Annotated in this window: 53 protein-coding genes (2 of these 53 cut by a window edge); 27 read left to right on the top strand and 26 right to left on the bottom strand. The window is 44.7% G+C overall.

Features of this window, described 5'->3' with window-relative positions; translation table 11 throughout:
- On the bottom strand, positions 1 to 243 hold the 5' end (the start) of the coding sequence (locus B0E43_RS20360; RefSeq protein ID WP_077353230.1) for an amidohydrolase family protein. The gene continues 1,098 nt to the left of window position 1, outside the view; 243 of the gene's 1,341 nt are visible here — the first part of the coding sequence; its start codon is at positions 241 to 243; the stop codon falls past the left edge of the window.
- A gap of 84 nt (positions 244 to 327) precedes the next feature.
- Between B0E43_RS20360 and B0E43_RS20355 the strand changes: the two genes are divergently transcribed.
- The 3 genes from B0E43_RS20355 to B0E43_RS20345 all read left to right on the top strand — a co-directional run bounded on the left by B0E43_RS20355 (position 328) and on the right by B0E43_RS20345 (position 3,534).
- Complete coding sequence (locus B0E43_RS20355) at positions 328 to 1,038, top strand: SAM-dependent methyltransferase (protein WP_077353229.1); 711 nt, start codon at positions 328 to 330, stop codon at positions 1,036 to 1,038.
- Between the two features lie 3 nt (positions 1,039 to 1,041).
- Positions 1,042 to 2,112, top strand: coding sequence for a dipeptidase (locus B0E43_RS20350; RefSeq protein ID WP_077353228.1), 1,071 nt, complete (start codon positions 1,042 to 1,044; stop codon positions 2,110 to 2,112).
- 93 nt (positions 2,113 to 2,205) lie between these two features.
- Entirely contained in the window at positions 2,206 to 3,534 is a 1,329-nt protein-coding gene (locus B0E43_RS20345; protein WP_077353227.1) for a hypothetical protein, read from the top strand.
- A 64-nt stretch (positions 3,535 to 3,598) separates the two neighbouring features.
- On the opposite strand, the gene B0E43_RS20340 is transcribed toward B0E43_RS20345, so the two are convergent.
- Positions 3,599 to 4,561: a sugar-transfer associated ATP-grasp domain-containing protein gene (locus B0E43_RS20340; protein ID WP_168171994.1), complete on the bottom strand. Its 963-nt coding sequence runs from the start codon at positions 4,559 to 4,561 to the stop codon at positions 3,599 to 3,601.
- A gap of 328 nt (positions 4,562 to 4,889) precedes the next feature.
- Here B0E43_RS20340 and B0E43_RS20335 point away from each other — a divergent pair, with 328 nt between their 5' ends.
- From B0E43_RS20335 to B0E43_RS20315, 5 genes are all read left to right on the top strand, one after another.
- A complete protein-coding gene (locus B0E43_RS20335; RefSeq protein ID WP_077353225.1) occupies positions 4,890 to 5,597 on the top strand; it encodes an orotidine 5'-phosphate decarboxylase / HUMPS family protein in 708 nt (235 codons plus the stop codon).
- Between the two features lie 4 nt (positions 5,598 to 5,601).
- Positions 5,602 to 6,645 (top strand): zinc-binding dehydrogenase, encoded by a 1,044-nt coding sequence (locus tag B0E43_RS20330; protein ID WP_077353224.1) that lies wholly within the window; start codon positions 5,602 to 5,604, stop codon positions 6,643 to 6,645.
- A gap of 1 nt (position 6,646) precedes the next feature.
- On the top strand, positions 6,647 to 7,438 hold the full coding sequence (locus B0E43_RS20325; protein WP_077353223.1) for an SDR family NAD(P)-dependent oxidoreductase: 792 nt from the start codon (positions 6,647 to 6,649) through the stop codon (positions 7,436 to 7,438).
- 24 nt (positions 7,439 to 7,462) lie between these two features.
- Positions 7,463 to 8,347 (top strand): sugar phosphate isomerase/epimerase, encoded by an 885-nt coding sequence (locus tag B0E43_RS20320; RefSeq protein WP_077353222.1) that lies wholly within the window; start codon positions 7,463 to 7,465, stop codon positions 8,345 to 8,347.
- 136 nt (positions 8,348 to 8,483) lie between these two features.
- A complete protein-coding gene (locus B0E43_RS20315) occupies positions 8,484 to 9,356 on the top strand; it encodes an SMP-30/gluconolactonase/LRE family protein (RefSeq protein ID WP_077353221.1) in 873 nt (290 codons plus the stop codon).
- 55 nt (positions 9,357 to 9,411) lie between these two features.
- On the opposite strand, the gene B0E43_RS20310 is transcribed toward B0E43_RS20315, so the two are convergent.
- The 3 genes from B0E43_RS20310 to bshA all read right to left on the bottom strand — a co-directional run bounded on the left by B0E43_RS20310 (position 9,412) and on the right by bshA (position 12,351).
- Positions 9,412 to 10,233 (bottom strand): NAD(P)-binding domain-containing protein, encoded by an 822-nt coding sequence (locus B0E43_RS20310; RefSeq protein WP_077353220.1) that lies wholly within the window; start codon positions 10,231 to 10,233, stop codon positions 9,412 to 9,414.
- Between the two features lie 114 nt (positions 10,234 to 10,347).
- Positions 10,348 to 10,974 carry a sterol desaturase family protein gene (locus B0E43_RS20305; RefSeq protein ID WP_077353219.1) on the bottom strand — a complete coding sequence of 209 codons (627 nt, stop codon included), beginning with the start codon at positions 10,972 to 10,974 and terminating at the stop codon, positions 10,348 to 10,350.
- 237 nt (positions 10,975 to 11,211) lie between these two features.
- On the bottom strand, positions 11,212 to 12,351 hold the full coding sequence (bshA, locus tag B0E43_RS20300; RefSeq protein ID WP_077353218.1) for an N-acetyl-alpha-D-glucosaminyl L-malate synthase BshA: 1,140 nt from the start codon (positions 12,349 to 12,351) through the stop codon (positions 11,212 to 11,214).
- Positions 12,352 to 12,527: 176 nt separating this feature from the next.
- On the opposite strand from bshA, the gene B0E43_RS20295 reads away from it, so the two are divergent.
- The gene (locus B0E43_RS20295; protein WP_077353217.1) at positions 12,528 to 13,862 is read left to right on the top strand and encodes a Xaa-Pro peptidase family protein; all 1,335 of its coding nucleotides are present in this window, start codon (positions 12,528 to 12,530) and stop codon (positions 13,860 to 13,862) included.
- Positions 13,863 to 14,007: 145 nt separating this feature from the next.
- Here the strand turns inward: B0E43_RS20295 and B0E43_RS20290 are convergent, their stop codons facing one another.
- Both B0E43_RS20290 and B0E43_RS20285 read right to left on the bottom strand, forming a co-directional pair.
- Positions 14,008 to 14,400, bottom strand: a complete 393-nt coding sequence (locus B0E43_RS20290; protein ID WP_077353216.1) for a PIN domain nuclease — start codon at positions 14,398 to 14,400, stop codon at positions 14,008 to 14,010.
- Complete coding sequence (locus tag B0E43_RS20285) at positions 14,387 to 14,590, bottom strand: type II toxin-antitoxin system VapB family antitoxin (protein ID WP_077353215.1); 204 nt, start codon at positions 14,588 to 14,590, stop codon at positions 14,387 to 14,389. Before B0E43_RS20285 ends, B0E43_RS20290 begins: the two co-directional genes overlap by 14 nt.
- Positions 14,591 to 14,769: 179 nt before the next feature.
- Here B0E43_RS20285 and B0E43_RS20280 point away from each other — a divergent pair, with 179 nt between their 5' ends.
- From B0E43_RS20280 to B0E43_RS20265, 4 genes are all read left to right on the top strand, one after another.
- The gene (locus tag B0E43_RS20280; RefSeq protein ID WP_077353502.1) at positions 14,770 to 15,933 is read left to right on the top strand and encodes an AIR synthase related protein; all 1,164 of its coding nucleotides are present in this window, start codon (positions 14,770 to 14,772) and stop codon (positions 15,931 to 15,933) included.
- An 88-nt stretch (positions 15,934 to 16,021) separates the two neighbouring features.
- Positions 16,022 to 17,386: a neutral/alkaline non-lysosomal ceramidase N-terminal domain-containing protein gene (locus B0E43_RS20275; RefSeq protein ID WP_077353214.1), complete on the top strand. Its 1,365-nt coding sequence runs from the start codon at positions 16,022 to 16,024 to the stop codon at positions 17,384 to 17,386.
- Between the two features lie 155 nt (positions 17,387 to 17,541).
- The gene (locus B0E43_RS20270; protein WP_077353501.1) at positions 17,542 to 17,853 is read left to right on the top strand and encodes a DUF983 domain-containing protein; all 312 of its coding nucleotides are present in this window, start codon (positions 17,542 to 17,544) and stop codon (positions 17,851 to 17,853) included.
- Positions 17,854 to 17,907: 54 nt separating this feature from the next.
- On the top strand, positions 17,908 to 18,786 hold the full coding sequence (locus B0E43_RS20265) for an AraC family transcriptional regulator (RefSeq protein ID WP_077353213.1): 879 nt from the start codon (positions 17,908 to 17,910) through the stop codon (positions 18,784 to 18,786).
- On the opposite strand, the gene B0E43_RS20260 is transcribed toward B0E43_RS20265, so the two are convergent.
- Complete coding sequence (locus tag B0E43_RS20260; RefSeq protein ID WP_077353212.1) at positions 18,775 to 19,383, bottom strand: class I SAM-dependent methyltransferase; 609 nt, start codon at positions 19,381 to 19,383, stop codon at positions 18,775 to 18,777. The two genes, B0E43_RS20265 and B0E43_RS20260, sit on opposite strands and share 12 nt — an antisense overlap.
- Positions 19,384 to 19,424: 41 nt before the next feature.
- Here B0E43_RS20260 and B0E43_RS20255 point away from each other — a divergent pair, with 41 nt between their 5' ends.
- Entirely contained in the window at positions 19,425 to 20,783 is a 1,359-nt protein-coding gene (locus tag B0E43_RS20255; protein WP_077353211.1) for an acyl-CoA dehydrogenase family protein, read from the top strand.
- A gap of 1 nt (position 20,784) precedes the next feature.
- Here the strand turns inward: B0E43_RS20255 and B0E43_RS20250 are convergent, their stop codons facing one another.
- Positions 20,785 to 21,615 (bottom strand): hypothetical protein, encoded by an 831-nt coding sequence (locus B0E43_RS20250; protein ID WP_139352839.1) that lies wholly within the window; start codon positions 21,613 to 21,615, stop codon positions 20,785 to 20,787.
- A gap of 337 nt (positions 21,616 to 21,952) precedes the next feature.
- Here B0E43_RS20250 and B0E43_RS20240 point away from each other — a divergent pair, with 337 nt between their 5' ends.
- The 3 genes from B0E43_RS20240 to B0E43_RS20230 all read left to right on the top strand — a co-directional run bounded on the left by B0E43_RS20240 (position 21,953) and on the right by B0E43_RS20230 (position 25,619).
- Positions 21,953 to 22,588 (top strand): GDSL-type esterase/lipase family protein, encoded by a 636-nt coding sequence (locus tag B0E43_RS20240; protein ID WP_077353208.1) that lies wholly within the window; start codon positions 21,953 to 21,955, stop codon positions 22,586 to 22,588.
- Between the two features lie 251 nt (positions 22,589 to 22,839).
- Complete coding sequence (locus B0E43_RS20235; RefSeq protein ID WP_077353207.1) at positions 22,840 to 23,976, top strand: ATP-binding protein; 1,137 nt, start codon at positions 22,840 to 22,842, stop codon at positions 23,974 to 23,976.
- Positions 23,977 to 24,041: 65 nt separating this feature from the next.
- Positions 24,042 to 25,619, top strand: a complete 1,578-nt coding sequence (locus B0E43_RS20230) for a VCBS repeat-containing protein (RefSeq protein ID WP_077353206.1) — start codon at positions 24,042 to 24,044, stop codon at positions 25,617 to 25,619.
- 440 nt (positions 25,620 to 26,059) lie between these two features.
- Here the strand turns inward: B0E43_RS20230 and B0E43_RS20220 are convergent, their stop codons facing one another.
- The 9 genes from B0E43_RS20220 to B0E43_RS20180 all read right to left on the bottom strand — a co-directional run bounded on the left by B0E43_RS20220 (position 26,060) and on the right by B0E43_RS20180 (position 33,674).
- The gene (locus B0E43_RS20220; RefSeq protein WP_217349188.1) at positions 26,060 to 27,601 is read right to left on the bottom strand and encodes a hypothetical protein; all 1,542 of its coding nucleotides are present in this window, start codon (positions 27,599 to 27,601) and stop codon (positions 26,060 to 26,062) included.
- 315 nt (positions 27,602 to 27,916) lie between these two features.
- Positions 27,917 to 28,789, bottom strand: a complete 873-nt coding sequence (gene atpG / locus B0E43_RS20215; protein ID WP_077353203.1) for an ATP synthase F1 subunit gamma — start codon at positions 28,787 to 28,789, stop codon at positions 27,917 to 27,919.
- A 55-nt stretch (positions 28,790 to 28,844) separates the two neighbouring features.
- The gene (gene atpA / locus B0E43_RS20210; RefSeq protein WP_077353201.1) at positions 28,845 to 30,422 is read right to left on the bottom strand and encodes a F0F1 ATP synthase subunit alpha; all 1,578 of its coding nucleotides are present in this window, start codon (positions 30,420 to 30,422) and stop codon (positions 28,845 to 28,847) included.
- Between the two features lie 20 nt (positions 30,423 to 30,442).
- Complete coding sequence (atpH, locus tag B0E43_RS20205) at positions 30,443 to 31,006, bottom strand: ATP synthase F1 subunit delta (RefSeq protein ID WP_077353199.1); 564 nt, start codon at positions 31,004 to 31,006, stop codon at positions 30,443 to 30,445.
- A gap of 6 nt (positions 31,007 to 31,012) precedes the next feature.
- Positions 31,013 to 31,507, bottom strand: coding sequence for a F0F1 ATP synthase subunit B (locus tag B0E43_RS20200; RefSeq protein WP_077353197.1), 495 nt, complete (start codon positions 31,505 to 31,507; stop codon positions 31,013 to 31,015).
- Positions 31,508 to 31,590: 83 nt separating this feature from the next.
- Complete coding sequence (atpE, locus tag B0E43_RS20195; protein ID WP_077353195.1) at positions 31,591 to 31,848, bottom strand: ATP synthase F0 subunit C; 258 nt, start codon at positions 31,846 to 31,848, stop codon at positions 31,591 to 31,593.
- Between the two features lie 38 nt (positions 31,849 to 31,886).
- Positions 31,887 to 32,915, bottom strand: coding sequence for a F0F1 ATP synthase subunit A (atpB, locus tag B0E43_RS20190; RefSeq protein ID WP_077353193.1), 1,029 nt, complete (start codon positions 32,913 to 32,915; stop codon positions 31,887 to 31,889).
- 224 nt (positions 32,916 to 33,139) lie between these two features.
- The gene (locus B0E43_RS23110) at positions 33,140 to 33,382 is read right to left on the bottom strand and encodes a hypothetical protein (protein WP_139352838.1); all 243 of its coding nucleotides are present in this window, start codon (positions 33,380 to 33,382) and stop codon (positions 33,140 to 33,142) included.
- A 67-nt stretch (positions 33,383 to 33,449) separates the two neighbouring features.
- The gene (locus B0E43_RS20180; RefSeq protein ID WP_254423480.1) at positions 33,450 to 33,674 is read right to left on the bottom strand and encodes an AtpZ/AtpI family protein; all 225 of its coding nucleotides are present in this window, start codon (positions 33,672 to 33,674) and stop codon (positions 33,450 to 33,452) included.
- Between the two features lie 142 nt (positions 33,675 to 33,816).
- Here B0E43_RS20180 and B0E43_RS20175 point away from each other — a divergent pair, with 142 nt between their 5' ends.
- From B0E43_RS20175 to uvrC, 3 genes are all read left to right on the top strand, one after another.
- A complete protein-coding gene (locus B0E43_RS20175) occupies positions 33,817 to 36,438 on the top strand; it encodes a lipopolysaccharide assembly protein LapB (protein ID WP_077353187.1) in 2,622 nt (873 codons plus the stop codon).
- Positions 36,439 to 36,444: 6 nt separating this feature from the next.
- Positions 36,445 to 38,748: a penicillin-binding protein 1A gene (locus B0E43_RS20170; protein WP_077353185.1), complete on the top strand. Its 2,304-nt coding sequence runs from the start codon at positions 36,445 to 36,447 to the stop codon at positions 38,746 to 38,748.
- A gap of 70 nt (positions 38,749 to 38,818) precedes the next feature.
- Complete coding sequence (gene uvrC / locus B0E43_RS20165) at positions 38,819 to 40,624, top strand: excinuclease ABC subunit UvrC (protein WP_077353183.1); 1,806 nt, start codon at positions 38,819 to 38,821, stop codon at positions 40,622 to 40,624.
- Positions 40,625 to 40,638: 14 nt separating this feature from the next.
- On the opposite strand, the gene gldN is transcribed toward uvrC, so the two are convergent.
- The 8 genes from gldN to B0E43_RS20125 all read right to left on the bottom strand — a co-directional run bounded on the left by gldN (position 40,639) and on the right by B0E43_RS20125 (position 49,890).
- Positions 40,639 to 41,454, bottom strand: a complete 816-nt coding sequence (gldN, locus tag B0E43_RS20160) for a gliding motility protein GldN (RefSeq protein WP_077353181.1) — start codon at positions 41,452 to 41,454, stop codon at positions 40,639 to 40,641.
- A gap of 28 nt (positions 41,455 to 41,482) precedes the next feature.
- Positions 41,483 to 43,081: a gliding motility protein GldM gene (gene gldM / locus B0E43_RS20155; RefSeq protein ID WP_077353179.1), complete on the bottom strand. Its 1,599-nt coding sequence runs from the start codon at positions 43,079 to 43,081 to the stop codon at positions 41,483 to 41,485.
- A 37-nt stretch (positions 43,082 to 43,118) separates the two neighbouring features.
- On the bottom strand, positions 43,119 to 43,901 hold the full coding sequence (gldL, locus tag B0E43_RS20150) for a gliding motility protein GldL (RefSeq protein WP_077353177.1): 783 nt from the start codon (positions 43,899 to 43,901) through the stop codon (positions 43,119 to 43,121).
- 47 nt (positions 43,902 to 43,948) lie between these two features.
- The gene (gldK, locus tag B0E43_RS20145; RefSeq protein ID WP_077353175.1) at positions 43,949 to 45,043 is read right to left on the bottom strand and encodes a gliding motility lipoprotein GldK; all 1,095 of its coding nucleotides are present in this window, start codon (positions 45,041 to 45,043) and stop codon (positions 43,949 to 43,951) included.
- A 168-nt stretch (positions 45,044 to 45,211) separates the two neighbouring features.
- Positions 45,212 to 46,192 carry a type IX secretion system membrane protein PorP/SprF gene (locus tag B0E43_RS20140; protein ID WP_077353173.1) on the bottom strand — a complete coding sequence of 327 codons (981 nt, stop codon included), beginning with the start codon at positions 46,190 to 46,192 and terminating at the stop codon, positions 45,212 to 45,214.
- A 74-nt stretch (positions 46,193 to 46,266) separates the two neighbouring features.
- On the bottom strand, positions 46,267 to 47,040 hold the full coding sequence (locus B0E43_RS20135; RefSeq protein WP_077353171.1) for a uroporphyrinogen-III synthase: 774 nt from the start codon (positions 47,038 to 47,040) through the stop codon (positions 46,267 to 46,269).
- 34 nt (positions 47,041 to 47,074) lie between these two features.
- The gene (locus B0E43_RS20130; RefSeq protein WP_077353169.1) at positions 47,075 to 48,184 is read right to left on the bottom strand and encodes a DUF4271 domain-containing protein; all 1,110 of its coding nucleotides are present in this window, start codon (positions 48,182 to 48,184) and stop codon (positions 47,075 to 47,077) included.
- Between the two features lie 14 nt (positions 48,185 to 48,198).
- On the bottom strand, positions 48,199 to 49,890 hold the full coding sequence (locus B0E43_RS20125) for a POTRA domain-containing protein (RefSeq protein WP_139352837.1): 1,692 nt from the start codon (positions 49,888 to 49,890) through the stop codon (positions 48,199 to 48,201).
- A 44-nt stretch (positions 49,891 to 49,934) separates the two neighbouring features.
- Here B0E43_RS20125 and hemW point away from each other — a divergent pair, with 44 nt between their 5' ends.
- From hemW to B0E43_RS20090, 7 genes are all read left to right on the top strand, one after another.
- The gene (gene hemW, locus B0E43_RS20120; RefSeq protein WP_077353165.1) at positions 49,935 to 51,056 is read left to right on the top strand and encodes a radical SAM family heme chaperone HemW; all 1,122 of its coding nucleotides are present in this window, start codon (positions 49,935 to 49,937) and stop codon (positions 51,054 to 51,056) included.
- A gap of 4 nt (positions 51,057 to 51,060) precedes the next feature.
- On the top strand, positions 51,061 to 51,372 hold the full coding sequence (locus tag B0E43_RS20115; protein WP_077353163.1) for a DUF721 domain-containing protein: 312 nt from the start codon (positions 51,061 to 51,063) through the stop codon (positions 51,370 to 51,372).
- A gap of 96 nt (positions 51,373 to 51,468) precedes the next feature.
- Entirely contained in the window at positions 51,469 to 53,541 is a 2,073-nt protein-coding gene (locus B0E43_RS20110; RefSeq protein ID WP_077353161.1) for a GAF domain-containing SpoIIE family protein phosphatase, read from the top strand.
- 28 nt (positions 53,542 to 53,569) lie between these two features.
- Entirely contained in the window at positions 53,570 to 53,902 is a 333-nt protein-coding gene (locus B0E43_RS20105) for an STAS domain-containing protein (protein WP_077353159.1), read from the top strand.
- A 3-nt stretch (positions 53,903 to 53,905) separates the two neighbouring features.
- On the top strand, positions 53,906 to 54,319 hold the full coding sequence (locus tag B0E43_RS20100) for an ATP-binding protein (protein ID WP_077353157.1): 414 nt from the start codon (positions 53,906 to 53,908) through the stop codon (positions 54,317 to 54,319).
- Between the two features lie 87 nt (positions 54,320 to 54,406).
- On the top strand, positions 54,407 to 56,401 hold the full coding sequence (locus tag B0E43_RS20095) for a peptidylprolyl isomerase (RefSeq protein ID WP_077353155.1): 1,995 nt from the start codon (positions 54,407 to 54,409) through the stop codon (positions 56,399 to 56,401).
- Between the two features lie 44 nt (positions 56,402 to 56,445).
- Positions 56,446 to 57,671 carry the 5' portion of a peptidylprolyl isomerase gene (locus B0E43_RS20090; RefSeq protein ID WP_077353500.1) on the top strand. Its footprint extends 139 nt past the window's final position, so the window shows 1,226 of its 1,365 coding nt (coding positions 1–1,226); the start codon lies at positions 56,446 to 56,448; its stop codon lies off the right edge, out of view.

Genomic DNA, 57,671 nt, shown 5'->3' with positions numbered 1-57,671 from the left:
AGGTAAGACACTCATCCCTTCGGTGGAAATGATCTCCGCCCCTTCTGGAATTCCCAGACTTCCCACTTGACCAATGGCCTTAATTCGCTCATTTTCGATAATTATCACCGAGTTTCGAATTGGTGTTCCTCCAAAACCATCGATTAATGTCCCTCCCACAAGGGCTTTGAGTTGCTGGGCGGATATTGAAAAACTAAAAAGGACGAATAGAATAAGAAAGCTGAATTTTTTAATCAGATGCATAAATAGTGTATTGGATGAATCTTTAAAAGTTAATGATTTTGGGCATTAAATTTTATCTTTCGCCCCCAATCCTGAAATACCAAAATGCCCAAAGGAAAGCTCTTCTTAATTCCCAATGTTTTGGCCGAAAACACAGCCCATTGGGTCATTTCCCCCCAGGTGCTGGAAGTCATTGCTCACACCAAAATTTTCCTGGTCGAGAATCCCCGCTCTGCCCGACGCTACATTTCCAGCCTGAAATTGGGAGTCAATCTGGAAGAAATCCACATGGAGGTACTGGATAAGGGAACTCCTCCGGAGTCGATCAATCGCCTGATGCAACCACTGATGAACGGTGCGGATATCGGAGTGATTTCGGAGGCAGGCTGTCCGGGAATCGCCGATCCAGGGGCCTTGGCCGTAGCCTATGCCCATCAAAAAGACATTCAAGTTGTCCCGATTTCCGGACCTAGTTCCATGTTTTTGGCGCTGATGGGATCCGGATTTTCCGGCCAGTCATTCGCTTTTCACGGGTATTTGCCCATTGATAAAAAAGAAAGGTCCGCCGCTTTGAAAAAACTAGAAGCCGAATCTTTGCGCGAAAAACGCAGCCAGATTTTCATGGAGACTCCCTTCCGAAACAACCAGCTGCTGGAGGACTTGTTGGCAACTTTGGCCCCACAGACCAAGCTTTGCATCGCAAAAAATCTGACGGCAGCCGATGAATTTATCCAAACAAAAACGATTGCTGATTGGAAGAAATTTCCAATCGACCTCCATAAAATCCCTACAGTTTTTATCCTTCAAAGTTTCTAAGCCATGTTTACAATCGATGCTCATCTGGACCTGAGTATGAATGCTCTGGAGTGGAACCGGGACCTCACCAGGCCTGTCTCCGAGATCAATGCCCGGGAAAAAGGCCTGACCGATAAGCCTGACCGCGGAAATGGGACCGTTTCCCTGCCTGAGCTGCGCAAAGGCAACATCGGCTTAGTCGTCGCTACTCAAATCGGTCGCTATGTCGCTCCCGACAATCCGCTGCCCGGCTGGCATTCTGCCGAGCAGGCCTGGGCTCAAACCCAGGGTCAGCTAGCTTGGTATCAAGCGATGGTGGAAAAAGGCGAAATGGCCCAAATCCGAAATCTGGGGGAATTGGACAATCATTTGACTTTTTGGAATGACGGAAAAGATGTCGGCGAAAAGCCGGTAGGATTTATTCTTTCACTCGAAGGTGCAGATTCAATTGTAAATCTGAATTATTTGGAAAAAGCCTATGAAAGCGGACTTCGGGCTTTAGGCCCGGCTCATTATGGTCCCGGACGATATGCATTCGGAACTGATTCTTCAGCTCCGCTTAGTCAACAAGGTAAAGAGCTGGTCAAAAAAATGGACGAACTGGGGATCATTCTCGATACGACTCACCTTTGCGATTTGGCTTTTTGGGATGCTTTGGAAATTTATCAGGGTCCAGTTTGGGCAAGTCATAACAATGTGAGGGCGCTAGTCGATCACAACCGACAGTTTTCCGATGAAATGATAAAAGCTTTGGTGGACCGAGGTGCGGTGATCGGCGGGGCTTTTGACGCATGGATGTTAAGTCCAGGATGGGTAAGAGGAAAGTCTACCCCCAAAGAACGAAACGTGACTATTTCAACGGTTCTGGATCACATGGATCACATTTGCCAGATCGCCGGAAATGCCAACCATATCGGGATCGGTTCGGATTTGGATGGAGCCTTTGGTACAGAACAAAGCCCATCTGACCTGGAATCCATTGCTGATCTTCAAAAAATCCCTGATCTACTCCGCAAAAGAGGATACTCTGAATCAGACGTAGAAAAGGTCTTGCACGGGAATTGGTTGAACTTCTTGAAGAAAGCTTGGTCATGAACAAAGAATAATTGAATTTTATTGACACGATTGGTTTGCATAAATAATTCTAATTGAATTATTTGCCCCTCTCAATTACCCAAACAAAAGAATATGCAATACAAACAATTACCTCTTTTCATCTTTTTCACCCTTTTTGCTTTCTCGTCCTTCTCCCAAAAATTGATGCTTACCGCGGATCATTCCGATGCAAAATTTATTTTGCTGAATGACTATGATGATTCTGATATGCAGGAATTGGGGACCGGCACCGTAGAGCTAAAACTTGAAAAGGATTCCAAAAATCGTGTAAAAATCACCAAACCAGGCTACCAGCCGGTCATTAAGGAGTACAACAAAGACCTCAAATGGGACAAAGAGCAGCGAATCGCTCTTGACACCAGACAAGTGGATGTCACCGCTGAGCCTTTTGATGCCGAAATCTTAGTGGACGGCCGGGTAATCGGCACCAAAGCCATTTACCTCTATATCCAGAAGGATCGCTTTTTGACAGTTGAAGTAAAAAAGCCGGGATTTGTCACTGCCACTAAAGTTTATTACAATCAGGCTGACAAGGAAACCCCGCCCATGAAGGATCACTTTACCCTGAAGGATCGACAGGTAAGACTTGAAGTCTCCCCTGCGGATGCTGTGGTGGCAGCCAACGGAATTTCAATGGGCAGAGGAAATCAGGACATCAATATTCCATTGGGTGATTGTGTTACCATCACTGTCACCAAGGATGGCTATGTCAATTACGAAAAAGTAATCTGTAACAAAGAAGGTGATCCTGAACCTCCGGTGAGAGACAAAGCACTTCTTGAAGACAGATTGGTGAAAATCACAACTGCACCAAATGACGCAGCAATTGAAATCGGCGGAAAGCGTGTCGGCAATGGATCTTATGACTTGAAAGTCCCAAAAAATGCCTGCGTGGAGGTAAGAATCACCAAAGACGGATTTATCCGGTACATGAAAAACTACTGCAACCAGGCCAACATGCAGGAACCACCGGCTTCGGATTTTCTGGAAATGGCAGTGGATGAGGCCTATACTTCTTCGGTTTCTTCAGATTTGGCAAACGTAAGGATCACCGTTCCTGTAAAAGCAGGAATCACACCGGAGGAATCCTGGAAAATCCTAAGCTCGATTATCACTGGCTATTTCGACATTCTCGAAACTGTTGACTACAACACCGGCTACCTGACTACCTCCTGGCAGGTTCAAAACTTCCAGTCCAGCATCATCCGGACCCGTGTCATCGTCTCCACAGGAGGTAATACCGACCAGATTGCCTATGCTGTCAAACTAATCAGTCAGGAAGCATTCCTCGACGGACAAAATGCTGTCACAGTGAAGGACGATGAGAAATTCCAGGATTGGGCCCGAATTTTGAAAAAATACGATGGGTTGATCCAAGAGATTCAGGCACGTCTTCAGTAATTTTAGGAGAATTTAAAATTCATTTTGAACCCTGAGTTGAATTTAACTCAGGGTTTTTTTTGCCCTATTTACAAAGTTTTTCCCATCCAAGCTCCCTGAAATGCGGTCCAATGGCAGCCTCTGAAAATACAATTCCGGGTTCGTCTGTGTTCCATTCCATGATTTTCACCTCACCGCTTTGTTCGATGGACACATCCCAACCAATCAGTTCAAAGTGGGCAAACCTGTCATGCAACTGTTCACAAAGCCTCACTGCCTTGGCAAATTCAGGTATGGTCCTTCCCTCAAATGGAACCTGAGTATCGGGATGAACTTCCAAAACCGTCCAGTCCGGACTGATTGCCTGATGATAAAAACTCCCATCGTTTGAGTAAACCGGAACGCGAATACAATCTGAAGTATAGATATACTCCATTCCCAGCCTACCTACTCTCAAGGTTGTGAGCCGGTTTACAGCAGGCTTGCTGGCAAGTTTTACCGTCGTAATTCGGAGTGTGGCTACACTTCCCGGACTGATTTCTTCGAAAAAAGCATGCTGCCGAATGGGAGCCTGAATCACAAAATCTCCCGCAGATTTGAAATCAAATTCGGAGAATTTATCTGAGTCAAGCTTCACGACCCCGTTTCCCTGCAGGGAGTAGTCCTTTTTGAGAAAAACGACCGGGTATTGGTCAAACAAGAAAGTCTTGATCCGGGCAAAGTCCAGCGTCTCCCCTATTACTGTGATCCAGCTTCCTCTGATGCAATAAACCAAATCAGGAAGTGCCTCTGCCTGCAGAATCCTGCGCGAAAGGGTTTTCAGGCGCCCGATATCCCGGAAATTCCCATTGATCGCCGGGCAAACCACCCTGCCCAGGTAGTTATCCGGAATCCAGCCTTCCAGAAATTCCCCCCGGAATGCAGTGTATAACTTCAGCCAGGGAGCAAAATCCGCCGATCCCAACACAGTTATCGCATATTCCTCGGCTTTTTTTTCATTGGTCACGGAAAGGGTCCGCCCTTGCTTGGCTAGGACCTGCAGGCCCATATCGACTCGACTGATATGACTTTGGTCATAGAGGCGATTCCACCTTCTTTTCCTTGATTTTCTGAATTTATTTTTTAAAAACTGGCTGACTGACATAAGCTGGGAGAAGGCTCGAATTTCAATTTTTATTTCTCCTGAAAAAACCCACTACTCAAAAAAATGAGAGATAAGCAAAAACAGCTGGCATCAGAAAAAAAAACATTTCAACAAAAAATTAAGCTTGGAAGTGTCTCTTGTGGAATAGTCCTTTCAGGATAGTTCGGGGTATTATCTGACGGAATAATCCATAAATTAAGCACCGGCTAATTAATTCAAACCCATAGAAAATATGAAACCTATTGTACAGATTTCCCTGGATCTGACGAATATCGATGAGGCCCTGGAAACCGCCGCTTTGGCAATGAGAGCCGGAGTGGACTGGCTCGAGGCCGGCACACCACTAATTTTGGCAGAAGGCCTTCATGGAGTAAGAAAGCTGAGAGAAGCATTCCCGGGTGTACCCATTGTGGCTGATCTCAAAACCATGGACGGAGGATACTTGGAAGCTGAAATGATGGCAAAAGCCGGAGCAACTCACGTCGTGGTGATGGCAAGAGCCCATGCAGAAACCATCAAATGTGTGGTCAAAGCAGGCAAAGACTTTGGTGTCAAAGTAATGGGCGACAATATGATTTGCCCGGATATGATCGAAGGAGCGAAATTTTTGGAAGACCTCGGTTGCGATTTTGTAATTCACCACATCGGATATGATGAGCGCAGGGGACTAGCAGCTGCCGGTCATCGCATGCCAAGTCCATTGGACCAACTTCGTGAAGTGGTAGCAGCAGTGAATATCCCAGTTCAGGCTGTTGGAGGACTTTCCCTGGAGCAGGCGATCAAATGCCCGCAATACGGAGCACCACTGGTGGTACTCGGTGCGCCTTTGACCATCGATGCTGATTCTTTCAAAACTGCCGACGGAAATTTGGAAGCTTCACTTCGAATGATCTGTGAAGCAATTCATGCCCAACAAACTATTTTTCCACTAAAAGCCTAATCCCATGTCCAGCTCAAAAAACGCGGCAGTAGTAAATTACTCCGAACAAAAATATTCTGTTGAAATCCGAGAAATCCCAGTCCCTGAGATCGGAGACGAAGATATCCTCTTGGAGGTAGAAAACGTCGGCGTATGCGGAAGTGACCTCCACCAGTGGACCTCTGACCATAGCTGGCCAGTAAATTACCCTGTTGTTTTGGGTCATGAGTTTGGCGGAAAAATCGCCGCCTTAGGTTCCAGGGTATCCGGCTGGAAAGTCGGTGACCGGGTGGTCTCTGAGACTGCCGCTGTGATCGATACCCAAAACCCGATGAGCAAAGTCGGACTTTATAACCTGGACCCAACCCGAAAAGGATTTGGATATGGTGTAAACGGAGCAATGACCCGCTTTGTCCGGGTGCCTGCAAGATGCCTGCACAACGTGCCTGCAAATCTTTCATTTGAGGAGGCTTGCCTGACCGAACCTTGTTGTGTTGCCTACAATTCAGTGGTAGGAAATTCCAGCATCAAACCCGGAGATCGGGTGATAGTCATTGGACCGGGGACAATCGGTATTCTTTGCGCAGCAATGGCTCGACTTTGCGGAGCTGAGGTTGGACTCCTTGGTTTGGAAGGTGATCGGGCTAGATTGGAGATCGCCAAGCAGGCTTATGGTTGTGAGCCTCTGATCGGTGAAGATGCAGCTGAGGCTTGGGCAAAAAAACGTGACGGATTGGGCGCTGACCTGATTATCGACGCAGCTGGCCACAGCATCACGCTAAAAATCGCCATGAAAATTGTCCGTCCAAACGGTCAGATTACCAAAGTGGGATGGGGTCCTCAGCCGCTCAATTTTTCCATTGATCCAATCGTGCAGAAAAACATCCGTCTTCAGGGAAGTTTCAGCCACAACTGGCCGATTTGGGAGAGAGTTATCGCCCTTCTTGCGAGCGGTGCTTTGAATGTGAAACCAATCATCGGAGGCGTTTGGCCGATTACCGAATGGCATGAGGCTTTTGAAAAAATGCATTCAGGACAAGTTGTAAAATCAGTTCTCAAACCGGTCTGATATGAGACTTAAGGGCAAAGTCATTATTGTCACCGGCAGTACGACTGGGATCGGCAAAGCCATCGCAAAACGTTGTGTGGCCGAAGGTGCCAAAGTCGTGCTTCATGGTCTGGAGGAGTTTTTAGGCTTGGAAGTCCTGGAAGAGATCGGAGCTGAAAATGCAGTTTTTCACCACGAAGATATTTCCGCAGAAGGATGTCCAGAGCGCTTGGTTCAGCTTGCCGTAAACACTTTTGGCAAACTGGATGCAGTGGTCAACAATGCCGCTTGGGTCATTACCTCCAATGTGGAAAACACCGATCGGGCTTTTCTCCAAAAAATCCTGGACATCAATACGATTTCTCCTTTTCTCCTGATTCAGGAAGCACTTCCTGAACTCACAAAAAATAAGGGCTGTGTCCTCAACATTGGATCAGTCAATGCCTGGAGCGGTGAACCCAATTTGCTTGCCTATTCTATTTCAAAAGGTGGCTTGATGACTATGACCCGTAATCTCGGGGATGCTTTGATCCGGGAATATGGTGTCCGGGTGAATCAGATCAACCCGGGGTGGGTTCTAACCGAGCGCGAACGCGAGCGAAAGAAAGATCACGGACTTTCCGAAACCTGGTACGAAGGTCTGCCAGACATCTATGCCCCGGCTGGAAGAATTCTCTGGCCGGAGGAGATTGCCGCAGCGGTCATTTATTGGCTTTCGGACGAAAGCGGCCCAATCAGCGGTCAGGTAGTAGATCTCGAGCAATACCCGATGATCGGCAGAAATGCCCCCAAAGACACCAGCACAATCAAGTAATTACCAGAAAAACAGACATTCAAAATGCCAAAATTAGCAGCATTTCCCAAGGCCTTTATGCAGGCCCTTTGCAAAGACGGAAGTATGAAAATCGCCGACTGGGTCAAACTGGCGGCACCTTTGGAAATCGACGGGCTGGAATGGTACGCCGGATTTCTGGAAATGGAAAATGAGAAAAACTGGCCTCAATTCCGCCGAATGGTAGAAAATGAGGGCATGGTCATCCCGATGATGTGCTGCTCGCCGGACTTTACCCATCGCGACAAAGCCTTCCGTGAGAAAGAAATTGAAAAGCAGAAACGCTGGATCGAAATGACCGACGTCCTCGGCGGAAAATACTGCCGCGTGCTTTCGGGCCAATATCGTCCGGAATTGTCCATTGACGAAGGAATCAATTTGGCAAAAGATTGCATTGAGGCATGTTTGCCTTATGCTCAATCCTTGGGTATCACGCTGATCATCGAAAATCACTACAAGGATGACTTCTGGGAATATCCGGAATTTGCACAAAAGCGAGCCATTTTCACCAAATTGGTCAACAGCATTCACCATCCCAACTTCGGGGTCAATTACGATCCGAGCAATACTTTCCTTGCTGGCGAAGATCCGCTGGATTTGTTGTATGATGTTTCGGAAAGAGTAGTGACGATGCATGCCAGCGACCGTTTCCTCAAGTACGGGTCGATAGAGGACCTTCGAAAGGTGGAAGGAGGAGCGGTGGGCTATGCAAAAATGCTCAGTCACGGAGAAATCGGCAAAGGAATGAATGACTACGATGCCATTTTCACTGAATTGAAAAGAGTTGGCTTTGACAATTGGATCAGCATCGAAGACGGAGTGGATGGTATGGATCAACTTGAGCGAAGCGTTGCCTTTTTGAAGAAAAAGATCGCGCAATACTGGCATTAATAGTCTACAGATTACAGTCGACTTGTTTAAGGATTACTAGGACAAAATCTTTTCTTTTAAGTCAAAATTTATACCTTAAGTTTAGAAATTTCTCTGACCTTGATGAAGCACCAAGTCGATAGACTGTTGACAAAAAATGAAAGCAAATCACCTTTTCCCATCCCAATGCTTCCTAGGTGAAGGCCCTTATTGGCATTCCGAAAGAGGAAGCTTTTATTGGGTCGATATCGAAAACGGAAAACTTTTCGAGCACCAATTAGCGACTGGATCAACCCGAAATTGGAATTTCTCTGACCGACTGACGGTAGTTTTGGAAGGTCAAAACCATAAACTTATTCTAGGAATAGGCCGTAAATTGGCACGTTTTGATCCAAAAACTGAGGAATTGGAATGGATAAGTGAGGTTGAACATGACTTGGAATTGCACCGATTCAACGACGGAAAAGTTGACCCTGCCGGCAGAATCTGGATCGGCACCCTGAGCACAAAATTCACTCAGGGTGCAGGTTCACTCTATCGAATCGGAACGGATTTAGCCCCTTCCAAAATGCTTTCCGATCTGACCATTTCCAACGGAATGGCCTGGACTGAGGACAACCGGACATTCTATTTTATTGACAGTCCCACGCAGCAGATCAATGAATTTGATTATGATCTGGAGTCAGGGGAAATCAGATTCAGGAGACTTGCAGTCGAGGTACCCAAATCTCTTGGAACTCCAGACGGGATGTGTATCGACCGGGAGGGGATGCTTTGGGTCGCTCATTATGGTGGTTCGGGTGTTTATCGCTGGAATCCCAATTCAGGTCAACTCTTGGAAAAAATCGAGGTTCCAGTACCTCATGTGACATCCTGCTGTTTTGGAGGAGAAAATTTGGACCACTTGCTCATAACCACTGCCCAGGAAAATCTTTCTCCGGAGGATTTGATAAAGTATCACATCAGCGGAGATGTGTTTTTGGTAAAAACTGAGGCAAAGGGATATTTACCCCATAAGGCTTTGGTGTAAAAACCCCTCAAAAGTCCCATTTTCTGGGGATTTTTTGGGATTCACCACCAAGAATTCACTGGTATTTAAATTCCAAAGGATCCGGAAACTCAAACTCAAAACCTGTTTTCAAAAGCTTGGCAGAAGAAATCAACCGGTCCATTCCATCAGGTTCATTCTGATAGCTTGCAGGTGGAGCGATGCCCAAATCAGCAGCATTTTTCTCATAGATATTCCTTCGAAGCGGATGAACCGGAGCTACTCCGTTAAAAGTCTCATTCCAAAGCTCTTTCTCAATAATCCAGGCAAGCATCCGAACTGCATCTTGCTTGTGAATGAAATTCACCCGGGTATGGCCGGCTACATTTTCCTTCCCTGAAAAATACTTTCCGGGAATCCGGTCATCCCCAAGTAAGCCTCCAAAACGGACGATTGTCAGGTCGTAATTCCTATCAGAGTTCATCCTTTGCTCCGCCCGAAACAGGGTATCGTTCCCGGTATTTTCCACACTGATTGGAAAATCTTCCATGTATTCCTCTGCAGAATCCACTTCGGGATATACCCCGGTGCTGGAGACAAAGATGACTTTTCGGACAGGAGAGCGGTCCAAAAGACTTCTGAGATATTTGAGTTGCTCGAGATGAAAAATTCCGTCTCCGCTCCTGGTTCGAGGAGGAATGTTGAGTACCAAAATCTCCGACTGAAAGAGCGCATTGAATCCTATTCCTTCAGGATGTGGATTAAGTGAAAAGCGAATGGAATCAATTCCTTTGGCTATCAACTTTTCCTGTTTTTCAGCACTGGTGGTGGACCCTTTGACTTGGTGTCCTTTTTCTTTGAAGTTGGCGGCCAAAGGCTCCCCGATCCAGCCCAGGCCAATGATGGAAATAGTAGTCATGGGCTGAAATTAACCAACAACAGCCATCCTGAAATCCGGACTGCATAAAAAAAATTCGAATAAGTGCCCCTTTGGAATTCCTCATAAAAAAACCTCCTGTCGAGGAGGTTTTCTTCAATCTTTTTTCGGCATGGTCCCCAATAGGTAGTCCCAAAGTGGAGAACTCACCCCAAAGGAGGTATCAGGATCTTTGTAGTGGTGAATAGCATGATTTACCCAAAGCACCTTCAGGAAATTCTTGGGAGGATTGAAGGCATGAACGATGTAATGAACTCCCAGATAGGTAGAATAACCTATCAAAAAACCTGGAAGAAAATAAAGTGCATAATCTCCCATCACCAAACTGAAGACTAAATAGAATATCGCCGCATAGGCAGCACTGACAAACGGGGGCATGGCCAGCCTGTCTTTATCTCTTGGGTAATCATGGTGGACTCCATGTACACTGTATTGCAATTTGTCTTTGATTGGCGTATCAGGTTCCATGTGAAAAAAATGCCTGTGCATCATGTATTCCACAAATGTGAAGGCAAAAATTCCCAAAATCAAAACCAAAACTCCCAACCCAAATCCAATCTCTGAAGCTGTAATCGCATAATAAAGCGAAACAGAAGAGATCAGCGCAAATAAGGTAATCGGCACCAAAATGTGGGTTCTGGAAATCTTCTCCAAAAATGGATTAGAAAACATCTTGGCAGAGCCGAAATTATCGGGTTTGTCCAATCTTCCAATCTTTTTCATCTGATTATAATTTGATTTTCAAAGGTCCTCCCCCGATAACAATAGGGGCTATCAGGAGGATTCTCGCATGGTAGAAAATCATCACTCTGTGTGACGCTTAAGTCATGCTCGATTTTATAGCTCAATAGTAAATTAAGGCAGTAGATGAAATACGAGTCCTCATCGGCTTGCCATATATGCAAAGGTAAGGTATTTGAAGTTTGAGTATGCCAAATAAAAAATGATTTACATCAATATTTATCCTACAGCACTCAGGGTAGAAGCTATTGTCTTCTCATAATAAGCCACATACATGGGGAGAATTTGGTCAATGTCAAATTCCTTGGCTCGGGCGAGGGCCCTTTCTTTGAACCCTGGAAGATTCACATCGTCCAAAATAATCTTAGCCTTTGCTGTCATATCCTCCACGTCGCCAATGTTACAGACAAAGCCAGTCACACCATCCACATTCAATTCTGGGATTCCTCCCGCGTTGGATGACAAAACCGGTACCTCACAAGCCATCGCCTCAAGCGCAGCAAGACCAAAACTTTCTTTTTCGGAAGGCATTAGAAACAAATCAGCGACAGACAACACTTCTTCTACTGCATCGAGTTTCCCCAAAAACCGGATATCGTCGCAAGTTCCCAGAGTACGGCAAAGGCGCTCCATCCGATCTCGCTCAGGTCCATCCCCTACAAGCAGCAACTTGACAGGCATAGATTTTCTCACCTCGTAGAATACATGGATGACATCCTCCACGCGCTTCACCTTTCGGAAGTTGGAAGTATGAACAAGTAATTTTTCTCCATTTGGACAAATAGCCATTTTGAAGTGCTCTTTGCGCTGTCTCTTGAAGCGTTCCAGATCGATAAAGTTGGGGATCACTTCGATCTCTCTTTTGATATCGAAATGCTCGTAAGTCTCTCTTCTCAGATCTGCAGATACAGCAGTAACTCCGTCTGATTGGTTGATTGAAAAGGTGACTACGGGCTCGTAGCTAGGATCTTTACCAACCAAAGTAATATCTGTTCCGTGAAGGGTTGTCACCACCGGAATCTGGATGCCTTCTGTTTTCAGGATTTGTTTGGCCATATAAGCCGCCGAAGCATGAGGAATCGCATAATGCACATGCAGTAAATCCAGGTTTTCATACTTGACCACACTGACCATTTTACTGGCAAGAGCAAGCTCGTATGGAGCAAATTCGAAAAGCGGATAACTTTTGATATCTACCTCGTGGTAAAAGAGATTTTCGCTGAAAAAATCCAGCCTCATCGGCTGCTTGTAGGTGATGAAATGAACTTCGTGACCTACTTTGGCCAGGCCTTTACCCAGTTCGGTGGCTACCACACCACTTCCCCCAAAGGTGGGGTAACAGACAATTCCTATTTTCATTGGATTCCGACTCTCGGATTTAAGGGGATTTGGTCTTAAACACGATTCTGTACTTGTTTTGTTCAAATTAACATTAATTAATCCCGCCAGTACTGATTGTTAAGAACTTGGGGTAAAAAAAAATACTTTTTCCAGACAAAAATTCCTTCCTATTTTCACGAGAACCAAATTTCACCATGAAAATTAATCTGTTGCTTTTTTCCCTTTTGGGAGTCATCTGGGCCTGTCAACCTACCCAAAAGACAGAACCCCAGGAAGAGAAAGTCATTCCTGCCAACTATTGGGGAGAAAATCCCTGGCCGGAAATCCGCAAAAAACGAATCAATCAACTCCTTCCTGATGCATTGAAAAATGCCGGAGTTGACTCTTGGCTGGTTATCTGCCGGGAAAATCACAATGATCCGATCGCAACCCATGTCGGTGGCGAAAACGCTAGCGGATCTGCTGCATTCCTTTTTTACCAGGATGAATCAGGCTTCCATTCCCTGGTTTTTTCGCCGGATGGAGAAGCCACTGCACTGGATGAACTCGATATTCATGAAAAAGTAGAACGGGTACCCAGAGGAGAATCAGCTCTCGCAAAAGCAGTCGCCTTTGTGAAAGAGAAAGGTTTTAAAACCATCGCGGTAAACACCTCTGAAAGCAATGAAATGGCAGACGGAATTTCTCACAGCCAATACCTGGAATTGGCCGAATTGATGGGCCCGGATGCATCCAAACTCGTTTCATCCACTAACTTGGTATATGAATGGCTATCTATTAAGCTTCCCGAAGAAGTGGAAGTGATGAAAAAAGCAGCCCAGCTTGCTGCTGACTTTCAGGTCGAAGCCTATGCCATGATCGAACCCGGAAAAACCACCGATGCCGATGTGGCTAAATTTCTCAAGGCCAAAATGGCAGAATACGGAGTGACCGATGCATGGCATCCGGATCAAAACCCCAATGTCAATTCGGGTCCGGATCGTGGCCATTCCCATGCCACGGACAAAGTGATCATGCCCGGAGATGTAATTCAGACTGATTTTGGGGTCAAACTCTATGGAATCTGGGTGAGCGATATCCAGAGATTTGCCTATGTACTCAAAGATGGAGAAACTGAAGCTCCGGCGGATATTCAGAAATACTGGGAAAATGGTAAAGCCGGAAGTCGAATCGCACTTGCTGCGATGAAACCGGGAGTCAAAGGTGAAGATGTTGACCGCGCCCAACGCGACTTGATGGACGCCAATGGTTCTCTATATGTCCCTTGGAGCACCGGACACCCGGTTGGTTATGTGGCCCATGATGTGGGTCCAAATCTCGGGGGTGCAAGGATTCCCACTCCAAGACCTGCCGCTCAAAAATTGTTGAAGAAAGGGATGACATTCGCTTTCGATGGATTTCATTGCTGGAAGCAGGCTGACGGAACCGAAAAAACTATCTCAGTGGAGGAAATGGCTGTCGTTACTGACACCGGAGCGGAATACTTGATCGCCCCTCAGGAGGAGTTGATTTTGGTTGGGAAAAAGTGAAAGAGATGATTATTCTGAGTTTTGGAAAAGGCCTTTTTTAGGGCCTTTTTCTTTGTAAAGGTTTTTTGAAATTATGATTTCCGAATTTTGATTTACAGCACAAACCCGAGTCTTACCCGTATTTTTTGAATTTAGAAGTCAGGTTTTAAAAAATGGACTTTAGCCCCAGATGCTCCACAAAAGGCTCAAAATCTTTGTCAGACTGCAATAAGGGGAGTCTTTTTTCTATGCAAAAAGTAGCTATGAAGCAATCGATGGTCTTACGGATAGTGATTCCTTTCTTCCGCAGAAACCGATAATTCTGAGCGGATTTGAGTGATAATTCTTTATTCACCAGCAAAAGGAAAGGAATATCCTCAAAAAAATCGTGACCAATCTGAAAGTCACGATCAGCTTTAAAACCCTGCATTACTTCCCCATAAATTAAGTCTCCAATTGCAAATTCAACAGCGCCAATCTCTTGGTAGACAAAATTTGTCTGTTTGGTTTCCACACCGTTGAAATAGTCAATCCAAACCGAGCTATCAACCAAAATCACGGCCTTCTCTCATTTCGTCCAGATTTCCTTCCCATTTCAATTTTCCCCTCAAATCTTTTAGCCGCTCCTGCTTTTTCAGGGAAACCATCTGCTTGAGTGCTGTCTCTACAGCTGCCTTTTTGGTGGTGATTCCGGTCAGCTTCATTGCCTCCTTGATCAACTCATCGTCTATCTCAATATTCGTTCTCATGTGTATGTTTTTTATAAATATACACACTTCACTGGAAAAGGTTTTTCTTATCACTTTAAAACCGCCCGTCTGGCGGTCAGAGGTTTTTAAATCATCTGCCTTGGGTGAGTAATTTTCCAATCTTCCAATTTTTCAATCTTCCAATCCTTACCTTTGCCCCAACCAAATCTTTCCCCGCCATGAACGAGCGCTACATGCAGCGCGGAGTTTCCGCATCCAAAGAAGACGTCCATAATGCCATTTCCAAGTTGGATAAAGGGCTTTTTCCAAAAGCTTTCTGCAAAATAGTAGAAGACACACTTGGCAATGACCCGCTCTTCTGCAACATCATGCATGCGGACGGGGCCGGCACCAAGTCTTCCTTGGCCTATCTCTATTGGAAAGAAACGGGAGATCTGAGCGTTTGGAAAGGGATTGCTCAGGACGCCATCATCATGAATACCGACGACCTCCTCTGCGTGGGTGCGATCAATAACATTTTGGTTTCCTCCACAATCGGGAGAAACAAAAATCTGGTTCCGGGAGAGGTGATCTCGGCCATCATTCAGGGAACAGAGGAAGTGCTGCAGATGCTCCGTGACAACGGCGTCAACGTCGTACTGACTGGCGGAGAAACTGCTGATGTGGGAGACCTGGTCCGAACTATCATCGTGGACAGCACGGTGACCTGCCGGATGCGCCGCGATGAAGTCATCTCCAATGACAAAATTCAAGGCGGAGACGTGATCGTCGGCTTGTCTTCTTTCGGTCAGGCAAATTATGAAACCGAATACAACGGAGGCATGGGAAGCAACGGCCTGACTTCGGCCAGACACGATGTCTTTAACAAAGTCCTGAAAACAAAATATCCCGAAAGTTTCGATCCTGCAGTTCCTGACAGTTTGGTTTACAGCGGAAAATACAACCTCACCGATGCCGCTCCCGGTGCCACGGTGAATATGGGCAAGCTGGTACTTTCTCCTACCCGAACTTACGCGCCAATTATGGTCGATGTGCTCAACTACCTTCGACCCCATATCCATGGACTGGTTCATTGCAGTGGTGGCGCCCAGACCAAAGTCCTGCATTTTGTGGACAATGTGCATGTGGTCAAGGATAATTTGTTTGAAACTCCCCCATTGTTTAAGATCATTCAGGAGGAAAGCGGGACGGATTGGAAAGAAATGTACAAGGTCTTCAACATGGGTCACCGCATGGAAATCTACGTCGATGAGCGCTATGCCGAAGAAATCATTGACATCTCAGAATCCTATGGAGTGGAGGCCCAAATCATCGGTCGCGTGGAACCTCATGAAGGCAAAAAGGTCACGATTCAAAGTCAATATGGAACCTTTGAGTATTGATTTATTCGATATTCGATATTCGATATTCGATATTCGATATTCGATATTCGATATTTAATTGAAATTCATTCTTTTTGAATAGCCAAACATGCAAAAAGACTCCCGTTCATTTTTATCCAAAACACTGAAAAAAGCCCTCCAGATCACCTTGGGGGCTTTTCTTATTTTCTTACTCATCGGATTGGCCCTTTTCACAACAGTAGACCGTTCTCCAATTGAGTCACAGGATTTTTACCGGGAAACTTTTGAAAGATTGGAAAATACCCCCTGGCAGGGTTCGGAAGGGGATTTTTGGCTGGCTGGCTGGGGAAAAGCCAATGTCACTCCGGAAAATCCCGTGGATCTGGTCGGCTATGCCCCCCGCGGTCCATACGAATTTGTCCAAGACAGCAGTTTTGTGAAAGCAATCACCCTGAGCAATGGAAAAACCCGGATCGCATGGCTTAATTTCGAGTTGCTGATCGTCCATCCAGCCTTGGCAAAAGCAGTCGAAAAAGGAATTAACGAGGCTGGGATTACACCCGATCAACTGATTTTCACCGCCACACACACACACTCCGGTATGGGAGGCTATATGCCAGGCCCTTTGGGTGAAATGGCTTTTGGCGGCTATGACCAACAGGTGGTGGATCTATTGGTGGAAAAAAGCATCACCGCACTCCAAGCCTCGATCACATCGCTTGATACGGTGTCATTGAGCTATCGAAAAATTGACGCAGGAAAGTATGTCGCCAACCGCTTTATCAAAGATGGTCCTTTCGACCCCTTTGTCAGACAACTTATTTTCACCAAAAAAGACGGAAAAAAAGCGACCATTTTCACCTATTCTGCCCATGCCACCTGCCTGAGTTCAAAGTTCATGGGATTGTCTGGAGATTATCCCAAATTCCTTAACCAAGCGATGGAAGAACGGGAATACGAATTTGCCCTCTTTGCCGCAGGGACTGTCGGCAGTCACCGCCCGATTGCTCCGGGAAACACTCCTGATAACGTGAAGCAATATGCTGCCAGCCTGGATTCGGCCATTTGGCTGCGAATGACCCAATTTTCTACTTTGAAGAACCCAAGGATTACCCATTCCCGTCTGGAATTAAGCCTTCGTGCGCCACACCTGAGAATTTCCGATAACCTGCGAATCCGACCTTGGTTATTCAACTACCTCTTGGGAGAAACAAACCCCCACCTTGACATCACCAAAATTGGCAATCTCTTATTGATCTCGTCAAGTGGAGAACTTTCCGGAGTTTTCTATGAAAAATGGGATAAGTTGGCCAAAGAAAACAACCTTCAGCTGATCATCACAACCTTCAACGGTGGCTATATTGGCTACATCACGCCAGATGAACTCTACGACGAGCGCTTTCATGAGGTCCGGGAAATGAACTGGTACGGTCCGGGAAACGGAAACTACTTTGACAAACTGATCAGACGAAGTATCGAAATGGCAAACTGAAACAGGAAACTTTTGTCCTGTTGAATGTAATTTTCGTCCTAAAGTACAGCTTCGATTTGCGCTACTTTTGTCCAAAATCTGAAACCATGGAGAGCAGTCCTTCAGTCCTGACCAGTGTCCTCACCTGTAAGTGCCCCAAATGCCGTAAGGGACAAATGTTTCCAAAAGGTAACCTGATGCATCCGCTAAGGTTTCACAAGATGAACGAAAGCTGTGCCGTCTGCGGGCAAAGCTTCGAGCCTGAACCGGGATTTTACTTTGGAGCCATGTTTGTCAGCTACGGTTTGAATACCGTGATTTTCATTGCAGTATGGGTGCTGTTGGCCCTCTTGGTTGAAAATTACAGCTTGAGCACTTTGCTCATTTTGCTGGGATTGACAGTAGTTGTTTTTCTGCCGATTTCCTTTCGACTGAGCCGCTCCATCTGGATTGCCCTCTTTGTCCGGTTTCAAAAAGCAGCGGCATAAGGAGGAGGCTCCTGCTCGCCTTGCAATTTTTACTGAAATTGGCCACTTTCGGCCATGTCCAAGGAAAGTCTTCCCATTTATCAGATCCCGGATTTCAACAGGGAAAACATTGACTCCTCGACCTTCTATTATTCCAGGTTGGGAAGGCACCTGAAAACCCATAAGTTTATCCAAAAGCCACACAAACACGGCTTTTACATCTTGCTGCTCTTCACTGCCGGTTCGGGAAGTCATTCTATTGATTTTCGAAATTATAATGTCGGTCCGGGTGTGTTTTTTTTCCTTTCACCGGGACAAGTTCACTCCTGGCAGCTTTCTGAGGACAGTGAAGGGCATATTCTATTCTTCAGCGCCGAGTTTTATGGTTCTGCTTTTCCCATGAAAAACCTCTCCGGCTTCCCCTTTTTTGGCACAACGAGTCGTCCATCCAATTTGATTTTGGACTCTGGACAAACCTCAAAAGTCGACCTACTTTTTTCAGAAATTGAAAAAGAAACTGAAGCTCAGGACTGGTCGAAAAAGGAAATGCTCCTTGCCTACACCGAGATCCTATTGGTGAAACTGGGTCGGATATATCAAGCTAGCTACGGAACGGGAAGTACTGTTCCTGCGGCAGAGGATCGGTTCAAACTTCTGGAAACTGCGATTGAAAGCCATTTCCGCTCAGCCCGCAATGCCTCATTTTATGCTGACCAACTTCACCTCAGCCTGAGGCAGCTTAACCGGCTGACCAAAACTTCGGTGGGCAAAACCATCTCCGAGCTTTTGCTTGATCGGGTGAATTTGGAAGCTCAGCGCCTGCTTACCTACTCCGGAAGTACCGTAGCAGAAATTGCTTCCCAGCTCGGATTTGATGACCCTTCCTACTTCAGCAGGCTTTTCCGGAAAAGAACAGGAAGCACTCCCGAGCAATTTCGCAAGTCAGTCCATTGAATCATTGATTTTCTCGTAAACGCGAGCCTGAATCCAGCCTTTTCTCCAAGTTTTTTGAGTGACAAGTCTCCAAATCTTTGGGTCAAAGAAGGATGCCAGACCAGGCAAATCGCTTCGCTGATGTCGGGCTACTAGCTGAAATCCGGTAATCATCAGTTGCTGAAGTGCTTTTTGGATAAAAGTAGCAGGAGGAAAGAAATCCGAAAGAACCACCAGGTCACCGGGATTCAGGGACTTGTAGATCTGAAGGATCAATTCAGAAATTTCCGCATCGGGAATGGAATCCAAAATAAATGGCAAGAAAACGACGTCGAATTTCCCTTTACCTGACCAACTCCCACAGTTCACTTCGATACCGCTTTTCCTAAGATTCCGCGTCGCGATTTTTGCCATCGCAGGTGAGGTGTCCCAATACTCTCCGATGAAATTCCTGTCCCAATCCCGATAAGCAAGACCATCTCCCCCGCCGAGAATCAGGGACTTTTTTCCCATACTCAAATCCAGGAAAGCCCGATTGGCATTCAGCAAATCCGGGCCAAAAACCAGTCTGGAAAGTGGTTGATAGATAGGGGCTAGGAAACCATAGGCGTCTGACATCAGTTAAAAATGAGGATAACAATAAACCAAAGCCAATTTTTATGAGAAATCTCCTGAATAAAATTTCCGGTATCCGTCAATTGCTGAGCGCAGTGGACTTGGATCAGATCTCCAAACTTTCCCAAAAAGTCGATCTCCCAAAGATGGTTGGTCTGGTGTCCAAGATGAGTGAGGAAGACCTATCCAAGATGATGGGCATGCTCAAAGGCGGTGGGAAACCCAAGGTTATCCCGCCTGTGAACGGAGATTTTTATGAATTGGGGAAAACACTCAATCCCGAAGAGCGGAAAATCCAGCTCAAAGTCCGGGAATTTATGGAGCAGGAGATCAAACCCATCGCCAACGACTACTGGAACCGAGGGGAATTTCCCATGCAGATCATCCCCAAGATGGCCGAACTCAACATCGCCGGACTGACTTACCAGGGCTATGGCTGTCCGGGGCATTCGGCCTTACTTGAGGGTTTCATAGCTATGGAGATGGCTCGGGTGGATACTTCCATTTCTACTTTTTTTGGGGTTCAAAGCGGTCTGGCCATGGGCTCCGTCTATCTCTGCGGCTCAGAAGCCCAAAAACAGGAATGGCTTCCATCGATGCAAAAGCTTGAAAAAATCGGGGCTTTCGGACTCACCGAACCAGAAGTCGGTTCGGGAGTGGCGGGAGGATTGACCACCACCTGCAAGCAGCAAGGAGATACCTGGGTGATCAACGGCCAAAAGAAATGGATCGGAAATGCGACATTTTCAGATATCACAGTCATCTGGGCCAGGGATTTGGCAGATCAGCAGGTCAAAGGATTCATCGTGCGAAAAGGCAATTCGGGGTTTTTGGCGGAAAAGCTGGAGGACAAGATGGCGTTTCGAACCGTGCAAAACGCCCTGATCAATTTGACCGATTGTGAAGTACCGGAGAGCGATCGGCTTCAAAATGCCAATTCTTTCAAGGACACTGCCAAGATCCTCCGCATGACCCGGGCCGGTGTAGCCTGGCAGGCCGTCGGCTGCGCCAGAGGTGCCTATGAATTGGCACTGGCTTACACCAACGAGCGGAAGCAATTTGGCCGACCAATTGCCTCCTTCCAACTGGTTCAGGACTTGCTCGTGACCATGCTTGGTGACCTCACCGCCATGCAGACGATGGTCTTCCGCCTTTCCCAGATGCAGGACGAGGGGGAATTGCTGGACGAGCATGCCTCATTGGCCAAGGTATTCTGTACCCTTCGGATGCGGTCCATCGTGGATCATTCCCGGGAACTTTTCGGTGGAAATGGAATTCTGCTTCGCCACGATATCGCGCGCTTTGTGGCTGATGCCGAAGCCGTCTATTCGTACGAAGGCACTAAGGAGATCAATTCATTGATCGTCGGCCGAGCGATTACGGGGCACAGTGCTTTTGTCTGAACTAGAGAAAAAGGAGCAGCGAGGGGAGTACAAAACTGATTTCCATTCGCATTCTTTTTTGCTCGGGAGATAATCCTGAGTGGAAAAAAGTCAGGTAATGAATCAAAGCCATGAGCAACAAAACACAGGCAAATGGCCGGTAAAACGAAGAAAGCAATACAAAACCCGCAAGAGAGATAAAGATCAGAGCAAAGGCCAAATTTCGGATGGACTGAATCAATAGCAAGGGCGACAAAGTCCATGCAGCGGAGAAAAAGCCTGCTTGCTGATCCTCATCCTGATCCAAAAATGAAAGCATCAACAGGTTTAAAAAAGCCAAACCGATATACGCCGGTAGAAAGACCAGATCTTGCCAGAGCAGATCGAGTCCGTTTGCCCGAAGCAGCGGGAGCCAGACAATTCCCACCACATAAAACATCGCAATGGAAAGTTCCTTCATCCAGCCGGGACCGGCTCTTCGAATCAGGAGTTTGCTCCCCAAAATCAGCAGGACCAGGCACAATGTCAGCTGAAGTTCTTTTCCCCAGCCAAACCACCAAAATGCCCCAATCATTCCCAGAAGGACTGCAATGCCAAGAGAAATTCCCAACGTTTTCCAATAGGCCAGGTGAAAAGCCCTTCGTGGTGAAAGCGGCAGGTATTTACCTCTGACATCCAGCAAGTGGTCCAGCGTATAAATGCTCCAGACAGCAAGTCCCAGAAGCAGATAGGCCGGCCAATGTAATTGGGCATGAAGCAGCTTTTCAAAAAAAAACATACCTGCCATTGCTCCCAAAGCCACGTCGATGGAGAGCCAGGACATCAATTGGAGAGCCTTTCGGAAAATTGACATAGCCGAAAATAAGTTGGATTTTTCTTTTTAAACCGCCAAGTCCGCAAAGAATCACAAAGGTTTTTTGTTCTTTTCTACCGCAGAGAAATTGGAGAAAAAAAATTCCACAATTTATCCTCGGACCAGCAACAATCATTCAAGCTTGAATCGAACTTTTTCAAGAGCACAGAGGAAAAGCTGACGCTTTTCATGCCAAACCGTCCCTAATGGTCAAAATGGAGCGTCGATGGAAAGCCAAGAATTTCTGAGCAACTTTTTCTATTTTGAGGAAAAATAAACCCTCATTCCCAAATGGCTGTCGTCGGTGGACTGTGGTCCGTTGACAAAAAATGATACTATGAAAAAACTCTCACTCCAATTCGCCGCACTATTTGTAACTATTTGCACTTTTGCCCAAAGCCCTATTAGGATCGCTTTTGTAGGCAACAGCATCACCCAAGGCCCGGGCCGAGACAATCCGGACAGCTATCCCCTTCAAGTCGGAGCATTACTAGGCGATGCTTATGATGTAAAAAACTTCGGAGTCAGCGGACGAACGCTCTTGAAAAAAGGAGATTACCCCTATTGGAATGAGCCCCAATTTCAGCAGGCCAAGGATTTCCAACCGGATGTGGTGTTGATCAAGCTTGGTACAAATGACTCCAAACCCCAAAACTGGGCACATAAAGCCGATTTTGTGAACGACTATCTGGATTTGATTGCTGAATTTCGAGCAAATATGCCTGCCGACGGAAAGGTCTATGTGATTTTCCCTGTCCCGGTAACCCGGGAAAACTTCGGAATCAATCCTGAAATAATGAACAATGAGCAGCGACTTATGCTTTTCGAAATCGTGCAAAAGTCCGGAGCAGAGGTGATCGATCTTTACACGCCGCTTCAGGACAAACCCGAATTACTTCCGGACGGTGTACACCCCAATAAAGAAGGCCTGACGATCATGGCAAATGTGATTGCAAGGAGGATTAGGTTGTAGGGCTAATTGGAAGATTTGAATTACTTGTCCGCCGTGGCGGATTGAAAAATTGAAAGATTAACCAGGATCAGCCGATTTTATTGGTATCCTGCTTCCGGAGAAGCAGGATATTTTTTTAGCTCTGGTTTTTCCTTGCTCCACCAGGCTTGATGTCCCCACAAACCGGAACCCAATTTCATCTTTTATAATTTACTTTTTGTAATTTACTAAAAGTAAATTACCTTTAGTAAAATGCTTGCTTGCGAAATCCAATGTCCAAAAAATTCAAAACCCCGACCAATCCCTTTCCTACTACTGGATACTATGGCCCGGAGTATTTTTGTGACCGTGAGCAAGAAAGTAAAAAAATCATCCAACTCCTTCAAAACGGCCAATCCTGCCTGCTTATGGGCAATAGGCGCTTGGGGAAAACCGCATTGATCTACCACATCCGGGAGCTCTTGCCCAAGGACTGGAGGTATATCTACCTCGATATACTTCCTACCGAAAACGAGCAACAGTTCTTGGATTCACTTGCGGCCGCGCTACTTCAAAATTTTTCTGAGGAGGACACCATCGGCAAAAAAGTCTGGGGATTTGTAAAAAGTTTACGCCCAATCATTTCATTTGACCAATTGAGCGGACTTCCTCAGGTGAGTTTCCAAACCAGCCAAACGGAAAAGCCCATTCGGGACATTCTTTCTTTTTTGGCAGCTTTGGAAAAGCCAACCGTGATTGCCATCGACGAGTTTCAGCAGATTCACACCTACCCCGAACAAAACACAGACGCATGGCTCAGGTCCGCCATCCAGCAATTGCAGAATGTTTTTTTCCTCTTTTCAGGAAGCCGACAAACTTTGCTGACGGAAATGTTTACAGACCCATCCCGCCCATTTTACAAAAGTGCAAGTCCAATTAAGTTGGAAAAAATCACAAAGGAAGAATATAAAAGCTTTATCATAAACACCTTTTCTTCACATGGAAAAACCCTAGGAGAGGAGCTAGCCGAACAAGTGCTTGAATGGACCAAATGCCATACTTACTACGTCCAAGTACTTTGCAATAACTTATTCCAAGTACCAAAAATGAACTATGAACAAGAGGATTGGCACACTTGCGCAAACAACATTCTAAAGGAAAATGAGACATTCTTCCTCTATTATCGAACACTCCTCAGCACCCAACAATGGAAACTTTTGGTAGCTATAGCCAAAACCGGATCGGCCTATGCCCCAACCTCAAAGGACTTTATTGCAAAAAACCAATTGGGAAGTGCCGCCACGGTCTTCAAGTCCATTGATTCCCTGCTGGACAAAGAATTGATTTTCAAAGAATACGACAAGAATGGTTCACTTTACTATGAAGTTTATGATGTCTTTTTTGAACGGTGGATTCAGCGAACCTATTAGCCCTTTCTTTTGCAAAGTAAAATCAAAGAATAAGACCCAAATTAAATCCCGAACTTGAGGCTTTCATGAAGCAGTTTATCCCCGTCTTTGTCTTTCTAGTGGTACTTTTCTCCTGCACGGGCGGAAAAGAGACTGAAACCGCTCCCATTCTCGAGTTGACAGAAAGCAACCTCTCAGGCAAAGAACTCGCTGCCACCCATTGCACCAGATGCCATTCTCTGGTCGAACCAGGTCTGCTGCCCCGATCCAGTTGGGAGGAGGACGTCCTGCCATCCATGGGACACCGGATGGGTATTTATAAGGGTGAGCATCAACCTGACAGTCTGTTTGATCCCCGCACGGGTGGGGAAATTGTCAGGCAGGCAAACATCTATCCCGAGCAGCCGGTACTTGCACGGGAGGATTGGAATAAGATTGTGGCCTATTACCTCGAAAACTCTCCCGATTCCCTCCCTACACCCACACGAGAAAATCCGATCACAAAAGGTCTAAAGCATTTCCGCTACAAAGAAGCAACCTATTCCCAGCGTCCTACTATGACCACGATGGTGAAAATCCTGCCGGATCGGCGCGGGCTAGTCTTCAGTGACGGAAAGCGAAGCCAAAGCGTACTGACCTTTCTCAATTCCGGACTTGAATTGGACTACGAACTTTTTTTTAACAGAACTCCGGTAGATTTTTATGAGAGAAAAGACACCCTCTTTCTGACCATTGCCGGAGACGGAGTATTCCCCAACGACCTTCCTGCGGGCTCGCTCCAAAAAATCACCAAGACGGGAAATTCAGGCCGCTACGACAATGCCAAAGAAATCATCAGCGGGATGCAGCGTCCGGTGCAATTGGCCTTTGGCGACCTCAACAACGACGGGCTCGAAGACCTCGTCGCCTGTGAATACGGCGACCTGACTGGGAAGCTGGTCTGGTTTGAAAACCAAGGCAAGGACCGCTACACCAAAAAAATCCTCCGGGCCAAACCGGGAGCAATCACTGCCTTGGTCCGCGATGTCAATTGCGATGGACTGAAGGATATCCTGGTTCTGATGGCGCAGGGTGATGAGGGGGTGTTTTTGTATACCAACCAGGGAAAAGGCAATTTCACCGAGAAAAAACTGCTTTCCTTTTCCCCCCTTCATGGTTCACTCTACCTCGAACTGGCGGATTTCAACGGGGACGGGTTAGAGGATCTGATCTATGTAAGCGGTGACAATGCTGACCGGACTCCCTTTCTGAAAAGCTACCACGGCATCTATATTTTCGAAAACGACGGGAAGTTCAATTTTTCCCAAACCTGGTTTTACCAGCTCAACGGAGCCTACAAGGCAATCCCGCGGGATTTTGATCTGGACGGGGATTTGGATATTGCCGCCATTTCCTTCTTTCCTGACTACATCCGGTATCCGGAAGAGAGCTTTGTCTATCTGGAAAATCTGGGAAACCTGAAGTTTACGGACTATACCTTTCCCCAATCCACCAATGGACGATGGTTTGTGATGGATTCAGGCGATTTGGATGGGGATGGAGATATCGATTTGGTTCTGGGCTCTTTTGTCTATTTCTTACCTATGGGTGATACCACCGGATTGGGCCAAAAGTGGATCAAGCAAGGGCCCTCTGTGGTGGTGCTGGAGAATACAATTCGGTAAGGATGGCTTAAATTCCTTTAAAATCAGAAAATGGTTTGGGAATTTCCTCAGCTGTCAATTGAAGGTTCAGGCGAACTGGCTCCTAGCTACTTTTGGTCTACTACTGAAAAGATCCAATTTGGTTATACTTTGTTACAAGAAATCTTGAATTTTGGTTATTCTTTGTTACAAAGAGACACCATCTAGGTGGTTGTACCCCACTAGATACAGTTTCTTCCCAGCTCCCTCCTAGGTGTAGTTTCTTCTCAGCATCCATGAAGTTCAATTGTATGCTGGGTGAAGTTTGCAACTTCACCCAAATATTCTTAACAATTTTCAATTGGCTTATATTAGTAAAACATATTCTCATAATCCAAAGCATATTACAAAATTGGATTTATATGAAGGTGTAGATGCAATCTCACCTATCATAATCGTGATACTACTCCCAGGTGGAGTTTTTAAAGCGTTTTAAGATCAATCTCTATCAAACTATATACATATCTACCCAAATCTTTTTTCTTAGCAAGAAAATATATCTTGTCTTCCTCATCATCCCAATGAGAATCAATTTCTGCATGTTTTAGCCCTTTTGTTCTTTTCAAGCTAGCTAGAAAACTTGTCCTGACTTCTCCAAAGTCATTTACTGTTGAAAATTTTATATCGTACTTATTCGAATCCAAAAAAAGTATACCGTTGGAATTGCCAATTTGATCAAAAACAGGGACGTTGGGCATTAACGAAGTCACTCCGAAGTAATTCCTTTGGACGCTATGAATAGACAAGTTCCTTGAGTCAGACAAACTCATGACGTACATATCCCCTCCATGTTCCATTGTATAATTTAAAGACCCGGTTCTAACATTCATCAAAGCCGAAGATGTGCCGAACAATGTTATTGTTTCATCCTGTTCTAAACGAGAAGAGTTTAACCCAAAAGCAGGAGCTCCAATAGCCAGTCGCTTTTTGGTGTATTTTTTACGTATAGCTTTTCCCAAATACTGGCCTTTTTTAGTCTGAAGTTGGGCAATTTGCTCGGTCGAAAAAGGGATAAAGGAATAACTGGGGTCTCCAAAATTTCTTGGATCAATAGTATATACAGCGACACCTAGAGTAGCGGGGAAAATATACCCACTCTCATCTATGTAGGTTCCAACACAAATCAGATTCCCTGAATCTCCTTCATGTATAAAAACATCCGCCAAATTCTTGTCGTCTGCATTTCCAAGTATAGACTGTTTGTATTCTCCTGACACATCAGAAACCTGAAAAACATGGTAGTAGTAATCTTTATAACCGTTCTTCCTTGCTTTCCTTAGACCGATTTTCATCAAAAAAACAAAATCTCCTTTAGTACTCAGCAAAACAAATTTTTTCGATGAATCCATTTCGCCCTCCAAATTCAATTTAATAGGAAGTGTAACATGATTACTCTTTATTGGCTTAAAGTCCTTATTAAAAACTATCATAAATAATGATGATTCAAATTTCTCACTGGGCGTAGGGAGCAATGAATAAACACCAAAAAAAATCTCATTTTTATCTTCCACAAAAGCGAAAGTATTCTTTCGATTTATTCCTTTTTCAGAATAAACCAATCTTGAATCGGAAATAAGACCTGAATTAGTATCGATATCCACGAAATACAAGCTAGAAACATAATCCTTGTACGTAGTAAAAGCCAAAATCAATTTCTCTCTTTCCTTATCAATAAAGAAAAACTCTATATTCCTTTCATTTGGACCATCTGCATTATAGTTATATCCATCCAAAGAAATTGATCTAGTTAGGTTAAAATCAAGATCAAAAAACTCAATAAAAGCATTAGAATTTCGAAATCCTGAGACATAAACTCCATTTCTGTCAGAACCAATAATCGAGCGAACATCGTCCTTAGTATCTGATTTTATCTCCTTCGTTTTAAAAGGGAGAGAACTATTCTGTGAGTATCCTGACCACGAAAAAGTGCAGATAATAATTACTAGTAGTAATAGTTTTTTCATTATTTTTCTCTTTTTTAAAAATACATTTTCCAAATGATTTCTTTCATTAAGGCGGGCAAGTTCAACTAAAAAAATATCTAACCTATTAGATCTCAACTAGAAAAATATTTAGGAATCCAAAATTCAATCAAACTCCCTGAGTGGTAAAACTTCTTCTTGTTCGACTCATGGCTTTTGGAAACGGTACAGGTTCTTTTTATCCAATCAGGGCAGACTCATCAATTCACCTTTTTTAATTTACTTTTGGTAAATCAATCCTAAAACAAAAAACCACAACCCTTGCGAGCTGTGGTTCCACTTTGGGATCTATTGTAATTACTTTCCTCCGAGGGCTTCGGCACCGGCAACGATCTCGAGGATCTCGTTTGTGATGGCGGCCTGACGGGTTCTGTTATACATCAGTTTCAATTCTTTGAGCAGGTCTCCGGCGTTTTCGGTAGCCTTGTCCATCGCTGTCATACGCGCTCCATGCTCGGAAGCGTTGCTTTCCAAGATTGCTTTGTAAAACTGTACTCTCAGCGCTTTTGGCACCAATTCCTCGATGATAAACTCACGCGAAGGCTCCAAAATGTAATCGGTTTCGACAGTGTTTGCAGCTGAAGTTTCAGCTGGTGCCATTGGCAAAAACTGCTCGGTACGGATAATCTGAGTGGCAACGTTTTTGAATTCGTTGAACACCAAAAACACCTGATCAAATTCTCCTGCCACAAAAGCATCCATCGCATGATTGGCTGCTATTCGGATATTTTCGATAGACAAGTCATGAAACAAGGTCGAATACTGATCAATCAGAGCAAATTTGGTCTTCTTGTAATACTCGAATGACTTCTTACCGATTGGCATTACAGTCACTTCAGCACCTACAAGCTGCTCTCTGATCGCAAGATTGGTTGCCTTGATCACGTTGGTATTGAAAGCTCCGCAAAGACCTTTGTCCGAAGTGATCGGCACCAGAAGCACCTTTTTCACCTCACGCTTTTCGGCGTAAACAAGGTCTGTATTGCCTTCGGAGGCAGCAGACACGTTGTTCAGAATAGCTGTCAACTTCTGAGAGAAAGGACGCATCTGAATGATTTTGTCCTGAGCTCTTCTCAGCTTGGCGGCGGATACCATTTTCATGGCCTTGGTGATCTGCTGTGTCGAGATTACCGAGTTGATCCTTTGCTTTACTTCCTTAAGGTTAGCCATCAGTGATTTGAACTTATAGAAATCCGGTGAGTGTGACCTCACCGGGGATTTTTACTTATTTAGCGTATTTCGGTGCCAATTCAGCAGCCGCGGTCGCAAGAATTTTTCCTGCACCATCCACGTCACCTTTCAGGATCAGTTGCAATGCCTCAGGATAGGTGGAATCAAGCAAATGATAGAATTCCTTCTCAAATGCTCTTGCCTTATCTACAGGGACACTGTCCATAAGACCCTTGGTAGAAGCATAGATGATCGCCACCTGATGCGCTACAGATACCGGAGCATACTGTGGCTGCTTCAGGATTTCCTGGTTGCGACGGCCCCTTTCGATGGTACGCTTGGTAGAAGCATCCAGGTCAGAACCGAATTTGGAGAAAGCTTCAAGTTCACGGAACTGAGCCTGATCCAACTTCAAAGTACCTGCAACCTTCTTCATGGATTTGATCTGTGCGTTACCACCAACTCGGGATACAGAGATACCTACGTTGATCGCAGGACGGATACCGGAGTTGAAAAGGTTGGTTTCCAAGAAGATCTGACCGTCAGTAATGGAGATCACGTTAGTCGGGATGTAAGCAGAAACGTCACCAGCCTGAGTTTCGATGATCGGAAGAGCAGTCAAAGATCCACCACCTTTTACCAAATGCTTGATCGATTCAGGAAGGTCGTTCATGTCCTGAGCGATTTTGTCTGATTTGTTGATTTTGGCAGCTCTTTCCAACAATCTGGAGTGAAGGTAGAATACGTCACCTGGATAAGCTTCACGTCCCGGAGGTCTTCTCAACAATAGGGAAACTTCACGGTAAGCAACAGCCTGCTTGGAAAGGTCATCATAAACCACTAAGGCTGGACGACCGGTGTCACGGAAAAATTCACCGATTGCAGCACCGGCAAATGGCGCGAAGAACTGCATCGGAGCTGGATCAGAAGCCGGAGCGGCTACGATCACGGTATATGGAAGTGCGCCGCCTTTTTCCAAAGCAGCTACGATACCTGCTACTGTAGAAGCTTTCTGTCCGATCGCTACATAAATACAGAATACAGGCTCGCCTTTTTCGTAAAATTCTTTTTGGTTGATGATGGCATCGATTACCACGGCAGTCTTTCCAGTCTGACGGTCACCGATTACCAGTTCACGCTGACCACGTCCGATTGGAATCATGGCATCGATAGACTTAATACCAGTCTGAAGCGGTTCGTTTACCGGCTGACGGTAGATTACACCGGGAGCTTTACGCTCCAGAGGCATTTCATAGAGTTCGCCGGAAATAGGACCTTTTCCGTCAATTGGGTTACCCAGAGTATCGACTACTCTTCCGAGCATGCCTTCACCTACGTGGATAGCAGCAATTTTCTTGGTTCTTTTTACGGTATCGCCTTCTTTGATTTCTTTGGAATCCCCAAACAATACAGCACCTACGTTGTCCTCTTCGAGGTTCAGTACCATCGCTTTCATTCCGTTGTCGAATTCCAGCAATTCACCGGCCTGAGCTTTGGAAAGTCCATAGATTCGGGCTACACCGTCCCCTACCTGGAGGACTGTACCTACTTCTTCAAGTTCGGCTGCAGTTCTGACACCCGCGAGCTGTTCTCTCAGGATTGCCGAAACTTCATCAGGTCTTACTTCTGCCATGTTATCGTCTATTATGCTTTTTAGATTTTACTTTGGTAATGGTTTTGGGAAAACTCCACACGCAGTTCTCTCAATTTGCTGCTCAGAGATTCATCCAGCTGTCGGTCATTGACTCTCAGGATAAATCCTCCAATCAGGTCCGGGTTGACTTTTTCGGTCAGCTTCACCTCTTTCATTCCGGAGATTTCCAGAACAATCTTGGTGAATTCGGCTCGGAGCTTTTCATCCAAGGGAAAAGTCGTAGTCACTTCCGCTACCTGAATGGAATTGTGAAGTTGGTACTGTACCTGAAATTCCCTTGCGATATCAGCCAGAACTTCTGCTCTTCCTTTTCTGCAGATGATCTCAAAGAAAGCCAAAGTTGCTTTTGTAGCTCCTCTTTCCTTGTAAAGCGCATTCAGAATGTTCAGCTTTTTATCCGTACTCACGATGGGATTTTTCATCACAAGTTCCAGCTCTCTGTTGGAGCGGGCCAGTTTGGCCAAATAAAGAAAATCCTGATACACCTCTTCCAACTGGCCTCTTTCGATGGCAAGCTCCATCAGAGATTTGGCATAAGCGTATGCAACTCTTTGGTTTGACATGAGGGCTTAGTTAAGCTTTATATCTTTTACGAATTCGTCGACAAGCGCCTTTTGGGCTTTTTCGTCAGACAAGGTCTTTCTCAACAGTTTCTCGGTTACTTCGAGCGTCAAAATCGCCACCTGGTTTTTCACTTCGGTAAGCGCAGCTCTTTTTTCAGTTTCGATTACGGCCTTGGCATTTTCGATCTGCTGAGCGGCAACTTTAGAAGCTTCGTTTTTGGCATCTTCGATCATTTTGACAGATGCTTCCTGGGCTTTCTTCAAAATGTTATCGCGCTCCAAACGAGTTTCCTGAAGCAGTTTTTCATTGTCAGCTTTCAGATTTGCCATTTCATTTCGAGCGGATTCTGCCGCTTTCAACGAATTCTCAATGCTGGTTTCTCTTTCCTCCAAAGCGGCAAGCATTGGCTTCCACGCAAATTTGATCAGGATGAAAAGCAAACCTAGGAAGCCTATCAGCTGCCAGAAAATAAGACCGGAACCTGGGGTTATTAAATCCATGAATTGATGTGATTTATTTCAGATTGTTCAATAGAAAATAAAGAAAAGGGAAAGGCCTAGCGCCAATCCCTTTCCGTTTTTGTTTATTGGATGCCCGCGATGTTAAGCGCGATCAACAAACAGATTACTGCTGCAAACAGGGAAACCACCTCGATCAAAGCAGCAATGATCAACATTGCACCCTGGATCTTACCGGCAGCTTCTGGCTGGCGAGCAATGGATTCCATTGCCTGACCACCGATACGACCGATACCTAGGCCTGCGCCAATCGCAACAATACCTGCACCGATACCAGCTCCCATAAGAGCATAACCAGCAGTCAACAAGATAGACATTAACATAAGTGTAGAATTTATAAATTGAACAAAGAAATTTCTAATTAATGGTGATCGTCATGCGCATGTTCTGCCACTGCTCCGCCGATGTACATTGCTGTAAACAGCGTAAATACATATGCCTGAATTGTGGCCACGAGCAATTCGATGATATTGATAAAAGTCACCATCACAGTACTCACCAAACCAATCGCATACGATTCGAAAATGAATGCTAAGGCGATGAAACCGAGGATTACAATGTGGCCTGCTGTGATGGCGACAAAAAGTCGGACCATCAAGGCAAATGGCTTGGTAAACAACCCGATAATCTCTACCGGCACAATGATCAACAACATTGGGATCGGAACGCCGGGAGTTGCAAACACGTGCTTCCAATAGTCCTTATTTCCACTGACATTGGTGATGATGAAGGTCAATACTGCCAGCGTCATAGTAACAGCAATATTTCCGGTCATGTTTGCCGCACCTGGCATCAAGCCCAGCAGGTTACCAACCCAGATGAAAAGGAAAAGGGTAATCAAATAGGGAACGTACTTCTTGTATTTGGGACCGATAGATTTGTGGGCAATCTCGTCACGGACAAAGATCACAATCGGCTCAATGAGCGCTGCGGCACCTTTTGGAGCTACTGCCCCGTTTTTCTTGTAGTGAGAGGCTGCAGAAAGAGAAACATATCCGACGATGAATATCACAATAAACATCATCACCACATTTTTGGTGATCGACAGCTCAGTGAAGCTTGCACCGTCAACTCGACCCAAGTGGTCGTGGTCATCGATGAAATAGCCTTCGTGGGCAAATTCTTTCCCAAACTTGTGAGTTTCGTGATTTTGGAAGTCAGAAGATTTGAAAAATTCCAATCCACGATCTCCGGAATATACAATCACCGGAAGAGGAAGCGTCACATGTGTATGGCCAAAAGTCGCAAAGTGCCACTCATGGGAATCCACTACGTGATGCATTATAAAACTCGTCTTATCTTCTTCTGATTCAGCTGCGAAAGTGGAGCTGGAAAAACCCAGCAAAAATGCTGATAATAAAAGACTTAGGGCCAGCAGTTTACGCGTCATCAACTCTTATTTTTGAGGGCTACTTCGAAATCGGCCGCAAGTTAGACAGAAAGGCGTAGATATCAAAAACTAAGTAGAACAAAAAAACTATGAAGAAATCGGCTATAAACAGAATAATATTCTCCATTTGGAGCCAAACTTCGATCCCAATGAATACCAAAGAGGCAATAAATCTAAGAATCATTGCCAAAACCATGATTTGGAAAAAATTATCTTCAAAGTTTTTAAGCAAAAAGGAGTTGAGTAAGCTGATCAAATATGACAGAATTACCATAAAGCCCAAGATTTCCCAAATCTTGTGATGAATAACTACAGGCAGGACAAATTGAAGAACCAATACCAAAACCACCAGTGTCGCGGTGGCTATCAGAAAGCGGAAGTGGATGTTTTTGGGAAGTGTCATCTTTGACTTTTTGCGCAAAATTACCCCAATTTTTTATCCAATTCGGTAATAAACAGAAGATCATTAGATCACGATTGAACTGACAATCCCACTGCGACTGATCCCTGAGACTGCCTACTGATCACTGACCACTACTTATCCCTCTTCATCGAAACCCAAAGCTGATAAAAGGCGACAAAGACAGAAAAAAAACAAAACACAAGAATCCAGATCGGAAATTTCATTTCAGATCGCTGCTGCAGCCACCAACCAAAATAAGTCCCGGCCCCGATAATGCCGAACAACTGAAACGAAAGCCCGATGTACTTGACATAGACTGGTGGGCCACTTTCTCTTTCCTTTTTTTTCTCATCCATCTTGTCCATGATAAGTGAAAGTATCTAAAATTTTCAGCAAGCGGAAGCTCAAATTAAGGAGATGGCACGATTTGCGCTTTTTATGCGTTCGCTTAGTAAGGTAAAAAGGCTATTTTGGCACTTAAATTAGGTTAATTCTGAAATGAAAAAGTTTTCCGGTCTGGCGGTTGTATTATTTATAATTATCGGAGCCTGTTCCTCTGAGAAAAACACCTTTACCAACAGGACTTTCCACAACCTGACCTCCCATTTCAATGCGTATTACCTAGCTGATGCTAAAATCAAAGAAGTAGAAAATCAGGTTTTGACCAACTACAAAGAAGATTTTACACAGATATTGCCTGTCTTCATCCCGATTGATTCGGGCACCGTCAAAACATATAAAGCTAAACTGGATTCAGCCCACGAACTTTCCTCCAAAGCAATTGACTGGCACAGGATTTCCAAATGGGTGGACGACAGCTATTACTTGTTGGGGAAAATAGACTACCTCCAAGGACAACAGGACGATGCCCTGAATGCCTTCAAATACGTCAACAGTAACAGTAAAGACAAAGAACTTCGGCACAAATCTCTTATTAGCCTGCTCAGACTCTATGTAGACAAGCGGGAATATGAAAACGCCAACTTCACAATAGACTATCTTTCCAAGGAGACTGAAATCAGTGACGAAAACCGATTTGCCCTTTTCCGGACTTTGGCCTATTACTATGAGACAAGAATAGACCAAAACGGGGTAATTGGCGCGCTGGACAGGGCTGTGGAATACGCACCGGACAAAAAAGAAGAATCGCGGATCAATTTCATCCTTGCCCAGCGCTATCAGAAGGAAGGCTTGGACGCCTTGGCTTATGACTATTACCGAAAGTCGCTGGATGGAAATCCTCCCTACGAAAGAAGCTTTTTTGCCACACTCTATGCGCAGCAAGTCGCCGAACTGAACGCAAGCAAGGATCTCAAAAAAGTCCGAAACTATTACGAGGAACTTTATAAGGATCCCAAAAACAAGGACCTTAAAGATGTGGTGATCTACGAGAGAGCCCTATTTGAGGAAAAACAGGGGGACATTCCTCTCACCATTGATCTCCTCCATCAGGCTGCCAAAGAGCCGGGAAGTAATCCCCGTCTCAAAGGCTATATCTACCAGAAGCTTGCAGCGATCAATTTTGAGGAGTTCAAAGACTTCCGCGCCAGCAAATATTACCTGGACAGTGCGCTCACCTTTATAAAAGCTGATGACCCGGTAGCCATCGAAATCCAAGACCAAAAAGCAACCCTGGATCAATATGTATTCCATGTGGAGCGGATTCAATTAAATGACAGTCTGAAAACAATTGCCGGATTGAGTACGAAGGAGCAGACTGCGCTTGCAGAGCGTTTCATCTTAGCAGAACAGGAAAGACTGATCCAAGAAGCACAGGCAAAAGATCAACCCAAGAACTCCAATATTTTCAACAACCTGCTGGCATTTAGCGGCAAGGATCCGGGTGCCAGTTTTTACTTCGACAACGGTGCTGCCATGCAGCAAGGTGTGATTGAATTTAACAGGACTTGGGGAAACCGTCCATTGCAGGACAATTGGAGGAGGCGGGCGGCTATATTTCAGACCACCACCCAACCTGACTTGATGCCTATCAATACGGATTCCCTTGCACCAGCAGAAAATCCGATTTTGGCAGGATTGCCTACTTTGGAAAGCCTTTTGGATAAAATCCCCAACAATCCGGAGCAATTGGCTTTGATCAACGGGGAACTGGAAGAATCCTACTTTGAACTTGGTAAACTGCTTTACTTTGACCTGAAGGAAATCGAACCGAGCATTGACAACCTGGAAACGCTGATCCGGGATTTTCCTAATACGGCCCGAAAACCCGAAGCCTATTACCTGCTTTACTTGGGACAAAAAGATTCGGGAGGGAATTTTGAGCAATACGTAGGGCGGCTCAACAGGGAATTTCCCGAATCCCAATACACCTTTTCGGTCAACAATCCGGATGCCGCATCCGGAAATCTGGCAGCTTTGGAATCATCCAAGGGTTACGAGGAAGCCTACAACGCCTATTATTCCGGTCAGTATCAAAAGGCTCGACAAGTGGTAAAATCCACTCTTGAAGAATATCCCCTGACCCGCAATACAGAGAAGCTTCTCCTGCTCGATATTATGGTGACCGGCAAGCTGGAAAGCCGCGACAGGTTTAAGTCAAGACTGGAATCCTATATCGAGAACACGAAAGATCAGGCTCTGGTCAGTTTGGCAAGAAATATGCTCAGACCACTGCTGAGCAGTGAAGAATTAGCGGCAATGGCTCCCAAGGACAGTGTTGCGGTAGATTCCTCCCAGCTCTTGGCAAATCTGGAGGCTGAAAATCAGGCTAAAGAAATTCCGGCTGACTCACCTTATAAACTGAACGAATCACAAACTCATATCTTTGTGATTGCGTTGACCCGTACAGAAGCCGAGGTAGCAAAAAATCTACTTGGCGATCTTGAAAATTACCATGCTTCTGCTTTCCCAAATGCCAGGCTTCGCACCGGAAATATGAACATGAGCCCGGAGAATGCGATATATATAATCAGTCCATTTGCAAACGCAGAGAAAGCGAAAGCCTATTACGAGAAGTTTTCAAAGGAATTCAAATCGGATGGGTTTCCTGAGGAAGCAAGGAATAATTCCTTCTTCATCTCGATCGAAAACTTTCAGACTTTAAATAAATCCAAAAACCTGGAAGAATACCGAACCTTCTTCCGTACCATATATCAGTAAAATCCTATGTCAAAATCTGCCAAACCCACAATTCCTGATTGGGCCGGTAAAACAATAAAATACCTCTGGATCGCTTTCATTGGGGGGGTGCTTTTCTTCATCCTTTTTGTCTGGATGGTCAGCATCAATTTTCTGGGCTTGTTTGGTTCACTACCGGACTTTAAGGCTCTTGAAAACCCGGAGAGTGAACTGGCCTCTGAGCTTTATTCAGCTGATGGGTTTCTCCTGGGAACATACGCACGTGAAAACAGGAGCCCGGTAAAATTTGAGGACCTTTCTCCAAATTTGGTTCAGGCACTCGTAGCTACCGAAGATGTGAGGTTTGAAGAACATTCCGGGATCGACATGATCGCCATGATGCGGGTTTTTGTCAAGTCTATTTTGCTTGGACAGGATGCAGGCGGGGGATCAACACTTAGCCAGCAAACCGCCAAAAATCTTTTCAAAACCCGTACTGATGCCTCTCAAGGTGTTTTAAGCTCTATCCCAGGACTTCGGATGCTGATCATCAAGACCAAAGAATGGATCGTGGCTACGCAACTGGAAAAGGCTTATACCAAAAACGAGATCCTGACTTTGTATCTCAACACCTCAGAGTTTGGATCCAATGCTTATGGGATCAAAACCGCAGCAGGAACGTTTTTCAACAAACTCCCTTCCGAACTGAACGTCCAAGAATCTGCTGTCCTGGTGGGACTTTTCAAAGCACCGACCTATTATAGCCCGGTTTTCAATCCGGAAAATTCCCTCAGAAGGAGAAATACGGTTCTTTCCCAAATGGAAAAAAACGGCATTCTGTCCGAGACAGAATTCGATTCCATCTCAAATCTGCCGATTGAACTTGACTACAGGGTCCGAAATCAAAACCATGGTCTGGCCACCTATTTCAGAGAAATCGTCAAAGCAGATCTAATAAAATGGACCAAAGAAAACCTAAAATCCGACGGTTCGGCTTATGACCTTTTTGGTGACGGGCTGAAAATTTATGTCACCATAGACAGCAGGATGCAGCGCTATGCAGAGGAAGCCGTCAATGAGCACATGACCGATTTGCAGAAGGCATTCTTCAAGGAAATGGGAAACAGAGATCCCTGGATCGATGAAAACTGGCAGGTCATCCCCAATTTCATTGAAAGTGCAGTAAAAAGAACAGAAGCTTATCGTCTCCTCAAAGTGAGATATGGAGATGACACGGACTCTATCGACCTCAAGCTGAACGAGAAAAAGAAAATGCGGGTCTTCTCTTGGGAAGGCGAGATCGACACCCTGATGAGTACTATGGACTCGATGAGGTATTACAAAAAATTCCTCCAGGCCGGATTCATGAGCATGGATCCGCACACCGGGCATATCAAGGCTTGGGTGGGCGGCATCGATCACAAATACTTCAAGTTTGACCACGTAAAGCAAGGCAAGAGGCAACCCGGGTCTACGTTCAAACCATTCGTCTATGCAGCGGCAATCGAAAACGGATACAGCCCTTGCTATTCCGTAATTGACCAGCCAGTGGAAGTTTACATCCCTGGTCAGCCGGCATGGAGTCCATCCAATGCAGACGGAAAGTTTAGCTACGAAAAAATGACCATCAGACAAGCAATGGCTGAATCTGTCAACTCCGTCACCGCATACATGATGAAGAAACTAAGTCCAAAGATTGTCATGGAAACTGCCAGAAGACTTGGAGTCACCAGCGACTTGGAAGAAGTGCCGTCCTTGGCATTGGGGGTAAATGATGTTTCAGTTTTTGAAATGACTGGAGCCTTTGGCACGTTTGTAAACAAAGGAGAGCATACGACCCCGTATTACATCGACAGAATTGAGGATAAAAACGGAAATGTTATTCAACAATTCACCCCAAGAAAAAAACCGGCGATGAGCGAAGAGCATGCTTATTTGATGCTGTATATGCTTCGAGGTGGATTTGAAGAGCGAGGGGGAACGAGTCAAGGTGTCCCATATACGTTGCGCGAAGGAAATGAGCTAGGTGGAAAGACAGGTACGACCCAAAATGCCTCCGATGGATGGTACATGGGAGTCAGCAAAGATCTTGTCTCCGGGACTTGGGTAGGCGGTGATGACCGAGCGATCCACTTTCGAAGCTGGACAGCCGGACAAGGGGGAAGGACAGCCAGGCCTATTTGGGTGAAATTTATGTCCAAAGTCTATGCAGATAATAGCCTCGGATATACCAAAGGGCCATTCCCAAGACCTGAACGTCCGCTGAGCATCGAAATAAACTGCGATAAATACGAGCAGGACAGTCAGCGTTTTGCCGATTTTGATTACGATGCCAAAAAGAACGATTTCTAATTCATTGATCTGAACATTTAAACACAGAGAAAAACAGCCTGAATCCCGGGCTGTTTTTTAATTTTATTCCATGCAGTCATCCTCTTTTTTACCAGAAGAACATCTTCATCTGCCCGATCATCCGGGAGTATATAAATATTTCAATGAAGAAGATGAACTGGTCTATGTCGGCAAAGCAAAAAGTCTGAAAAAACGGGTAAGCAGCTATTTCAACAAAAACACCGGAGTCAATCTGAAGACCAGAAGAATGGTCAAGGAAATCCGAAGGATTGAAATCATCTTGGTCAACAGCGAACTGGATGCTTTGCTATTGGAAAACAACCTGATCAAAAAGATCCAGCCCCGATACAATATCCTATTGAGGGATGACAAGACTTACCCCTATCTGCTGGTTACTAAGGAGAATTTCCCCCGCATCTTCCAGACCCGAAAAATGATTCCGAAAAGAGGGACTTACTTCGGCCCATTTGCCAGTGTTAAGGCCATGAACAACGTGCTGGAGCTGATCCGGGAGTTGTTTACAATCAGGACCTGTAAGCTTGACCTCAGCCCTTACAAAATTGACGAAGGGAAATACAAAGTGTGCCTGGAATATCATATTGGCAACTGCCAAGGACCTTGTGAAGGATTACAAAAAGAACCAGCATACCTCAAAGATCTGGAACAGGCGAAACACATTCTTAAGGGAAACTTGGGTGTACCTAAAACCTATTTTAAGCAAGAAATGCAGGCTTTTGCAGAAAATCTGGAATTCGAAAAAGCCCAGCGGATGAAGGACAAACTGGAGCTATTGGAAAAATACCAGTCAAAATCCCTGATCACAAGTCCCAGCATTCAAAATCTGGATGTCTGCACCTTGGTCTCTGATGACAAAAATGCCTACGTCAACTTTATGCGGGTCAAAAACGGAGCCATGATCACCTCCAAAAACGTGGAATTGAAAAAGCGCTTAGATGAAAGTGATGAGGAACTGTTGATCACAGCACTTGTCCGGCTCCAGGACCAGTTCCAAAGCGATGCCGAGGAGGTTTTGATCAACATCGAACCGGAAAATCCTATTGAGGGTCTCAATCTTACAGTCCCAAAAATCGGAGATAAGAGGAAACTCATCGAGCTTTCCTTGAAAAATGCCTTGTTTTACAAAAAAGAAAAAGCACTTCTCCAAGGGCTCAATCAAGACAAAAAGGACCGTGTGATCCGAAAATTGCAGCAGGATCTAAGCCTTCCGGAAATCCCCGATCACATCGAATGTTTTGACAATTCGAATATTCAAGGCACCAGTCCTGTGGCGAGTATGGTTTGCTTTTTGGGAGGAAAACCTGCGATCAAGGAGTATCGGCATTTTCATATAAAGACAGTAGAGGGTCCAAATGACTTTGCAAGTATGAAGGAAATAGTCACCCGCCGATACAAAAGACTTTTGGAAGAAGGAAAACCATTTCCAAAACTGGTGGTAATTGACGGAGGAAAGGGACAGCTCTCTTCGGCAGTAGAAGCTTTACAGGAATTGGGCGTTTATGGCAAAATGCCCATCATCGGGATTGCAAAAAGACTGGAGGAAATTTATTTTCCAGGAGATTCCTACCCTATCCACATTGACAAAAAATCAGAAAGTCTAAAATTACTGCAGAGAATCAGGGACGAAGCTCACCGTTTTGCAATTACTTTCCATAGGAAGGTAAGGAGTAAAAATGCTTTTGGAACCCAATTGACAGAAATTCCGGGAATCGGAGAAAACACGACTGATAAATTGCTGAAGCACTTTAAATCGGTCAAAAAAATAAAATCGGCAAGCGAGGCTGAATTGACTGAAGTGATCGGTAGCAGTCGGGCAAAAGCAATACTGGAATGGATGGAAAAAGAAAAAGGGGCCTGAGCCCCTTTTCTATTTTACCACTCCCAGAGGGAGTTTTCAAATTCAAGCAGTTTGTATTCAAAAGCCAGAGAATTCAGGTAGGCCTGCATTTCCGGACTAGGATGATCGGCATTGACCAAATCTGCGATCAAGGCATCATCCGGATTGGTAAACCTCCTTACTACTGACCTAAAGAGTCTTGATTCAAAGGCCTCATCATAAGTCAGACTTTTTGAAATATTCTGGAAATTGATCCAACGTGCGGTAGGATGGTTTTTGAAATAATTGACAAAATCCTTATATCGGATAAATGCAACTGTTTTCTGACCAGCATTGGCATTAGTCTGCGATGGCATCACCAATTCAATGTATTTGATATCGAATACCAAGTCAGAATGATGTCTGTCGAAAACAAAGTCTTCCTTGAAATCAAGGTAGTACAACTGCTTGGAGAAGATAGAGTCTCCGTTTGCAGAGATCCAGAAGTTATCTTGGAATTCAGCAATTGAAAGCGGTTTGGTAAATTCTGCATCTGCAAAAACCTCCAGGGAATTTTCCTCCACCACAGCTTTATAAATGTGATTTACAATTCCGTTTGCTTTGTTGTCCCCAGACCCATAGAGTGAAAGGTTATACTTTTCTCTCAAATCGATTCTTCTCCAGACAGAGATTTGATACATCTTATCATCATCCCTGATCCGCTTCGCAGAATAGATGGTATCCATGGAAAACTGGCGATCACCAAAGCCGGAAGGATTGACGCTTGTCGCCACTTGGGCGGAAGTATTAATCGGAACCAGCCCAACAGCTACCAAAAGAGCCAGGAAGATGTGTTGCACAAATCGTTTCATAATTTTCTTTGTTTAATTCGAACTCCGATTACTTTACAGCCAATCGGATGATCTGTCTTAACTCAGAGTTGATTTTATTTCCTCTGAAATTTGTTCGGGTTACTTGTGTTACCCGGATTACGATATCGTCACCCGGTCTTGCACTTTCAAGTAAGGTTCTCATACTTCCACCAATTGGAACTGTACCTCTGGGAACTTCACTCCTTAAAAGAATCAATTCCCCACCTGTCACTTCAAAATTGGAGTCTTTTGCCATTGTTCTGGCAAAAGTTGGTTCTGCAACAGCGGCAACTTTCATTCCACTGAAAACATTCACCGCGTGGGCAACTGAACCATCCATTTCGCTTCCATTTGAAGCCAAAGCTTTGATTGTTGGCAAAGGAACCGGTTTGATATCAAACGCAACGTCTCCGATTTTATTTCCTCCACTGCTGACACCGATAGTCACTTTACCGGATCCGCCAGGGATCACAGTAAGTTGTCCAGGCTTATTTCCTTTGATGGACTGGCCATTGTTGACATTAAATTCAGGGGAATAGGTATTACCCAATGCCGGAACTTCAATCAACAACTCATTTGCACAATCCGCATAAAGCTGCTGCACTACCTCTGAAGACACTTTGATGATCGGCTGAGCGACGAAATATTCATATTCAACCGGAATAACCTGATCTTCTCCTCCTACATTGGTAATGATTTCACCTTTGAGAAGCTGTCTGGAAAGACCCTTGTCATCGTAGCTTCCTGCAGGAGGAACAGTAAATTCAACTTTTCCGAATCCGTTTTCCACAGGAACAGATCTGCCTCCCAAAGTCATGGTCGGTGCTGCGGAAGAAGATGCAGAAGCGATAAACATATCGCCCTGAAACTTAGTACCTGCAGCAACTACATTAGAAACCGCAGCGATTTTGCCTTCAAGGATATCGGCTTTGAAATAGAACGTACCGATTGATTTGGTGATTTCACTCAAAGCATCACTTTCAATGTTCAGCACCTCATTTTGATACTGTGAGATCAATGCCAAGACTGCTCCTACAGGAGACTTCACAAATGTCAAATTGACAAAACTCTTGTTTCTAGCCTCTCTGTCATTTGCAAACAGATCAATGTCCTTTGCGTCTCTTGCAATCGGCTGAAATTTCATTCCGGTGATCCCTATTCCGTCCAAAATTGCTGAAACCTGAGTAGGAAAGGCATTAAGTTTCTCTTTCAGTTCCTCTCCTTTGCCACTGTTGGCAAACAGATTGCCCGGAACTTCAGTATTTTTCAAAGCCGAATTGACGAAGTTACCTTCCTCATTTTTGGCATTAGCCTGCGTGATAAGTTGCTGCTTCAAGTCTTCGAGATAGGCGAAAATTTCTTTTGTCGCGTTTCTGACCTCCTGCGCTGCTCCTACTTTTGGAACATCTTTGGGATTGTTTCCCTGCTCTTCGACTGCGCCTTTGATATTGGCAACAGAGGATTCATTTTTAGAAATGTAATTTCTGGACGTCCGCTCCATCCCATCATTGATGAGGACGAACTTCTGAAGGATCTGATTACTTACCTGGAGGGCCAATAGGGCCGTCAGTACCAGGTACATCATCCCGATCATCCTTTGTCTAGGTGTTTCTTTTGCTCCTGCCATCTTTCTAGCTTTCGGTTCTTTAGATGTTTAGGACAGATTAACCTTTCATAGCGGAAAGCATTCCACCATAGATTTTGTTGAGTGAGCTTACGTTTTGGTTCAGCTTAGCCAGTTCGTTTTTGAAAGCTTCGGTTTCTTTTCCGGCTTCGCTCAAACCCTGCATGGCAGCAGTCATATTGCTGTAGAACTTGTTCAATGTCTTCACATGGCTGTTGGCATCCTGCAATTCAAGTTCATAGACAGAATTCAGTGCAGAAAGATTTTTGGTGACCGTCACCACTTGCGCATGGTAAGCCTTAGCATCTTGAGAGGCAGCAGACATTTCAGTAAGGGCAGCGGCAGTTTTGCTGTAAGAGACATTCATGTCTACCAAAGTTTTGGCGGCAGACTTTACATTGGTGGCGTATTCGTTTGTGGCAACTGCAGCATCAGAAAGGTTGCCCATTTTTTCTGCAGAAGTAGCCAGATTTTGCATTCCTTTTCCAAGGCTATCGATCAATTCAGGTCCGATTTTAGCTTTGGAAAGCATATCATCCAACTTGGCAGAGACATCGTCCCCTTTGGATTTCTTGGGTGCACCATCGGCTAGCTCAGGATAGATTTTGCTCCAATCCATATCTTCTTGTCTTGGTTCGAAAGAAGAAAGGAAGAAGATAACTGCCTCTGTGGACAATCCGACCCCGATCATGATGTTGGCGAATTGCCAATCGAGGATTTTGAACATCGCACCGAGGATTACGACAGCGGCACCAATACCATAAATTTTTGGCATAATGTTGCTGTAGAAATTAGCTTTAAAGGATTTGCTGTTGCTAGCCATTTGGAAATTGTAAATTAAGGTTAAGGTTTTTTCTTTTTTGGTGAGGTTTATCTTTTTGTTCTTTTGCTTGATTTCACATCCATAGAGCCGGATCTTCCCATGAAGGTCATGGCAGTTCGGAATCCAATGTGTGCTTGAGCGACTTCCTGATATTCATAGGTACGGGTGGAAGTCTCCAAGTAATGAGCGATATCCTTCCAGCTACCGCCTCTAACGATTTTTCTTGGTTCATTGGGATCATCATAAACTGGATCCAAATCCCAAGTGTCTACTCTGGAAGTAGCTTTGTAGGCATCCATTACCCACTCTGCAACATTCCCGGACATGTTATATAGTCCAAAGCCATTTGGCGCAAATACATCTACAGGAGCTGTGTAGGCAAATCCGTCATCAATGTAATTACCTCTTCCCGGCTTAAAATTGGCCATCAGACAGCCTCTTTTATTTTTAAGGTAAGGTCCTCCCCAAGGATATTTGGCTACATCTTTTCCGCCTTTCGCAGCATACTCCCATTCTGCTTCAGAAGGAAGTCTAAAGGAAGGCGCGTCAAAATCAGATTCGTCATTGGCTCTCTGGTGGTAGGTTCTCCACTCACAATACTTTTGGGCTTGATCCCAAGAAATCCCGACCACAGGGTAGTTGTCAAAGGCAGGATGGTCATAATAAAATTCCATCAAAGGATCTCCGTAGTGGTAAGAAAAACTGGTTGACCAAACTGTGGTGTCCGGTCTAAGTTCATCGTAGTTAAAGGTTGGCGGTTCTTTTAAAGTAGTCGGCGTACCGGTTGCCAATTCTCCATTTTTCACCGCTTCTAAAAACTGTCTGTATTTATTATTAGACACTTCGTATTTGTCCATAAAAAATTCAGAAATGGTGATCTGCTTGTTCATGGCAGATTGGGTATAGGCGATGTCTTCGTCAGATTGTCCCATCCAAAAAGTCCCGGCTTTGACAGGAACCATATCTATTGGTAAGTTTTGTTGCCAACTGGCCCGTTTTGCTACCCCGGTTACTTCCCCACGTCTGTTGGACTTATCACTTGCCGAACCCTTCTTATTAAACAGCCCGCAACCCGGTAAAAGTGTTGCCACGGCAAGGCCTAATGTAATAGGCACTAAGCGGAGTTTCATTTTTTTATACATAAATGACGTTTTTGAAATCATCAAATTTTTACCCAATCTAAAACCTTCTTGGAAATCGAAATTTAGCTGAATTAGCCGCAATAATGCAAATAACCTGCCAATTTTAAACCTATTTGTAAACCAACCGTAACAGTCTTTCCGAAATGTTATGGCTTGAATTCAAAGGGTTTAAAATCTATATCTCGGTGTCCGTTGAATTACCCGCTCCAGCTGCCTAGTGGAGGTAGGGAGCACATACCTTAACATCAATTCATGACTGGTTGGGGATTTTGCTTCTAATCCACCTGTCACCAAGTCAAAGGCATAGCCCAATTTCAGAGAATTATCCCTAAGCATGCTATATCCCAAAATCAAAGACAAAGATTCTTCACCGCGGTAGGCAATCCCTCCATTGATTTTGTTTTGATGTGTTGCCATAACGCTCACATCATAGGAAAAATTATTGAAGGACACGGTTTTGATAAGCAAACTAGGCTCGATTCTCAGTTGGCCGATCGGACGGATTCTGTAGCCGAAAAGAAAATAGGAGTGGTTTTTTAGTTGATTTTCATAAGAGCCATCTCCAAAATCAAAGGAAGGCTGATTGAGATGCTTGGAGCTCAATCCCAGGTAATAATTTCCCCTGTCATACAATATCCCGGCACCAAAATCCAAAGCCATTTGACTTTCCTTACCGGATTGGGGCAAATTTGACTCGGGGTTGACAACGACGATTTCACCATAATCCAAGGAACTGGAGAACATGCCAAAATACGCGCCAAAGCTTAGTGTAGCCCTGTTGATCTTTTTGTGGTAACTCCCCTTTAGGTTAAGTTCGAGGTTGCCAGTAGCTCCGATTTGGTCATTGACAATAGACAGTCCGTACCCTATATTTTTAGCATCTAACCTGCCCTCGGCCGTAATTAACTGGGTAACCGGAGCACCACCTTGTCCTGAGCTTGTGGTATAGTTCATCCACTGTGAACGATGTAGTGCAGAAAATCGATACCCACTTTCCTTACCGGCAAAGGCAGGATTGTAAAACATGCCATTATACATGTATTGGGTAAATTGTGCGTCCTGTTGTGCCTGAACCAATCCCGCGCAAAACAGCAGAATTCCTAAAAATCCAAGCTTTAAAAAATTATCCAATCGGCTTTTGGTAGTCATTTGGCTGAGGTATTTCCAATTTTAAACTAGTGTATGAATTTAAACTGAAAAACCACAGAAAATGATTTTAAGATTTACAAATTATTGGCCTTTTTGATATAAAGTTCCAAAGCACCGGTCATACTCGGAGCATTGGGCATGGGTGCTTCAATGTCCAAAATCAACCCGATGTCCCTCACTGCCTGGGCTGTCGTGGGTCCAAATGCAGCAATTCTGGTATTGCCTTGAACAAAATCCGGAAAGTTGCTTTTGAGAGATTTGATTCCTGAAGGGCTGAAAAAAGCCAAAATATCATATTTCACATCCGCCAGGTCTGACAGATCAGCTGCTACAGTATGGTAAATGATCGCTTCAGTAAAAGCAATTCCGTGCTTTTCCATATAACCCGGAATATCCTCTTTGCGGATATCTGAGCAAGGGAAAAGATATTTTTCACTCTTGTGCTTTTTGAAATAATCAAAAAGATCCTCAGCAGTTTTTTGCCCTACAAAGAGCTTGCGCTTGCGGATGACAATATATTTCTGGAGGTAATGCGCTGTTTGATCTGAAATACAGAAATATTTCATTTCTGCCGGCATTTCAATTTTAAAATCCTTACAGATCGCAAAAAAATGATCTATCGCATTCCGGCTGGTAAAAATAATAGCCGTATGCTTCAGTATATCTATTTTTTGCTTTCTGAATTCTTTGGGAGGGACTGGCTCTACCTTGATAAACTGCCTGAAATCTATCTTCAACTTATACTTCTCTGCCAACAACAGATAGGGAGAACTGGCATCAGTAGGTTTTGGCTGGGAAACTAGGATACTCTTTACGGGCTTAAAGCGATCTTTTGGAGCTGCACTCATGCTAGTTTGTTCCTTATTTTATTGTTCAATGACGTCACTGACCTAGACCCATAATCCATTTTGCTAGGATTAGAAAAGGGACTAATTCCGCGATGCAAAGGTATGTAAATAAATGGTATTTCTTAAAACTCAGTCTACTCATCATAATCAGGAACAATCCCAATACCCCGAAAATGTAAAACCAGAAAAAGCCGCTAAACAAAACAGAAAATGCTGGTTCAAGACCCGAAAAATTGTTTACGACGAAGTATGCTCCCACTAGTAGCACCACTGAGCTGCCAAATACAATCAGCCTCAGCAAATAAAAAAAATGGGAAAACTCCGCTTTGCCCAAATCAAACAAATATGAAATCAATCGGATTCCAATAAACTTGACAATAGTCAATACCAAAATTCCAAAGGCCCCAACCAGCCATATCAACAATAGGGAAGAATAATCCAGCCCTATCCAGGTATCTAACCATTCCTTTCTGAATACAACCAAGCCGGTGACTGCACCCTGTGAAATCATCATAGCCACGATCAGGATGTAGAAAATGATGTCGAAGGAAAAGAATTTTTGGAGGTTCCCACTGTCAGTAAAATCCTCTGCGCTGATCACCGAAAGGGGCTTCAGCATCATGGCCAGCAAATAGGGATAGGCCAGTTTGTATAAAGCCACAAAAAATAAAATGATAAATAACCCTGTAAAATAAAAATCCCTGACCGGTTGGGGCACAAATCGTCCGACCAACGGTATTCCTTCCGGACTGAGGACGACATCATCGAGATTTTCCCTGCCGATCACTTTTTTGATGCTCGCCTTCCTGGGGGCCAAATCAGGACTTACGACAGTAAAATTCAGCGAGTCCTTTCCAAATTCTGCCTGCAACTCCCCTATAGATCTAAAAAAAACCGTGTCGCCAGTAGTCAGCTGCCAGAGTTTCCCGTCAACAAAAACCGTGGATTTGGAGGGTAATTTGATTCGGATCTCTGATTCGGGAAAATTTGTCAGATCCACCGTCAGTTCTACCTGGTTATTTATCCCCAACCAGGATTCCTGACGGGCAGATTTCCAAAGTCCGTCATAATTTTCCAAAACCTGGGCATTCAAACCCAGACTGAGGAAACAAGAAAAAAAGACCAGCAAACGAACCTTAACCATAGAAATTTTACCCTCTAAAACCTGGCCAGATATCCAAAATGAATCCTGGAATAGGAAAAAGACAAAGGCTGTGAATTTGATTTCCCCAATGCAAATACAAAACTGAATAATCCTCCGTCAGTGTCCAAATTGATTCCGGTTCCAAATGAAACAGGATGGTCAATTTTTTGAACTTCGTATGGATTTTCGATTATACCCAAATCAGCAAAAACTACCAAAAAGGAATTTTGGTCAAAAAACAGGCGCTGCTCTAGATTGAAATATCCAAAACTCCTGGCGTAAAAATTCTTCTCATTAAATCCACGGATACTTTTCAGACCGCCTAGACGATAAAGTTCATTCAAAAACAAATTTTCATTTTCCATGAACCCGGCAACCCCTCGCAGCCACATACCCCAGGCAGACCTTAGGTACAAGTGCTTTTCCCCGGAAAACCAGCCCTGGTACTGTGCCGAAGACTCCTCAAGTCCGGTATACAACTCCTCAGGCAGTCCGGTATTTTGGATAATGCGTTTGTTGCCGAGTGAAAACCGGCTTTGGATTCGGCTTCCTTTTCGAGGATTGACTGGAGAATCCAGCTTGTTCCAATCGATCCCTATCCCGTACTGATTCCATCGGTAATCGATCGCCGATGGCAAAACCTCCGAATTCCCCATCCCATCAGATGAGATCAAGTCCCCTGCCTGCCTTTTTGTGAAAAAATCCAGATACCCTGAATCTGAAATACGATAGCCAAAATCGAGTTCAAAATTCCGGTTCACAAAGTTCGAATCTTGCTTAAGCAGGGAAAATCCAAATTGAAAATCCAAAGGAGAACCAAAAACAAAAGCCTCATTTGCCTTGATTTCCAAAAACTGGGACTGGATGTTCAACCTTTGCCAATTCACTGAAAAATCCCTCCCCTTACCTCCCAAATGATACAACCGCAGGTCAACTTCCCCGGTGATCAGCATTTTTCCGGGTTTATTTTCGTTGGGTAAAAGACCAACAACTCCGTCAAAAACATTGACTCTCCTATCCTGAATTGTAAAAACGGGCTGTGCATGTTGGGTTTGAAAAGAAATTTCAGGTGCTCCGACCAACGTAAAATAGGGTGATCTTCGGATGGTCTGTGCTGCTTTATTCAGTTGCTTTTGGGAAAATAGCTCACCTGGCACCAAGCCGGAAATCCGCTGCAAGTACCTTGGTTTGGTTTTGCTGGCACCCGATACCTCCAAACTATCCCAGGTGATCCTAGGACCAAAACTGAAATTTAACACACCTGAAATACTATGATCCTTTATCTCAAGGCTGTCCATTTTCAGTTCGGCAAATGGGAAGCCGCTGTTTTCAGCAAGTTCAAGCGCTTCATCAATCCAGAGATAAGGGGCCGGATATTCCGATCCCGGCTGACCCAGTTCCCTGAGATAGTACACTGGCATCATCTCAGTGTTGATATCTTTCCAACTGAAAAGTTCTCCAGAAACCCATGTTAAAGTCAGTGTATCCTCACGAAATGTTTCGGCAAAACTTCCTTCCAAAAAGCCTTGATTCTGAATGGCCCTGGCAAGGGAATCTGAAAAGTGTCGTGCTAGGACCTCATTTCCATAATCTTTGATTTTAGATTCACCAGATTCAGCCCAGGAGATACGGAAAACCTGCTGCCCCAAGCACAGCATCTGTCCAAAAGTCAGCAAAAGCAAAACCGTTAAAATCCGTGACTTCAAGGGGAAATTGGGATTGATTATATTCGCAAGTTAAACGAATTCACTTGGCAGGCATCTACATCCACATTCCATTTTGCAGGCAGGCTTGCCACTATTGTGACTTCCATTTCAGCACCAATTTGGACCGATTAGATCAACTGGTAGCAGCCATCGGCAAGGAAACCGAAATGCGAAAGGATTACCTCCAGGGCCAAACAGTCGAAACCGTTTATTTTGGAGGAGGTACTCCATCACTTTTGGCCAAAAACCATCTGGAATATATTCTGGATTTAATCCGGAAAAATTATACTTCGGACTTCAAAGAAGTAACTCTTGAGGCTAATCCAGACGACCTTTCGGATGAAAATCTGAAAACTTGGAAATCTCTCGAGATCGACCGACTGAGTCTGGGGATTCAAAGTTTTCAAGAGCATGTCCTCCAATTTTACAACCGGGCCCATACCGCAAAGGAAGCCAGGGAAGCCATTTCCAAAGGGAGAAATGCCGGCTTTGAAAAGTTCTCCATCGATCTGATTTATGGCTTTCCCCACCCAGATCATTCTATCTGGAAAAATGACCTGTCTGAGGCAATCCGTCAGGATCCCGGACATATTTCGGCATACTCTCTGACCGTAGAACCCAAAACTGCTCTTGGAAAATGGACGGAAAAAGGTCGGTTTCGACCTGCTGAGGAGGATTTTGTGGCAGAACAGTTTGAATGGCTGCAGGAGCAAAGTGAGCATGCAGGCTACATTCAATATGAAATTTCCAATTTTGGAAAACCATCCAATTTTGCCCTTCACAACACTAATTATTGGAAAGGTGTCCCCTATCTCGGCCTTGGACCAAGTGCCCATTCCTTTAACGGAAAAAACCGTGGCTTCAATCCATCTTCCAATCCGGGTTATCTTAAATCTTTGGAGGCAGGAAAAATCCCATTTCAAATCGAACCCAGCACCCCACAAGATCAGGTCAACGATCGGATTTTGACCGGTTTACGGACCATTTGGGGGCTTTCTCTTTCGGAAATTTCCGGGGAATTTGGAATCGATCTGGCTCAGAGCAAAGCCAAGGAGATTGAGAAATTAGAAAAGCAGGGTTGGCTGATTTGGGATGGTAAAATCCTATCTTTGACCAAAAGGGGAATGTTACTGGCTGACAGTATCGCAGCCGAACTATTCATCTGAATCCATGAAAGAAAACCCATATCCAGGAAGAAAAAAAGATGCTGCCCCACTTGAAGCGGCATTCAATGAACTCCTGAAAGCTTATCGGCTCGAAGACAAATTCAAAGAAAAACAACTGATCAGCAGCTGGGGAGAAATCGTCGGCAGAACAATTTCAGACCGGACCACTTCGGTATTTATTAAGGACAAAAAACTTTTTGTTAAACTGAGTTCTGGTCCTGTCAAAAAAGAACTGATGCTCAACAGATCCAAAGTTTTGGCCCTGATTGAAGAAAAAGTGGGAAAAGGAGTAGTAGAAGAATTGATTTGCCTCTGAACTGCTGTTTACAATTTTTAACAGGTCAAAACTGACTGAAATCGGCCGTCCCTATCAGGATTAGTTCAGTTTCAGTATTATTGCGAAAGCATTCCGATGGTCAAGCTCCCCTCCATTCATATCGGTAAACTCAGCCTCCTGCTCTCCGTTTTGGTGTGGCTTGCTTTGCTGTTTGTGGATTTGGTCAGGCTTTTTGGCATTATCAACGAGATAGAATCGGGCATTTCAGATGAATTCACCTGGATTCTTGAGATCATTTTCTTTTTTACCCTGTATGGCTTTTACAGCTATTCGATTGGCAAAAACATTCAGAGTGATTTTCTTCAACTGCTTTGGAGGGCGGCATCCACAGGAATTTTTGCCAGTGGCGTGGCACTGATTACCGAGCTTTTTTACTTCTCCATGGGAGATAGCAAACTTGCAACTGAGCCCTTTCTGAAAAACTTCTTTTACCATGTGAATTTTGCCCTTACAACCATTTTTCTGATTTCCTCGGCCTTGCTTTGGAAGCATTTGATCCTATATCAGAAAAACAAACAGGTAGTCAAACAGTGGCAGGCTTTCGAATTTGCCATGCTATTGGCCATGTTTTTTGTGTTTTTCAACAAGAATAATTTCGATTACAGTTTCCTTTTTGGGATGGTCATCATCTTGGTGATTTCCATCGTGCTTTCCGGCAATCTGAAATGGATTCCCTACCTCACCTTTAAGGAAAAATGGAAATCACTGCTATTTCTTTTCCTTATCCTCCTGAGTACAGGTTACCTATTCAGTAGGCTTTTGGTCTATACTCAGGCGAAAAACTACATGGTCAATCTCACAGACAATTTGTTTTTGATGGCCTTGTTTGGATTTATTTTTATCTATGCGATTTTCAGTTTTTTGGTGACGCTATTTAACCTGCCGACCTCTTCAGTTTTCGAACAAAAGCTGACCGAGGCCATCAATTTTCAGCGGCTGAGCCAATCAATTCAGCCGGAAGACAATGAAGAACAGGTTTTGGACATTCTCCTGGACAGCTGCATGAGTGCCTCTTATTCCGATGGGGCTTGGATTGAAATCAATCCAGAAGAACAAAATGCAGGAATCAACCAGCTAAGATTCTTGGACGAAGCGACCAAGGAGGACCTTTCAGAATTGATCAAAACCCAAAAATCAGCAACCGAATGGGCCTCGACTGATCGGCCCGAAATGCTTCAGCCTCTCCTGATCCGCCTGGAACATCCCCGATACGAATCCATCCTGCTGATACCCTTGGTTATCAACAAAACCGCCATTGGCCGGATGGTGCTGTGTAAGGAAGTCCGGGATGGATTTAACAAGGAGATGATCAACATCATCAGCACCTTTGTACGGCAGGCCTGTATTGCAGTGGAAAACCACCGGCTCATGAACCAGGCCATACAAAACGAGCGATACCAGGAAGAACTCAAGATTGCCCAAAGGGTGCAAAAGGCACTGCTTCCTGCCAAACTGGACCATCCGGACTCATTCGAAATCTGCGCATTCTCCAATGCCGCAGATGAGGTAGGAGGTGATTACTATGACACCTATAAGTTGGATGACAACCGGTATGTCTTGATCATTGGAGACGTCTCCGGCAAGGGAACTTCGGCGGCATTCCATATGTCACAGATGAAAGGAGTCTTCCACAGTCTGATCCAGCTTAACCTGAGTCCGGTGCAGTTTATGATCTGGGCTAATTCCGCCTTAAGCAAATGCCTGGAAAGGAACCATTTTATCACGGCTTCGATTTTCCAGATCAATATCAAGGAACAAAAAATCTGTCATTCAAGAGCCGGACATATCCCCACCCTGTTTTACAAAGCCAAAGAGGCCAAATCAGAGTTTTTGTTTTTCGACGGCTTGGGTTTGGGAATTTTAAGAAACAAGCAGTATGAAAATCACGTTCAGGAGAAAACCTTCACCTATGAGCCTGAAGACATTCTGGTGTTGATCACAGATGGTATCGTGGAAGCCAAAAATCAAAAAGGCAATCAATTCGGATTTGAGCGAATCCGAAGTTTGGTGGAAATCCACCACTCAAAAAGTGCACGTCAAATCCAAAACCAATTGATAGATTCCCTCCACCTATTTGTAGGTGGGGATGGGATGATAGATGATGATTACTCAATGATGGTGGTCAAGTTTCAACATTCCCCTGTTTAAAACATATAGTATTAAGAATCCGTAAGTCATGCTTCGTCTGGAAAAAACAAAAGAAAAACAAAATGACATCCTCAGTCTGTTCGGAGAGGTCGACGCCAGCAACTCAGTCATTCTGGATGAAGCCATTCAGGAAATAATTGCATCCGGGGCCAAATCCATCCTGATAGACGGCCAAAACCTGGAGTACATTTCCTCTGCAGGATTGGGCGTTTTTATGTCTTATTTGGAGGATTTTCAAGAACAGGCCATCAGCATGAAAATCTGCGGCCTGACACCAAGGGTTTATGAGGTTTTCCGGATTTTGGGATTGGACCAGCTGATTCCTATCTACCAGGACAGAGCAGCAGCTTTCGCAGATTAAAAAATGAAGCACATACTTAATATCTCCTGCCAAACTTCGGCCCTCTCAGATCTGAGAGCTTTCCTTCAGCAAGCGCTGGGCAGCTCCCTTTTAACTGAAATCGAAAAACACCAGGTCACCCTGGCGGTAGAGGAGGTATGTGCCAATCTGATCATCCATTCACACGGCTGCAATCCTCAAGATTCCATCCAATTGGAAGTCAAAGACTCCGCTGAGAAATTAATTTTTGAAATCTCTGACCAGGGAGAAGCCTTCAATATTTTAGATTACGAGGTACCGGACCTCAAAAAAGTCATGATTGAAAAGCGAAAAGGAGGACTAGGCATCATTTTGGTTAAAAAGATTATGGACGAGATCGAGTTTGAATCCAAAAACGGCACCAATACCTGCCGACTGATCAAATGGTTTCGATCCTAATTTTGGTTAAATGCCCCTGCGATAAGGCTTTCAACTCGAATTCCTGATAAATTTGTAACATTGCATTGTAAATCGGCTAGCCAGTACATGAATCACCGAACCATTTCGGCATTTGTAGTTCCCCTTCAAGTTGCATTCCTGCTTTTCCTAAGTTCAAAGGCCACTGCTCAGGACTCCAGTGAGGCCTTGTTGACAGTGGGCGGAACGCCCGTGGACAAGGATGAATTGGTGTACCTGATTTCCAAAGGAAAAAGCAACGATACCCAAGTGTCTGGTGTCAGCCGGGAGGAATTTGAGGAAAATCTGGATTTATTTATTAATTACAAACTGAAAGTCCGGGAAGCCGAGGCTTTGGGATTGGATAAATCAGAGGAATTCTCCAGAGAATTCAATTCTTTCAAAGAAACTTTAATTTATCCCTACCTGATAAAAAATTCTCTGGAAGAAGGTGAGCTTCGCAAAGCCTATTCCAGGATGCAGGAGGTGGTCCGTGCCAGTCACATTCTTTTCCAATTTCCTCCAAATGCAAGCACTGAGGACAGTTTGATTGTCTTGAAAATGGCATTGAAAGTCAAAGGTGAAATCGAAAATGGAGGAAATATCAATGAACTTGCAGTCCTATATTCCGATGATCCCTCTGCCAAAATCAACAAAGGGGATCTGGGGTATTTTACCAGTCTTCAGATGGTACAGCCATTTGAAGATGCCGCCTATACCCTTCAACCAGGGCAGGTTTCTGATCCTGTTTTGACCAATTTTGGCTATCACATCATCAAGGTCCAAGATCGCCAGCCCAATCCGGGCCAAGTGAGAGTGTCCCATATTTTGGTACGTTTTGATGCAGAAGACCCTACCCAGGAAGAGAATGCCCGAAGGAAAATCTCTGATATCTATGCGGAAATTCAAAAGGAAAATACCGTTTGGGAAGACATTGTAAAGACTTTCTCCGAAGATCCTGCCACAAGCCAAAGAGGGGGATTGCTCCCATGGTTTGGTATTGGAAGCATGATTCCGGAATTTGAAATGGCGGCCTTTTCTCTTACTGAAACCGGCGAAGTATCCCCACCTCTCAAGTCTCAATACGGGTATCATATTCTTCGCCTTGAGGAAAAAAAGCCCATTGATTCTTTCGAGGATATGGAAGAAAATATTCGCTCAAAAATTTTGAGAGATTCCCGATCCGGAATGATCCAATCCCAGGTTGTCGCAATCCAAAAAGCCCGGTATGGTTTTGAAGAAGACGAAGCCTCTGTCAACAATTTGTCCCAAGTTCTCAATCCGGTTGCGAAAGCAGATTTCAGTTCACCACTTGCCAGCAAATCACTTGGCAAGTCACCTTTGTTTAAACTTCAGGGAAAAACCTACCTTGCCTCTGACCTATCCACTTTCATGGAAAGTGAAGAAGTCAGCCCAAAAATCAATGGAGGAACTTTTGACATTTGGTATGAGCGATTTGTGGCTGAAACTTTGTCCAAAACAGAGGAAAAAGACCTGGAAGCAAACAACAAAGAGTACCAAATGCTGCTCAAGGAATACCGTGATGGAATTCTGCTGTTTTCGCTTATGAATCAGGAAGTTTGGGAAAAGGGCATTCAGGATTCTCTGGGACAAGTGGAGTTTTTCCGAAAAAACATCGACCAATACCAGTGGAAAAACAGATTGGAAGCCTTTGTCGTCAAGGTACTGGATACTTCCCAATTGGAAAATGCCCGAAATGCTATTCAGGGAAAAGGGTACAATGAACCCATGATACGTGAATTTGAAGCAGCTTACAAGGCCAATTCAACTCTGGCTTTTCAGACAGAATCCGGCCTTTTCGAATATGCTGACCATCCTGTTTTATCCCAAATTGACACCCAGCTTGCCTATCAGGAAATCCAGGTGGATGGGATTCTTTATTTGGTCGTGACAGGCCAAAAACTCCCTGCCGAACCCCGGAAATTTGAAGAATCCAGAGGTTTGGTCATCAGGGATTATCAGGAGTACCTGGACAAAACCCTGATTGAATCTTTAAAAAGTAAATACCCGATCCAGATCAACTCCCAGGTTAAAGAGGAAGCTTTTCTGGCGTTGAATCAATAAAGTAAATGATCCCCGACACCGGGAAAAAAAGATCACCAAATCCCATGAAATTTCTAAACCGACTTATTCTCAGCCTTTTTGGAGCGATGGCTCTGAGTCAGACTTTTGCTCAGGAAGCCCCGCCTACCGGACAAGTCTTAGATAAAATCGTCGCCAAAGTGGACAACAACATTGTCCTGGAATCAGATGTGCAACAAACCTACATCGAAGCATTGGCTCAGGCCCAACAGGGGATCGAGGCACCTACGCGCTGTAATGTTTTTGAAAGTCTCATGATCAACAAGCTCATGGTAGCCAAAGCCGAAATTGACTCGGTTTTGGTGACAGAGCCTGAAGTAATGCTCCAGGTAGACAACAGATTCAATGCCGTGTTGCAACAGTTTGGCGGAGACGAAGCTGCCCTGATCCAAATGTATGGGAAAACAGCCGAGCAGTTGAAAAGCGAACTTGAAGATGTGATCCGTGAACAGATGATCGTGTCCAAAATGCGGGCAAAAATCACCGAAGGACTGACGGTCTCTCCGGCGGAAGTCAGGACCTTCTTCAACAGCATTCCTACGGATTCCCTTCCCCTGTTCACTTCTGAGGCTACTGTAGGGCAAATCGTAAAAAAACCTGTCGTAAATGCCAAAGTCAGGGAAGAAATCATTGCTCAACTTCGGCAGTTCAAGCAAGACATATTAGACGGCAAAGCTGACTTTGCAGATTTGGCCAAAAGGCACTCAGAAGATCCAGGTTCAGGGGCCCAAGGAGGCGATTTGGGCTTTTTCCGCAGAGGCGAATTAGCTCCGGAATATGAATCAACAGCATTGGGACTCCGTCAGGGTGAGATCAGCGATCCCGTAGAAACCCAATTTGGCTTTCACATGATCCAACTGCTCGAAATCAAAGGAAGCACTTTCAACACCCGTCATATTCTCAGAATACCAAAAGCTACTGAGGAGGACATCCTTAAGGCAGAACGATACCTGGACAGCTTGAAAAAACAAATCTTAGCTGAGAAAATTGACTTTGCAAAAGCCGCTAAAGAATATTCCGAAGACCGAGGCACTTCTGACAATGGCGGGTATTTTACTGATCCTTCCACCAACTCAAACCGCCTTTCTCTCAGAACTTTGGAAGATCCCGTACTCTATTTCACCATTGACACCATGGCCGTGGGGAATATTACCAATCCCATCCGATTCGAAGATCCCAGAGAAGGCACCAAGGTGAGAATCTTGTATTACCATGCCAAATACCCAGCACACCGGGCCAATTTGAATGATGA

This window comes from Algoriphagus sp. A40, from assembly GCF_002002735.1.
In the GTDB taxonomy this organism is placed as follows: Bacteria; Bacteroidota; Bacteroidia; order Cytophagales; family Cyclobacteriaceae; genus Algoriphagus.
This window is presented reverse-complemented; position numbering and strand designations above follow the sequence as displayed.

Excerpts from the sequence above, each read along its gene's own strand:
- B0E43_RS20355 (WP_077353229.1), top strand. The coding sequence starts at position 328 with ATGCCCAAAGGAAAGCTCTTCTTAATTCCCAATGTTTTGGCCGAAAAC.
- B0E43_RS20350 (WP_077353228.1), top strand. The coding sequence starts at position 1,042 with ATGTTTACAATCGATGCTCATCTGGACCTGAGTATGAATGCTCTGGAG.
- B0E43_RS20345 (WP_077353227.1), top strand. The coding sequence starts at position 2,206 with ATGCAATACAAACAATTACCTCTTTTCATCTTTTTCACCCTTTTTGCT.
- B0E43_RS20340 (WP_168171994.1), bottom strand. The coding sequence starts at position 4,561 with ATGGGCCTGCAGGTCCTAGCCAAGCAAGGGCGGACCCTTTCCGTGACC.
- B0E43_RS20335 (WP_077353225.1), top strand. The coding sequence starts at position 4,890 with ATGAAACCTATTGTACAGATTTCCCTGGATCTGACGAATATCGATGAG.
- B0E43_RS20330 (WP_077353224.1), top strand. The coding sequence starts at position 5,602 with ATGTCCAGCTCAAAAAACGCGGCAGTAGTAAATTACTCCGAACAAAAA.
- B0E43_RS20325 (WP_077353223.1), top strand. The coding sequence starts at position 6,647 with ATGAGACTTAAGGGCAAAGTCATTATTGTCACCGGCAGTACGACTGGG.
- B0E43_RS20320 (WP_077353222.1), top strand. The coding sequence starts at position 7,463 with ATGCCAAAATTAGCAGCATTTCCCAAGGCCTTTATGCAGGCCCTTTGC.
- B0E43_RS20315 (WP_077353221.1), top strand. The coding sequence starts at position 8,484 with ATGAAAGCAAATCACCTTTTCCCATCCCAATGCTTCCTAGGTGAAGGC.
- B0E43_RS20310 (WP_077353220.1), bottom strand. The coding sequence starts at position 10,233 with ATGACTACTATTTCCATCATTGGCCTGGGCTGGATCGGGGAGCCTTTG.
- B0E43_RS20305 (WP_077353219.1), bottom strand. The coding sequence starts at position 10,974 with ATGAAAAAGATTGGAAGATTGGACAAACCCGATAATTTCGGCTCTGCC.
- bshA (WP_077353218.1), bottom strand. The coding sequence starts at position 12,351 with ATGAAAATAGGAATTGTCTGTTACCCCACCTTTGGGGGAAGTGGTGTG.
- B0E43_RS20295 (WP_077353217.1), top strand. The coding sequence starts at position 12,528 with ATGAAAATTAATCTGTTGCTTTTTTCCCTTTTGGGAGTCATCTGGGCC.
- B0E43_RS20285 (WP_077353215.1), bottom strand. The coding sequence starts at position 14,590 with ATGAGAACGAATATTGAGATAGACGATGAGTTGATCAAGGAGGCAATG.
- B0E43_RS20280 (WP_077353502.1), top strand. The coding sequence starts at position 14,770 with ATGAACGAGCGCTACATGCAGCGCGGAGTTTCCGCATCCAAAGAAGAC.
- B0E43_RS20275 (WP_077353214.1), top strand. The coding sequence starts at position 16,022 with ATGCAAAAAGACTCCCGTTCATTTTTATCCAAAACACTGAAAAAAGCC.
- B0E43_RS20270 (WP_077353501.1), top strand. The coding sequence starts at position 17,542 with ATGTTTCCAAAAGGTAACCTGATGCATCCGCTAAGGTTTCACAAGATG.
- B0E43_RS20265 (WP_077353213.1), top strand. The coding sequence starts at position 17,908 with ATGTCCAAGGAAAGTCTTCCCATTTATCAGATCCCGGATTTCAACAGG.
- B0E43_RS20260 (WP_077353212.1), bottom strand. The coding sequence starts at position 19,383 with ATGTCAGACGCCTATGGTTTCCTAGCCCCTATCTATCAACCACTTTCC.
- B0E43_RS20255 (WP_077353211.1), top strand. The coding sequence starts at position 19,425 with ATGAGAAATCTCCTGAATAAAATTTCCGGTATCCGTCAATTGCTGAGC.
- B0E43_RS20250 (WP_139352839.1), bottom strand. The coding sequence starts at position 21,615 with ATGTCAATTTTCCGAAAGGCTCTCCAATTGATGTCCTGGCTCTCCATC.
- B0E43_RS20240 (WP_077353208.1), top strand. The coding sequence starts at position 21,953 with ATGAAAAAACTCTCACTCCAATTCGCCGCACTATTTGTAACTATTTGC.
- B0E43_RS20235 (WP_077353207.1), top strand. The coding sequence starts at position 22,840 with ATGTCCAAAAAATTCAAAACCCCGACCAATCCCTTTCCTACTACTGGA.
- B0E43_RS20230 (WP_077353206.1), top strand. The coding sequence starts at position 24,042 with ATGAAGCAGTTTATCCCCGTCTTTGTCTTTCTAGTGGTACTTTTCTCC.
- B0E43_RS20220 (WP_217349188.1), bottom strand. The coding sequence starts at position 27,601 with ATGAAAAAACTATTACTACTAGTAATTATTATCTGCACTTTTTCGTGG.
- atpG (WP_077353203.1), bottom strand. The coding sequence starts at position 28,789 with ATGGCTAACCTTAAGGAAGTAAAGCAAAGGATCAACTCGGTAATCTCG.
- atpA (WP_077353201.1), bottom strand. The coding sequence starts at position 30,422 with ATGGCAGAAGTAAGACCTGATGAAGTTTCGGCAATCCTGAGAGAACAG.
- atpH (WP_077353199.1), bottom strand. The coding sequence starts at position 31,006 with ATGTCAAACCAAAGAGTTGCATACGCTTATGCCAAATCTCTGATGGAG.
- B0E43_RS20200 (WP_077353197.1), bottom strand. The coding sequence starts at position 31,507 with ATGGATTTAATAACCCCAGGTTCCGGTCTTATTTTCTGGCAGCTGATA.
- atpE (WP_077353195.1), bottom strand. The coding sequence starts at position 31,848 with ATGTTAATGTCTATCTTGTTGACTGCTGGTTATGCTCTTATGGGAGCT.
- atpB (WP_077353193.1), bottom strand. The coding sequence starts at position 32,915 with ATGACGCGTAAACTGCTGGCCCTAAGTCTTTTATTATCAGCATTTTTG.
- B0E43_RS23110 (WP_139352838.1), bottom strand. The coding sequence starts at position 33,382 with ATGATCTTCTGTTTATTACCGAATTGGATAAAAAATTGGGGTAATTTT.
- B0E43_RS20180 (WP_254423480.1), bottom strand. The coding sequence starts at position 33,674 with ATGGATGAGAAAAAAAAGGAAAGAGAAAGTGGCCCACCAGTCTATGTC.
- B0E43_RS20175 (WP_077353187.1), top strand. The coding sequence starts at position 33,817 with ATGAAAAAGTTTTCCGGTCTGGCGGTTGTATTATTTATAATTATCGGA.
- B0E43_RS20170 (WP_077353185.1), top strand. The coding sequence starts at position 36,445 with ATGTCAAAATCTGCCAAACCCACAATTCCTGATTGGGCCGGTAAAACA.
- uvrC (WP_077353183.1), top strand. The coding sequence starts at position 38,819 with ATGCAGTCATCCTCTTTTTTACCAGAAGAACATCTTCATCTGCCCGAT.
- gldN (WP_077353181.1), bottom strand. The coding sequence starts at position 41,454 with ATGAAACGATTTGTGCAACACATCTTCCTGGCTCTTTTGGTAGCTGTT.
- gldM (WP_077353179.1), bottom strand. The coding sequence starts at position 43,081 with ATGGCAGGAGCAAAAGAAACACCTAGACAAAGGATGATCGGGATGATG.
- gldL (WP_077353177.1), bottom strand. The coding sequence starts at position 43,901 with ATGGCTAGCAACAGCAAATCCTTTAAAGCTAATTTCTACAGCAACATT.
- gldK (WP_077353175.1), bottom strand. The coding sequence starts at position 45,043 with ATGTATAAAAAAATGAAACTCCGCTTAGTGCCTATTACATTAGGCCTT.
- B0E43_RS20140 (WP_077353173.1), bottom strand. The coding sequence starts at position 46,192 with ATGACTACCAAAAGCCGATTGGATAATTTTTTAAAGCTTGGATTTTTA.
- B0E43_RS20135 (WP_077353171.1), bottom strand. The coding sequence starts at position 47,040 with ATGAGTGCAGCTCCAAAAGATCGCTTTAAGCCCGTAAAGAGTATCCTA.
- B0E43_RS20130 (WP_077353169.1), bottom strand. The coding sequence starts at position 48,184 with ATGGTTAAGGTTCGTTTGCTGGTCTTTTTTTCTTGTTTCCTCAGTCTG.
- B0E43_RS20115 (WP_077353163.1), top strand. The coding sequence starts at position 51,061 with ATGAAAGAAAACCCATATCCAGGAAGAAAAAAAGATGCTGCCCCACTT.
- B0E43_RS20110 (WP_077353161.1), top strand. The coding sequence starts at position 51,469 with ATGGTCAAGCTCCCCTCCATTCATATCGGTAAACTCAGCCTCCTGCTC.
- B0E43_RS20105 (WP_077353159.1), top strand. The coding sequence starts at position 53,570 with ATGCTTCGTCTGGAAAAAACAAAAGAAAAACAAAATGACATCCTCAGT.
- B0E43_RS20100 (WP_077353157.1), top strand. The coding sequence starts at position 53,906 with ATGAAGCACATACTTAATATCTCCTGCCAAACTTCGGCCCTCTCAGAT.
- B0E43_RS20095 (WP_077353155.1), top strand. The coding sequence starts at position 54,407 with ATGAATCACCGAACCATTTCGGCATTTGTAGTTCCCCTTCAAGTTGCA.